This is a genomic window from Pseudoalteromonas sp. GW168-MNA-CIBAN-0100 (assembly GCF_040309225.1).
Classification (GTDB): domain Bacteria; phylum Pseudomonadota; class Gammaproteobacteria; order Enterobacterales; family Alteromonadaceae; genus Pseudoalteromonas; species Pseudoalteromonas arctica.
In genome coordinates this window covers 173015-230685 of record NZ_JBEOOL010000001.1, presented here as the reverse complement: position 1 = coordinate 230685, position 57671 = coordinate 173015, and the positions used below count along the sequence as shown (strand labels likewise).

Genomic DNA, 57671 nt, shown 5'->3' with positions numbered 1-57671 from the left:
GCTCGTTTTGTTTTCAATTTTATTCGCTCTAGTATGAGCCATGGGTGTATTGCCGCTAACTACGTAAGTTCGCAGGGCTCTACTCGCTCTAATGATATTTGGACTACAAATGCAGTAGACGAGATGTCTAAAGAGAAGTTTACTATCCGCTCTAAAGTTATTATTAACGCAGCAGGCCCATTTGTTGATCCTATTAACAATACAAATAGTCAAACCACAGCACATCACCATGTATTTTCAAAAGGTATTCACCTTATTGTTGATAAGGTAACTAACAGTAACAAAGTACTGACGTTTTTTGCAGATGATGGTCGGTTGTTTTTTGTGATCCCCATGGGCCCAAAAACGTGTATTGGTACAACCGATACACAAGTTCATAGTCCGCACTCACAAGTGACTGATGAGGATCGAAACTTTGTGCTTGATAATGCTAACAAATTATTAGAGTTAGAAAAGCCAATTACAAAAAGTGATATTATAGCCGAGCGCTGTGGAGTTAGACCATTAGCAATTAAAAAAGACGGTAATGGTAAGGCTGACTGGGTGCAATTATCGCGCAAGCACGCTATAGATACAAATAGTGATCAAAAATATCTTTCTATCTTTGGCGGAAAACTAACAGATTGTATTAATGTAGGCGATGAAGTGGCTGATTTAGTCACTGGATTAGGTATTAAGTTACCTTATGAAGATTACAAATGGTACGGTGAACCTGACGACACCGTTAAAAATGAGTTCATGCATCGTGCAAAATTAATGAATTTGGATGGTTTAACACCTAAAACATCTACAGAGGTACTTAGTAAGCGGTTTTGGAGACGTTACGGCAGAAATGCGATTAACATGCTAGAAAAAATTCGTGAAGCACCTGAAAAAGGCGAACTCCTTATTAAGAATTCGGAGTACTTACGTGTGGAAATTGAACACGCTGCTGAGCGGGAAATGATAACTAAACTCAGTGATTTTTTACGTCGACGTTCTAAAATTTCACTGGTTGTAAGAAAAGAAGATATTCTTTCAGATCCTGGTTTACATGAAGTCTGCCAAATTCTATTTGGTAAGGATAATGCTGAAAATAAACTTCAGGAGTACATTGAAGAGATATCTAAATAACCATTTACATCTATTCTTACGACTTTAAAAGCTTGGGTTAAATGTTATAGAAGAAGTCTGTTAACACGATTAAAATTAATTATGTTAACTGACTTCTTATAGCAACTAATAAAACTATATTTTATTTTTAAAAATTAATAACATTTTTAACTTTTTATCAAACGCTTCAGCTAGCCTTTCTGTTTCACTAAAAACTATATTCCAATATTTAATACGCGTGTCTGCATCAAGATCGGTAAAATCGTTTCTGTCTGGAATTTTTCCGTACGGCAAGCTTGCTACAAAATTTTTGGATGGGGCTAGCATTACCACGTTGTCGTAATTAAGTGGCGATACTTTACGCTTTAGGTTTTTATCAAACCACCCTGCTTTTGGCTCTGAATTGAAATGCGGATACAAAATGAGTCCTGGATTATTAATTTTTAAATCAAAGTGGTAATCAATAATTCCACCATCGCGATACATGCCAACAGGTGAGCCTGCAATATTTTTTATGCCTTGCATAACAAGTGGTATTGAACCCGATGCAAGTAACGCATCTTTCAAATTATTTTGAGTAAGCGCTATGTTTTGCGTTTTAAAATTGTAGCTGTCGGTAATTGATAAGTCACTTGTTGCTGGGCCAAATATAAAGCGCTCATACTGTGATCCTAATAATTTTCGGTTAACGCGGTTTAACATATAACTTTTTGATAAACCCATTAACTGTATTAATTTATTTTCGCTGGCAATAAAGCCATTCGATTTTGCTACTATAAAGTGCGCTTTAAATGTTGGGTTATTTATAATTTCGGTTACGCCGTTATCGCCAAAAACATCTTCAAGTAATGCGCGCGCTTTTATTGTTATTTCACTAGGTGTTGGTTTATTACTTGAATATCGAGTTTGCGAATACGATTTTGCTAAGCGCTCAATCGCAGCAACAGGATCGTTTTGTGCAAAACACGCAGAGCGAAAAGCGCCAGCAGATGATCCAATTAAATTAAGTGGTTGGGTACGGTTTTTAAAAAATTCACCAAAAATATATTTATCTAAGCCAAATAATGTAAACCATTTAGGACCGCCACTTGCACCTAAAAAAGAGGTGAAAAGTTCAGGTTTAAAGCCCTGTTCGTTAATAATTTTAGCCGCTGTTTTCCCTGCGTGAATCTCGATCATCTAAAAAATTGTGCCTTTTATTTTGGTTGCTTCAGTTATTTTACAACACTGAAAGTGAATATTTATGCAAAATGAAAAGCGGCTTTATGTTGCCATAAAACCGCTTTTTATAGTTAAGTGTGCTTAAAGTACGTGAATTAATCCCAAACGCCGTCTTCGCATTTGCCCTGTACTTTTACATCTTTTACTTTAAATTCGGGCTCTAAACCTTTGTCTCTTTGTGCGTGGTAATCGCTCGTAACAGACAAAATAGTCGGCGTTAACAGTATAATAGCGATAACGTTAACCACTGTCATTAACCCTAAGGCAATATCGGCTAAATCCCAGACTTCTTTTAATGTGGCCGACGCGCCCCACAACATCATTGATAAATAAAGCAAAGTGTAAATGCCGCGCCCTACTTTGTTATCGAGCTTAAATAAGTGCAAGTTACTCTCTGCATAGGCGTAGTTTGCCACCACCGATGTAAAAGCAAATAAGGTAATAGCAGCTGCGACAAAATAAACACCACCTTGTGCTAAATGAGCGGTCATCGCGCTTTGTGTTAAACGAATGCCTTCCATTTCACCGCTTATGTCTATATCGGCTAATAAAATGATCACAGCGGTACAGCTACACAGTACTATTGTATCGAAAAATACGCCTAGCATTTGTATGTAACCTTGCGTTACTGGGTGATTAGGAATTGGGCTGGCACTTGCTGAAGCATGCGGAACACTACCTGCACCGGCTTCATTAGAATATAAACCACGTTGAATACCGTTTTTAATGGCAGCGCCCATTGCACCCGCTCCGGCTTCTTGTAAACCAAACGCCGATAAAAATATATCTTTAAGCATGGCGGGTACTTGCGTGAAATTTATAATCGTAATAATAACGGCGGCAAGTACAAACACAATGCCCATTATTGGCACAACACGCTCTGCAAATCGGGCAATTGCCTTAAAGCCACCGAGTATAATTGAGCCTGCTAGTACGGTAATAACTAGGCCAGAATAAAATGTAGGAACTTCAAACGCGTAGTTAAGCGCGTCGGTAATTGTGTTCGTTTGCATTGCGCTAAACGTAAAGCCGTAACCTAAAAACAAACACGCGGCAAACACAATTGCAAACGCCCGGCTACCCAGACCTTGTTGAATATAATACGCAGGGCCGCCTCTAAATTCGCCGCCACTATCGCGCACTTTATATACTTGCCCAAGTACGCTTTCGGCAAAGCCTGTAGCCATACCCAATATGGCTATTACCCACATCCAAAATATAGCGCCGCTGCCGCCAAGTGAAATTGCCACTGCCACACCGGCTAAATTACCAGTACCTACTCGTGCGCAAAGCCCTGTACACAATGCTTGGAATGATGAAATGTCGTCTTTTTTACATTTGCTGCTGCCTTTTAAAAGGCTAAACATATGTTTAAATTTAAGTATTTGAATTGCTTTTAGTCGTACCGAAAACCATATACCTGTAAACAAAAGTATATAAATAAGTACCTGACCTTCTCCCCATAAAAGGTTGTTTACACTTTTGACGACGGTATCGAACATTACTAATCCCTTTTTATTTTATACTTTTACTTTATGTTAGCACCGACTTTAAACTCTGCATGTGGCGCTACTTAACTTAAAAAATCCGGCAGCTCATTATGCATTAAACATAATAGTGTTTAAGTTTGGCTTTACCCCATAGTGAAGTGTGTATTGATGTTTAATAATTTGTAAGTAAGCACATTTAGTGCTGAATTTTATTTCTATAAATGTGAATAATAAATCACACTTACACTTTATATTGATTAGTTAAAAAATCAATAATATCTTTTTAATATTCAGTGTTTTGTTTTGCGTATGCGTGCAAGATGCAATAGTTTTTATTTTGATGCAGTAAGGTTTATATGAGGCGTAACGAGGATTAAGAATGGCAAAAAAATAGCGCATAAAGTTATGCGCTATTTTTAAATTATTTTTAATTAGTTATAGCTGTATTGTGTAGGTGCACTGTAATAGTTATTACTGTTAACCTGTAAGTTTTGCATTGCTAAGTATGAGCGACCAGCATCTAAGCCTAATTTATGATCAAAACGTAAATCGTTATTTGAACTACCTAATAATTTGCTATGCAGCTTTTCGTCTGCAAAGATTTGTATTATTTCCACATCACTTGGTGGGTTTGCAATAAACTCAAGTTCATCCAAATAGGCCTGCTCGTGCTGTAATAAATAGTCTAAAGTTTTTGGGCAGTAACCTGATACAGTTGCAAGCGATTTTAGCTTTTGAACCCACGCAGATTGCGCTTGAAAATTAGCGTCAACCGTTCTTATTACAACAATTTTACGAGCGCCTCGGTTGTAAGCTTCACGCACTGGTAATGGAGCGGCTAAACCGCCGTCTAGATAAAAATCGCTCTGTACTTGCTCTTCAGCAAGGTGTATTTCGTTAGCTGCTTCTGCGTTTAACCAAGGTGTTAACTTTACACCTTGTTTGTATAAAAACGGGAGTGCGCTAGAAGCCTTTAACAAATCACGCCATTGACCACTCTCACCTGTAGGTGATAGGTAATATGCTTTTCTGTCTCGTGCATTAGTGGCTGTTATAAGTAGCTCACGCGCGCCTAAACTCGTTTTAGCTGTTTTAAAATCTATGGCTCTTTTTACCTCGGTGGTTTTGTCAAAGTACCAATCTAAATCAACTATGTGTTTACCCACTAATCCGCGACCAAGCTGAAAAAAACGTTTGTTACGCGAAAGCCCTCTAATTAGGCGTTTGGCATAGCCTTTTTGACGCGCTAAGTAGCTAGTTAAGTTTTGCGAACCTGCAGAGGTGCCAATGAATAAATCGAATGGGTCATATTCTTGCTCTAACCACGCATCAAGTACGCCAGCTGTGAAGATCCCTCGCTGCCCGCCACCTTCAGCAATCAGTGCAACTTTTGGTTGCGCTGTTTTGTTAACTGAATTAGCTGTTGCGCTATTTAGAGACTTCACGGTGAACCTACCTTTATTTAATGATGTTTGGCTTAATACATACATTATAAAAAATAAAAGTGATATCTTAAAATTGATTATTTAAATCAGTTCGATTGATAAAATAGAACGCTATATAGTTACTAAATCCACTTACTATAAGCTAGTTATTTAAAAAAAGACTGATTTTAAACTTTGCAGACATCACATAAATTAATTCAATGTATAAATGAATGTTCTTTAATTGATGCCTGCAACATTAACAGAGGCAAGGTGTACGCTTGCTTAACTACACTATCTAAATTAATAGTTTTTGAGCTAATGCTTTATTTCCATTAAAATTTCGAGTGCACGGTGGCGTTTTTCACTATCAAACACATCATTGGTAAATATAAACTCATCTACTTCTAGTTGTTTCGCTATCATCTCTAACTTGTGTTTAATACTTACATGTCCGCCTACTACGCTTAGACTTAAAAAGTTCTCTACATGAGCGCGTTCTTGTTCGCTCCACAACCCATCCATGCTTTCAACAGGTGGTTTTAGCCACAGCTCGTTACCACGTATGAGTTCGAGCACACGTTGTTTAGAAGTAGTCGACAAGTATTGCGCTTCATCGTCGGTGTCTGCTGCTACTAAAGGCAGTGCAAGCATGACGTATGGCTTATCAAGTACGCTTGATGCTTTAAATTCACGCTTATACAGCGCTATTGCCTCGTGCACAAAACGCGGTGCAAAATGCCCTGCAAATACATACGGTAACCCTTTTTGCGCCGCTAACTGCGCGCTAAATAAACTCGAGCCTAATAGCCAAATAGGAACGTTTGTGTTCTCGCCCGGTATAGCACGTATAGGATGCGTACCATTGTAAGGACCTAACAATGTTTGCAGCTCAGTTACTTCACCTGGAAAGTTTTCTGCGCGGCTCATATCGTTGTTTAGTGCACGACTTGTTACAGGATCGCTACCTGGTGCACGCCCTAGCCCTAAATCTATTCGCCCTGGATATAAGCTCTCTAACGTACCAAATTGTTCAGCAACAACTAAAGGTGAGTGGTTTGGCAGCATAATACCGCCCGATCCAACCCGTATCTTTTTAGTATTGCCTGCAATGTGACCAACCAAAATTGAAGTGGCCGCACAAATTATACCTGGCATATTATGATGCTCAGCAAGCCAAAAGCGGTTAAAGCCAAGCTCATCTGCGCGTTGTGCGTATTTAGTACTTTTATGAAGAGTGTTAGTAACGCTGTCCCCTTTGATCATGGGGGCAAGTTCTAATAACGAAAAAGGAATGGAATTTAACAAAATAGCAGCTCCTAAAAATGCATGCTAATAATGGATTACATCATTAGCATAAAACACTTAAATGGGTCTGCTATTAGGTCAATTCAAGTTAGGCAGAGGTATTAAAGCAAAATAGGTATATGTTATTTTGCTCTAAGGTATTCAGGCAAGCTGTGCATCACGTTGGCGCTGCTTTTTATAGCCTTCTGAATCCACGCCTTTTTTCCAATATCCTGAGGAAACAATATTACTGCGCGGTATATTAAATTGCTCTGTTAGCAGTGTTTTTGCCCTACGTACAAGCCCAGCCTCCAATGCCATAAATACAATGGGAAGCTCTGCTGTAATGTGCAAATTTTGAAGTGCGCTAAGTAGCGCTTCGTCAGCGTTGTCGGTAACAAGCCAATTAATATCGCGGCTTGTTTCTAAATCAATAATGTCTTGCTCAGTGGGCGCATGTACAAAAGCATCAATTTTTGAAGTTAAAGGTAATTGCTGCGCATACCCTTTTATTGCATTTACCGATGTTAAATCGCCTAGTAATACATAATGCGAATGCTCATAATTATCTAGCTTTTTAGGGCCTGGGCCTGCAATGCCTAGCTCGTCGCCTACTTTTGCAGTTTTAGCCCAGTCAGTTGCCGGACCTTGGTGCATATTTATAACAAAATCAAGCGTTAGCGCGCCTGTTTGTGCATCTACATGCCTTATTGTGTAAGATCGCATACACGCTGTTTTTAAGTTAAAATCTACTTCACCATTTTTTGGAAATAGTACTTTTACATAGTTACCAATGTACTGTGAGGTTAAGTCGTTAAAATCATCAGAGCCTACAACAATACGCTGTAGGTGGGGTGTGATTTGCTGTGTACTTAATACGTTGGCTTTGCGAACTTGTTTACTCATGTATTACCTCGTTTTACAAAACTTAGACTTTAATACCAACCTGCTATAAAAAGCAGGTATTGCACAACGCCCCATTGGTTGATAAAATCAACTACAACAAGTTAATTCACTTTGTCAACTATATTGAGAGTTCTATGAATACACCTTTATCAAATACGCTGTTTGAATTAATGCAAAATTACCGTGTAACAATTCGTGAAGCAATTAACGCAGGCGAACTTGGTATTAATGCTATGCACGTACGCTGCATACATATTATCGCGAACGTAAATAACTGTACGGCTAACGATATTGTTACTAAAACGCAGCGCGACAAAGCGCAAATAGCACGTTTAATTAAAGATCTTATTGGCTTAAATTTAATAAGTAAACAGGCAAGTGAGCACGATAAGCGCTGCTTTATTTTATCGCTCACAGAGCAAGGTAAAGTTCTTTTTGATAAGTTGTTAGCCTCAGAGCAGAAAATAAATAATCAAATGTGTAAAAACTTAAACCCTCAACAAATCAAAGACTTTTTAGATACCGCACAACAAATGATCAAAAACATGGATTGATCAGCCATACATTCTTGGCATAACTTACACAAAACGCATATACTGTACACTTATACAGTGCATGCGTTTTAGGTTGTGTTATGTTTGTCATTCCCATTTATATAGAAGCAGGCGTGTGTGGTTTTGAATCCCCCGCAGCGCAGTACACCGAGCTAGGTGTAACCCTTGATGAGCTTTTAATAAAGCATCCAGATGCTACGTTTATTGGTATTGCATCGGGTAACTCTATGCAAGAAGTCGGAATTTTTGAAGGTGACTTATTAGTTATCGACCGTGCAGAGCCGGTAAAAAATGGTGACGTTATTGTTGCTAACTTAAATGGTCTTTTTGTATGCAAACTGCTTGATAAAACCAATGCGCGGCTGCTTTCAGCTTCTTCTTTACATAAGCCTGTACAACTAACCTCTGCAGACGAGTTTCAGCTCGAAGGCGTAGTAACGCTATCAATAAGAATGCACAGGCAAAGCCCAGAGTTACTAAAATGTATGCCTTAGTTGATGCTGTGTCATTTTATGCCAGTGCCGAAAAAGTATTCGACCCTGCTATTCGATCCAAACCCGTGGTTGTACTTACCAATAACGATGGCTGTGTATGCGCTATTTGTCCTATTGCTCGGCGCTTAAATATTCCTAAATTTGGCCCGTACTTTAAAGTTAAGCATTTGCTTGAGCAAAACAACGTTGTTATTCGTTCTAGCAATTACGAGCTTTATGCTGATTTAAGCGACAAAATGATGAATATTATTGGCCGCTTTTGCGATACACAGCACATATACAGTATTGATGAATCGTTTTTGCACTTTAATGGCTACACATCATTAATTAAAGACTGGCATGAATACGGCCATACAATAAGGCGCACAGTATGGCGCGAAACAAAGCTTCCTGTGGGTGTTGGTTTTGGCCCGACCCCTACTTTAGCAAAAGCCGCTAACCACGCCGCTAAAAAGCTCAGTGGTTTTAATGGTGTAGCAGTAATAAATAACGAGCAAACTCGCCAAGCTATTTTACAAAGAATGAGCTGCGAAGATGTCTGGGGAATAGGCCGGCGACTAGCTAAAAAGCTTAAAATAATGAATATACACACCGCTTGGGATCTTGCTCAGCAAAACCCTAAAGCAATGCGCCGTGCATTTAGTGTGGTTGTTGAACGTACAGTAAGCGAGCTTAACGGGATAACATGTTTAAACTGGGATGATGTACGACAAGACAAGCGGGAGATTTATTCGACCCGTAGTTTTGGAGAGCGCATATGCGAGCCAACAGCCCTTAAAACGGCGCTAATTAACCATGTAACCACAGTGGCTAATAAACTAAGAGTGCAACGTTCGCTCACTCACCAGCTTTATATTTTTGCAGCCAGTGGCGCGCACGAAAATAGATATTATAAAAAGTCGTTTGTGTATAAGTTCCCCTCACCCACTAACGACACCTGCGTGATGGCTAATGCTGTATCTGAGGTATTTGATCAAATATACCAACCTGCAGTTAGGTTTTACAAGTGTGGTGTAGGCGCTTTAGAACTTACGTCACAGCAATTTCAACAAAGTGATTTGTTTAACCAACGTACTGACAACCCACAATTAATGAGTTGCCTAGATGCTATAAATACACGGTATGGGAAAGGAATGCTTAGTTTAGCTAGTAGTAAATTAAATGACCGGTGGCACATGAACCGTGATTTTTTGTCGCCGCAGTACACCACGCGTTGGCGCGATATCCCTAAAATATACTGCGAATGATTTGCTACTTACTAGATGCTTTATTTACTTTCATCTGCTTTTTTAAATGTGCACTCTACACTAGGTTCGCTTAATGTGTATTTTAGTGTGTTATCAGCTAAAAACTTGATACTTTGACTGATTGTTTTTTCGTTTGCAGGGTTTTCACAACGGCTCATTCTTAAACCGTTTTCAAGGCCATCACTTTTATATTTAAGCGTACTGGTTATAAAACAAAAGTTTGGTTTTTTAATAGTGCGAGTACCATTGTGGAGCGATCCAAATACAATTTGTTCTCCAAGTTTAAAACCTGCACTTAAATCACTTTCGTCTGTCAAACTCAAATCGCTATTAACGCATAACCCTGAATTGGTCGACACAACTTCGTATGTCCCCAATTTTGACTTTAAAAACGGTATAAATCGTGTTTTATTACTCGGCTCAGAAAAAGCATTTGCACTTGTAAAAGCGACAGTTAATAAAGCGAGTGTTAAATATTTCATTTCGTGGGTGTATCCTCGTGAGTCAGCGTGTTAAATAATAGCAAAATGCCTAATCACTTAGCTTTTATAACTTTTAACAACTATAACAGAGATTTACTATAAAAGGAGAGAAGTCGTATTACAGGAGCAAGCGCGTGAGTAGGACGCGGAAGCTTTGCTCGGTTTTTATTATTCTTACATGGATGTAAGCCATTAGAATAACGCAGGAGCAGTTGTCGAGCCCACTAGGTTACAAATGTCGCGCCGCGATTAAATCCTTCTTGGATTGAACAAATTCAACCACCAAAGGTAAACATGCCCTAGATACTCATTACAAACCATTTTGTTGTTAAGCACTTTATTTAATACGTACTTAAACAACAAAACGATTTATACCAATGCGCCTAATTGTAAGGGTCAATTGAACTCATTAGATTATTTAACTAGTTATACGAATTGGTATTTATTTTATTGCCAGTACTTTGCAAATAATAAAGGGTAGCTTTGCTTTAAAAACTTAGGTTTGTCTTTAAAACGTTTACCTTTGGGCTCATCACTGCCAGAAGGGATAAACGGCAATTCGTCTTCGTTACGTTCTTCAAATAATAAACCGGCTATTAAGTCATACTCATCAATGTACGGATAAGGCTGCTCGTTTAAGTAATAAACAGGTGTACACTGCGCTATAGAATCAGCATTTTCTAAGGCGTTTTCGAATACTGTTTTACCGCGCGAAATTAACCAACATCTAAATTCGCTAAAGCCGTAATCGTCGTTACATCCAGCCATCACAAAGGCGGCACCAAACAAATCCCAGGTAAAACACTTACGCATATGTATGCCAAAATGCTTATCAAAATCAATAAGGTGTTGATCGCTTAAATCATTAAGTTTAGTTTTTAGGCTATCGCTCACACTTTGCGGATCGAGCCCTAAATCAGGCGTTGTTACTAATTCCCAAAAAGCCTGTTCTGTTAACGCTGCCATTATAAAATCTCTTTTACTCGGCCAACTTGACCATCTTCTAAACGTACTTTAATGCCGTGTGGGTGATTTGGTGATTTTGTTAAAAGGCGCTCAACAACACCCTCAGTTAATGTGCCGCTGCGTTGATCTTCTTTTAATACAATATTTACTGTGGTACCTGGTGAAATTTGCGAACGCGTAGGAACAGCCATAATTTAAACCCTAAAAATAATTTATCTAATTATAACGTCCATGTGCTATCAAACCAACAAAAGCTCTGTTAATTGGCGGAAAATGAAATATGTGCTGGTTTTGCGTTCAACTTAATAACTGCTAACTCGTTAAGTATAATAGCTGTTAATTCGTTAAGTTGCGGTTTTGCACTTTCAAGGGCTATATCATCGTTAAAATAGCACTGTACTTTTAACGTATTGGCCTCGTTATTTAAATCGATGGTATGCGTTAGATAATCAAAACCAATTACGCTTTCTTTTATTGCCTCGCATGCATTAGTAAGTGCTAGTCGAATGTGCTTATCGCGCTGCTTTTGAGTTTTAGTCATAAATATAAAGGTTACTTATTTAGTTTCTGCTTGTTGCTGTTTTTTAAACTCTTCGTAGTTAGAGTCTTGTTTATCTAGGCATTCGTAATATTCTTTGTCGGCTTTATAGTTACACTCATCAAGGCGCGCCGATTGAACTTCATGAAAACGCGCGTCAGAGCTACAACCAGCTAAAACACATAATCCAACAATAAGTAATGCGCTACTTTTTAGTTTATTGATAAACATTAAATTTCCTTACACTTTCTATATCGAAAAAGCGTTAAATTATTACAATATTATTGTATATTAGCGCCATAAAATCTTAATCTCCAAAGGATCTATTTCTATGATGTCGCAGTTACAAAAGTTGTTTCAGCGTATAGACAAAAGCAAGATATTTCAATCATTTGTTATAGCTGTAATTATTGTTTCTGCCCTGACAGTCGGTGCGCACACTTACTCACTACATCCTACCGTAGAGCTTGCTCTAAATTGGATGGACGTTGGCATTACCGCATTCTTTTTAATTGAGCTAGTAATCCGCTTTATTGCAAGTAAAGGCATAAAACACTTTTTTTCTAAAGGATGGAATATATTCGACACCATCATAGTATTGGGCAGTTTATATCCTGCTGCTGGTTCTACTATGTTAATTGCTCGTTTACTGCGCATATTTAGAGTACTGCGATTGGTATCGATGATCCCAGAGCTGCGCTTATTGGTTAACTCATTGCTTAAAGCCATTCCGCAAATGGGTTATATAGCCCTATTAATGTTTGTTATTTTTTATATATACGCTGCAATGGGCAGCATGATGTTTGCTGAAATAAACCCCGTACTTTGGCAAGACGTATCAATCTCAATGCTTACCTTGTTTAGGGTGGCGACGTTTGAAGATTGGACCGACATAATGTACGAAACAATGGCGGTGTACGAACTAAGCTGGATTTATTACCTTACGTTTATATTTTTAACCGCATTTGTATTTTTAAATATGATGGTAGGTGCCATTTTAGAAGTTATGAGTGAGGAGCACCGCAAAGCGCGAGAAGAGCTCGCAGACGACAGCTCATTACCTGCAACGCAAGGGCAAGTAAACGAACTACAATCCCAAATTGCTGAGCTTAAAGAGCTATTGAGTAACCGCAAAAACTAATCTGATAAGAGTACTAAAGCACCCACTTAAAGTTTAAAAAGTGGGTGCAATTTAAAGATCTAATTGAAATAGAATTACCAAAGAGCTTTAATTTTCCTCGTTATCAGGTTTTTCATCCGTATCTTCAAAAGAAATAACGTTATCTACTTTCATTTTAAACGCATCAAAAAATGCGTTTTCTAATACCGAAATCACAGCTTGAAAAGTCGAAACATCCGTATTATCTAGTTGTCCCTCTATAGGAATACGTGCAGCAACAAGTTTTGACTCATCGTTTTCGAGGATAGAGCCCAGTAAATCAACACTGCCTTCAAATATGGCCGTAAATATGCCGTCGTCATCTTTTTCTATATCTTCGCGCCACGAGAACACACTCAAGTTTTGAACGCCCGCTTTTACATAACCATTCAAGTTATTATCTTTGGCCACAAGTTCCATAGCGCCATCAATGCCTCCCGCTTCAATATCAAACGGTGTATACACTTTAAATACAGTGTCTAAATTTTTAACTGAAAAGCGCTGTACCTCTGCGTTAAAATCAAAATTAGCCTGCTTGCTAAAAGGGTCTAATTTGCCATTAAGCTTCAAAGCGGCCTCGCCCATTAATGCTCCCTCTACGTTTAGAGTAGTCACAAGTGTTTTTGATAGGTTTTGCGCGTTGGTTATATTTTCAATTCGAGCGTTGATATTTGATATAAAAGTAGGTTTTTCACCACTATTCGTTGAGTTAACTAAAGTTAATTTGCCTTGCTCAATTGTTAAGGTATCAATAGAGAACAGTACTAAATTATTGGCGAGCCCTACCCAGGTAGTTTCGTCTTTTACTTGTTTATTTTGCTCAGAGGCATTGGGGTCTTTATCATAAATAACTATTTTAGGACGCGTGAATGCCATATTTGTTACTAAATTCCCTTTTAATAGGGCTGACCACGCAAGTGAAAAATCGAGAGTTTGAATACTCAGCAAAGGCTTAGGAGCTGAAGTTGCATCAACAGCGTAAATTTCAACGTCGTCAATTGCGTAGGCACCGCGATATAAAAACAAATCTACATCACCAACATGCCCCGTAACACCTTGCGTATGCTTTAACTGATAATTTACGTAATACTGAACGACATAAGGCGCGGCTATTCGCGTTAGTATAAGCAATACAATCAGCGCTATTACACCTTTAAAATATTTGGCGTGAAATGTTGTAGATGAAAAATGCATTCTAATTTCCTTTGCTAAAAACGAGGGCCTATTGACCTTTAAGGATTAAAATCTGTTCTATGTAGGGCAACGTATGTTTGGCATTTATGCTGCGTTATCGCCTACTTATGAAGAACAACCACACAACATAGACTCAACCTTGCCTAAAAACCAAACGTACGGCTGCACATTTAACCTCGAAAGATAAACAGGCTCTAATTAGTTAAACTTTTTAATTAAGTACATAAATAAACGTGTAAAAATTACTAATATTTGTAACTTAAGTACCTGTTAGGTATAAAATTACAAATAGAGCAAAGCCATATAAGCTTAAAACTCTAAACTACAGTCACTACAGCAAGGGATATACCACTATTCAAATACACCGCTTAATGAAATGATTGCCATGCTTATCTATTTATAGTTTTGCCAACTAATAACCTGCATTGATTCGAATAAACCGCTTTCATCTACTAAAGTAAAATTAACGCAAACAAGAATAAAAATACATGAACCCTGTTTTTTATATATTAGTTACCCTCTTTTTAACCAGTGTTATTTGGTCTGTCATATTTTTAATGTCGTGGTTTACGTTAGGTAAAAAGCAATATGCCATGCTTTGGACAATCGCATTCGCACTCTCTGCATGCCAATGGGCAACAATATTAGCAGAACCATTATTTGACTCTCACACACTATATTGGATGTTAGGAAGCAGCTTCTCAGTAGGCTCTGTGCTACTTGGTACATGGGGGCATTGCATTAGGGTAAATTCGAGTATAAAAATTCGCTATTTAATCATCTCGGCAATAGTAACTCTTGCTGCTGTTTATTATTTTACAGCCATAAATGTGCATGTTGGCTTATTTATGTCGTTGTATGTGTATTACGATGTGATCTTACTGATACTAAGTGCGGTTATTATTTTCAGGCATAAGCAAAAATCACTCCCTGCTGAAATAGGCGCTAGTATTACTTATTCGCTATGTGGATTACTGTTATTTGTTGCAGCAAGCATAGCATTACTGCAAGGCAGCCAAGTGAATGAAGAGTATATAGCGCTATATACATTAATTAACTTTATGACTGTCCCCGCTGCTCATGTCGGCATGGCCGTATTTATGATATTCATAATGGCGTCTGATTTAGCCGAAAAAATGAACCATCTTGCAATGACTGATGTACTTACGGGCTGCTTAAATAGGCGTGGGTTTTATAATAAAAGCCAAGAGCAACTAAAAGATAAACTTAATAATTATAAGTACGTAAGCTTAATTTATTGGGATATAGATAAATTTAAAAAAATAAACGATGAGTTTGGACATGCAGGAGGTGATGTGGTGTTAGTAGAAGCGGCGAAAATAATGCAAGACTGCATAAATCCAGATGATTTGTTTGGCCGAATTGGTGGCGAAGAATTTACCTTATTAATAGCACGTAACGACGAGCCTACAGCTAAAGCATTCCCCGAAAAACTAAGAAACGCACTCGCCAGTAGTCCGATTCATTTTAATGATAAAGTAATTAATGTTACGGCAAGTTTTGGTGTAATAAATATTAAATGCAATAAAACCGCAATTGAAAGCGCAATAAATGAGGCAGATAAAGCACTCTATCATGCTAAAAATGGAGGGCGTAATCAGGTAGTTCATATAAGCGAATTAAGTCAATAAAAGTTCATTATTACTAAGGCCTACCTATCTTTTTAGGTTGAATTTTCGGCAGCATCTTTAGGCAAATAGCATGAAAAAAACGAGGCAAATTGCTCCGTTTTAAGTTATTTTCATATGAATGTAAGCTAATAGAATAACACAAAAGAAGTTACCGCTCGCAGCGAGCCAGAAGCACACGGCACGCTTAAATCGAACCTAGATAAAACAAACTTTGTGCCTGAAAAGTCAGCGCTCTAACTAATAAGTTTAAGCGCATCGGCAAATCTAACTGGTTTACTGAATATAAAACCTTGATACTTATCAATTTGTAAGCTTTGTAATAACGTTAACTGAGCTGGATTTTCTACGCCCTCAGCTATTACTTGGCATCCAATCATATGCGACATGTTAGTTACCGCAGATACAATACTTTTATCTTTTGAGCATTCACAAATGTTATCAATATAAGATTTGTCTATTTTAATGTAATCAACTGATAGCTCTTTTAAAACAGATATAGAAGAAAACCCAGTACCAAAGTCATCAATAGAGATACGCACACCGGTATTTTTTATGGCCGTAATCACTTTTGACAAATACGGTAAATTTTTGATCATGACTGTTTCTGTTATCTCTAAATGCACATTGTATGGTTTGACTGCGTACCTGTTTAGAAGCCCAACCAAAAAATCTAAAAAATTATGGTTTTCTAGTTGCAACACCGACACATTAATCGACAATCCAATCTTACTATTCACAGCGTTTAACTTACTTAAACTCGCGATGGCTTGTTCTAGTACAAATTCACCTAATATATTAATTTTTCCATATCGCTCTGCAATATCTATAAATTCTGAAGGGGGAATAAATTCATCATTAAACTGCCAACGAAGTAGTACTTCAAACGTGGTTATTTCATTTGTACTTATATCAACAATAGGTTGATAACACAGATGAAAGTCACCTTTTTCTACGCACTCTTTAATTGAGCTACGAAGTACTTCTTCTCTTTTAAGCGATTCATGCATTCGCTCGTCAAATACTGATATTTCATTACGGCTTTTCTTACCTTCATACATAGCAACATCAGCGTATTTAATCGCGTCTTCAAGATTAAAGTTTTCACGCGTAAAATACAGCCCAACCTTAAAAGAAGGGTTTACTTGATAGCTATCCATACTCACTGTTTTCGTTAAGGTTTTAACTAATCTAAAAACACAGTCAAAAAGTTCGTCTTCGGTGTTACTACGAGAATAAAAAATAAACTCATCCCCTCCCCAACGACAAGCAATAAAATCGCCTTGAGTTTGCGTTTCAACTAATCGTTTACCTGTTTGGGCCAGCACAAAGTCACCAAAATCGTGGCCGTATTTATCGTTGATGATTTTAAAGTCATCCATATCTAAAAATAAAACGGCTTTAATATCATAATTTTGATTGGCTAAATCAAGTTCGACATTAGAAACAAAGCTCCCTCTATTAAACAATTTAGTTAAATTGTCTTTTTGCTCTAAAAGGATTATTTGTTCGGTACGAAGTTGCACTTCGTTTTCTAAGTTTTCAATAAATTGATCTAACTTAAGTTCATTATTAATTGATGACTTTACATCTTTGGCAGAACGTACAGCAGTAACAAAACACAAAATAAACCATAAAACGAGCCCTAAAATACCTAGTACATTCTCATCTTCAATAGGCTGTAAAAGTAATAAGATACTAAAAGGAACCAGTAAACAGGTTATATACGACAAGGAGGAACGAATATCAGAAGCTAAAACATTTACACCGCCACCAGCAAGGGAGCTAAAAACAACGAGTGATACAAACTTCTCCTGCATTTGCATATTTTCATAAAATAAAATGGGGAAAGCAGCCCATGTTAAAGCCGTTAATAATAAACCTATAAAATACAGATGATATTTAAAAGCATGGGTGTTGTTAACAAATACATGGCTGGCTATTCGAAGTAATGAAATAAATGATAATGTAAAAAGCCAGTAAAGTTTTTCTTGCGAGGCGCTGTGGTTAATACTGCTAAAAATAAGAAAACAAGAAACAACCGTGTTTATAGCAATTGCAGAACTAAAATAGGAGCTAACAAATGCTAATCGCTTATTGGCAAAGTTATTTATGTGAGAGGTCATTAATGTTACTTGAATAGGCTGTTGCACAATGTAAACAGTTTACTTAAGTTCAATAATAAACAACAGTGAACATTCATAAAAAAGTATTGTTTAAGCCTCTTAACCGGTTTTATAAGCCATTAAACTAAAAAGGGCTGGCAAATTGCCAACCCCTTTTGTTAATACTGATTATATATTACTCACCATCAACAATTATGCGTAGCATACGACGAAGTGGCTCTGCCGCTCCCCACAAAAGCTGATCGCCTACTGTAAATGCGCTAATGTATTTTGGTCCCATCGCTAATTTACGAATACGCCCAACAGGAATACTTAAAGTGCCCGTTACTTTAACCGGTGTTAAATCTGTTGCGCTAATTTCGCGCTCATTTGGAATTACTTTAACCCACTCATTATGTGAAGCTAAAATTTCTTCAATTTTTTCTACGCTAATATCTTCACGTAATTTAATGGTCATCGCTTGTGAATGACAACGCATAGCGCCAATACGTACACATAAACCGTCAATAGGTACTGGTTGCTTAGAAGAACCTAAAATTTTGTTCGCTTCAACTTGCGCTTTCCATTCTTCTTTAGACTGACCGCTTGGCATAGGTACGTCAATCCACGGGATTAAACTGCCCGCTAATGGCACACCAAATTGGTCTTGTGGTAAGTCTTTTGACGCCATTGTTTCACTTACTATTTTATCAATTTCTAAAATAGCAGAGCTTGGGTTATCTAGTTTATCTGCAACACTTGCATGAATAGCGCCCATTTGTGCAATAAGCTCTTTCATATTTCGTGCACCAGCGCCCGACGCCGCTTGGTAAGTCATTGGGCTTACCCATTCAATTAGGTCTTGCTCAAATAAACCACCTAATGCAAGTAACATCAGCGATACAGTACAGTTACCGCCCACAAAGGTTTTAACGCCTTGCTCTAAGCCTTGTTCAATAACATCTTTGTTTACGGGATCAAGCACTATAATGCTGTCCTCACTCATACGCAGTGCTGAAGCTGCATCAATCCAGTAACCATCCCAACCCGACTCTCGAAGTTTTGGATATACCGCATTGGTGTAGTCACCGCCTTGGCAAGTAACAATAATATCCATTTTAGCAAGTTCGCTAATGTCACTTGCATCTAGTAATGGTTTTGCGTCGCCCGCTATATCTGGGCCTAGTTGACCCGCTTGTGAGGTGGTGAAAAAGGTGGTGTCGATATGGGCAAAATCACTTTGCTGCTGCATACGTTCTAATAACACAGAGCCAACCATGCCACGCCAACCGACTAATCCTACTTTTTTCATTGTTTGTTCCACTGTTTGATTCATAAAAGATGCCTTAATACATTAAAAATTAAATTCATTGCGTGAGATTTAATTTTCATTAACGCTAAACTAACACTCGTAGACGGCTAAAACTAGCGAATAAAACAGAACTTAAATATTTTTCATACTGAGCATAAACACAAAAAAGCTCTGTATTAAAATACAGAGCTAATAGATAGTGAAGTTTATTATTTCATTCCTTGAGTTTTATTTTAAATAAAGCTTAAAACTCATAGCTATAACTTAAACTAAACTCAGTGCCGGTGTCTTGTCCCCAAAGGGTAAGACCTTCTTGTTCAATTTCTTTTTCTTGGCCAAGCATATTCTTAACCTTAAAATTAACTTTAGAGTTAAAGTTAGGGAAGTAAGAATAAACTAAATCAACTGAGTGAAACGACTTTTCTTCGGCATCTTCATTACCACGTGTACCAGGTACAATTATACGAGGGCCAAACACATTATAAATTAGTGAAGTAGAATGAAATCCATCATCCGAGTCATAGCCCATTTGTAAGTTTGCAACCCACTCAGAATGACCAACTAAACGACGCTCATTGTTAGTTACAATATTCGACACTGTATCGGCCTCAAGGGCTTCTTTAAGCTGTGTTTCAAACAGTGAGTCAACACCATCTGAATCATTAATCCCCAAATTAACACTTGAGTCAGATAGCGTAACGTTGCCTGACAAGAATGCTGAGGACCAATCTTTATTTATAAAGCCAAAGTCAGTTAAAAAATCAACTTCAATACCCGACAATTTACCCGACTGAGCATTAGCTGTTAATAACTGTGGAGATGCTCCCCCTACGCCCGCAAGCTCAACCATTTCAATTGGGTTTTCAATGTCTTTATAAAACAATGCAACAGAAAGGTTATTACCTGATGGCATATACCATTCAAACCTAAAATCAACATTTTTTAAATTAGAACTTTGTAAACTAGGAGATCCTCTCACCAGAAACTCAGTTAACGGGTCAACAAAGAAAGAAGAGCTTACATCACGTAGATCAGGGCGAATGGTTGTTTCACTTAAATTTAAGCGAAATTGCATTTCTTCATCCATGATGTACGTAACAGCTAAAGAAGGAAAAAAGTTATCTTCATTAATAGCTACATCTTGGATTTCTTGTAGTGTATTTTCAAAGAAATTACTATGCGCTTCATAACCGACTGATACTTGAGAAAAATCTTCCCATCGAACGCCACCAGTAAAACGCCAAGTGTTTTGATAGAAGTAATCGGCCATAAAATAATAAGCATCTAATTTATGCGCTGCACTGTACTTATCACCATCAGTGGTGCCGTCATCAAAAATACCTGAGCCAGTTACACTTGCATAAAAAGCGTCATTCGCCGTGTTTTCATCAGCAAAAATATCGCTTACGTTAGAACCGAACGAGTACTCATCGCTTATACCACGGTGCGTAATGCCAAACTTCACATTACTTGCATCACGTTTTTTCTCTGAAAAATCGCCGCCTATTTTTAACTCAAGCTCATAGCCGTCACCATAAAAAGGCATACCCATATTCCAACCAAATGTTTCAACATCGTCGTGTAATACTTGATACTCACGGGTGATATTTGTTGCAGCTACATCTTGTAGTTGTTCAGATTCAAGCACGCCATCAACTAAATTTTGCTGATAAACAACATCTAAACCACCTGGTGCATTACGGTTTGCTCGACTTAAACCGCCATACCAATCAAAAAATAAATTATTTAGCTCTGGAAAGTTGTGCGTCCCCTTAAGCTGAGTCGAAAACATTTCGCGCTCTTCGTACGTAATATCTACTCGGCGTAATTCGGTGACACCTTCTTCGGTTTCATTTGCATCAAAGTAATCGCGGTTACGTACGCGGTCACTCATGTCATGAAGTGCAATATTAGTAAGCTCAAACTTATGGTTTGAGTTTAACTCATATCCTAAATTTAATGTGCCGCTCCAACGTACATTTTGCTCAGTCGATGTACCATCGTAATACTGGGCAAAACATTTGTCTTCACAGCCTAAGCTACCAAGGCTTGAGCCGCTTTGCTCTTGAACTACTTCCCACTCGTTATCGTAAGATACGGCTGCAAGCACACCAAAAGTACCGACCTCACTTTCAAATCTATCACCTAAGGCAATAGAGAAGTTCATAGCAGGGTCAACATCCTTTTCTGAAATACCTACATCCCAATCAAGCGATTGAATCAGGTTTTTACGCTCAGCTAACGTAGTGTTTATATTGCCCTCAAGACCAGCATCACTGGTAAGCGCAGTAGTAAACACATCCGATAATGCTCGCGAACCATCATCTCGACCCATCCAGTCATCATCACCGCCACTGTAAAAGTAACCGGTATCGCTATTAGAAGTATTGTACGATGTACCCACTTGTACTTTTAATAAAAAGTCAGAAGGAATTGATTTAGTGCGAATATTTACATTACCTCCACCAAAATGCGCTGGCATATCCGGTGAAAATGACTTTTGTACACTCAAGCTTTCAATAATTTCAGATGGAAATAAATCCAAAGGAACCACTGAGCGAGTAGGATCAGGACTTGGTACATACATGCTATTTAGCTGAGTACTAGAATAGCGTTCACCTAAACCACGCACATAAATAAATTTGCCATCGACTAACGTTAAACCAGTAACACGACGAAGTGCAGAGGCGGCATCGCCATCACCAGTACGTGATATTTGGTCTGCACCCATAATATCAGCAACAAACGCTTGGTTTTGACGTTCTTGCAGTACAGCACCCGCACTGCCCTTTAATCGTTGCCCTACAGCAACAACTTCTTCTATTTCTTGCTCTTCTACTTGCTGCTCAGCAGCCGTGGCTGTATTTACTGATAAACCAAGTAACGCAGCCATTACAGCGTAGTTTAATTTTGATAAAGCAAGTGTAGAGGGTTTAAAAGATTTCATTTTTATACTCCGAAACAAAACAAGACATTAGCCGAGCTTTCGCTCGGCTATAATGTGGTGTGGGTTAAAGGCCTACTTTTACCCAACCTGCTGTCCAGTCTGTTTGTGCATCCATCGCACCAATGTAATCTACAGAATCAAAGTAACTATCTAAGCTTGATGAATCAAAGCCATTACCAAGTAATAACGACTCAGCAGTTGGCATATAGCCATTATCTGCAAGCCCAAGGTCAGCGGCTACTTGAACTGAATTGCCTGTTTGTCCTAAGAACCAAGATTCAACATTCCCTGTACCAATTGCTTGCGTACCAAAGTTGTTAGCGGTTTCACACGCAACGATTGAGTGAGTAACAGTTAATGTACCGTCCTCTGCTCGCGGCGCTGAATCAGAGCCTACTCGTAAACAATTTGAATAATCTGCCCCGCCTGTAACCACTACATTTTTAAGCATACCCGCAGTACCTGCACGTAGGCGGATACCATTTACACCCACATTACCAATAATTGTTACATTAGAGATAGTTGGCATTGTTAGCGGCGTTGCACTTGAATCAAACTCAGAGTTATCAGCTTCAATTGCATTGTCGCCCTCAGAGTCTGATTGTTTAATCAGTACATATTGCGCTTTACCCGTCCAACCGAATGACCAATCAAGTGAATCATCGCCTATGCTTGTTAAAACAAGGTGACTAATATTTGCAGTACCACCAAAAAATTCAACACCATCGTCTAGATTTTCATGAACGTGAATGTAATCTAGTTCAGTCTGACGACCAACACCCGCAAGTGTAATACCGTTAAGTTCATCGCCATTACCCAGCGTTTTACCCGCTTGCTTAACTGCAACATATTTTAGCGTACCTGAATTATCTTCAGGGTCATTACCACCGAACTGGCCTGCGTCACCTTCAGCAGACACACCGCAACTGGCAAGTTCTTCTGCGGTTGCTTCACCTTGTTGGTCGCCACATGAGTTAGCAGGTGCATTACCCAATAATACTAAACCGCCCCATTGACCAATCGTAGTTTCGCCGCCCGTCATATCCTGGATTGACGTCATAGTAATTGGTTGATTTACACTGCCTACCGCTTCAATTTTAGAACCACGGCGAACAACTAAGAAGTCATCACCCGACTCACCAATTAACGTTGTACCAAACTGAACATAAAGTGTTGTGTTGTCAGCGCGGTCATTACCAACGGCTGTACGTCCTTTTAAAATCCAATGCGCATCGTTAGTCAGTGTTACATCAGATGTAAATACAACATCAGAGGTTAATTGATATACAGGTTTGTCTGTAATTGTAGGGAAGCTAGCAGAAACATCTGTTGCAAGTCCTTGTGCTAATGCATTAGCAATATCGTCAGGAAAGCTTGGTGTAATAGCAACTGTCCAACCATCCATCCAATTATTATCGCCATCGAATGCGCCGATGTAATCTGTTTTGGTAAAGAACGAGTCAAGCTCAGATGAATCCCCACCAGCACCTAATAAAGGTGAACCCGATTTTGGGGTAAAGCCGTCTGTCGCTAAATTAAGTGCTGAAGCCGTAAGCGTTAAGTTACCCGTTTGACCTTCAAACCAAGACTGCACATTGCCACTACCAATTGCTTGTGAACCAAAGTTATTATCTTCACTACATGCAACAGCTGAGTTTTCGATAGACAACTCACCCGATTCTGCATTAGCAGCAGAGTCTGAGCCTACACGTAAACAGTTTGAGTAACCTTCAGGGCCCGTTATAACAACATTTCGTAGAACGCCCGCTGTACCTGCACGTAAACGAACACCGTTAGTACCATCAGCACCAACAATTGTTACGTTAGAAATAAGCGGTTTAGTCAATGGTGTCGCATTTGAATCGAATTCTGAGTTATCAGCTTCTATTGCGTTATCACCCTCAACTGAACTTTGTTGAATATAGATATTTTGTGCACGACCCGACCAACCAAATGACCAATCGAATGCATCGTCGCCAATATCAGTTAGTACAATGTTACGAACATTAACTGTGCCACCAAAAAACTCAACACCATCATCTAGGTTTTGGTGAATTTGAATGTATTCAACTTTCGTTTGTGAGCCAACACCTGCAAATGAGATACCGTTAAGTTCATCGCCATTACCCAGCGTTTTACCTGCATGTTTAACAACAATATAACGAAGAACACCTGAGTTATCATCGCTAATATCACCACCAAACTGACCAGCGTCACCTTCAGCTGATACACCACAGTTAGCTAATTCTTCAGCTGTTGTTTCACCGATTTGATCGCCACACGAGTTAGCGGGTGCATTACCTAATAATACTAAGCCGCCCCATTGACCAATCGTTGTTTCAGCGCCTGTTACATCTTGAATAGATGTCATAGTGATTGGCGCAGTTGCATTACCATTAGCATTAATTTGTGAACCACGACGTACAACTAAAAAGTCATCACCTGTTTCACCAATTAGCGTTGTACCCGCTTGAACATATAATATAGTTGCATCTGCACGGTCATTACCAACTGCAGTACGACCATTTAAAATCCAATGTGCATCGTTAGTAAGCGTTACATCTGCCGTGAACGTTGTATCTTCAGTTAAACGGTATACTGGTTTATCTATAATTGCTGGAAATTCACTAGAAACATCTGATGCTAAGCCTTGTGCAAGCGCGTTATCAATATCAGTAGGGAAGCCGCCATTAATACCGACAGTCCAACCTTCCATCCAGTTAGTTGATCCATCAAAAGCACCAATTTGACCATTTGCGATAAGCGGTGAACCAGCAAGTGGCGTGTAACCGTCATCAGCAAGCATAAGCTCTGCAGGCGTAAGTACTTGGTTACCATCTTGTCCTTCAAACCAAGATTGTACATCGCCACCGTTAATTACTTCACTACCAAAATTATTTGCCGTTGTTTGACACGCCACAATAGAGTTTACAATCGTTAGTGTGCCATCTTCAGCGCGAGGAACTGAATCAGACCCTACACGTAAACAGTTTTCGTAAGTAGCAGGACCTGTTACAAATACATTTTTAAGAGCGCCCGCAGTACCAGCGCGTAGACGAATACCATTATTACCTTCTGCACCGACGATTGTTACGTTAGATATAGTAGGCAGTGTTAATGGCGTGGCGCTTGAATCAAACTCAGAGTTATCAGCTTCAATAGCGTTATCGCCTACGTTAGCGGCTTGTTGAATGTAAACATTAGTAGCCGAACCCGTCCAACCAAAAGACCAATCAAGTGAATCATCACCAATGTTAGTCAGCACTATATTACTTACATTAACCGTACCACCAAAAAACTCGATACCGTCATCAAGGTTTTCATGAACCTGGATATAATCAACCGTAGTTGCAGAGCCAACACCGGCAAATGTAATACCATTTAACTCATCACCATTACCAAGCGTTTTACCTGCTTGCTTAACAAGTACATATTTTAGAGTACCTGAATTATCATCACTGATATTTCCACCGAACTGACCTGCATCACCTTCAGCTGACACACCACAGTTAGCAAGTTCGTCTGCTGTTGCTTCACCTTGTTGGTCTCCACATGAGTTTGCAGGTGCATTACCAAGTAATACCAAACCACCCCATTGGCCAATTGCTGTCTCGCTACCCGTAACATCTTGAATTGATGTCATCGTAATAGGCTGGCTTGCAGTGCCTACTGATTCAATTTGTGAACCTCGACGCACAACTAAAAAGTCATCACCTGACTCACCAATAATCGTTGTACCTTGCTGAATATAAAGCGTTGTACTATCTGCGCGGTCATTACCCACAGCAGTACGACCACTCACAATCCAATGTGCATCATTAGTTAATGAAACATCAGCAATCAATGTTGTATCAGCACTTAAGCGATACACTGGTTTATCTGTTATTGCTGGAAATTCACTTGAGACATCCGTTGCTAAGCCTTGAACAAGTGCATTGTCGATATCAGCAGGGAAACCCGTAGTTCCATTTTGAGAATCATCACGCGATGATGTTTCATCTACTGTATCACTGCCACCTTCAACAACATTAGTAACTGTATCGCCTTCATTTATTGTTGTGTCGCCTTCAGATACAACTAAGTCACCACCACAACCCGCTAATGATATTGCAGTTGCAATCAAACTAACTTTAAATAAGTCAGATAATTTCATTGTTCACTCCGTTAAAGTATTTAATTATTTTGTTAAGTGCTTTAAATAAACTCAAGTCACCTTAAAACATTAAGTAATGCTTTAAGGTCACTTGAGTTATCAGCAGCGCCTACCTTACGGTAGCTATATGACATTACAGTTACACTTTAATAAACATAAGATGACAAAGTTATTTACATAAAATTCAAGTAGTTAATTTATTAAAAACATAAAAAAACCACACTAAAAATAGTGTGGTTTGGATTTGCGATTATGAAATTATATTTAAAAGTTATTACTAAAGCTTAAAGCAGTGCCGTTCTTAATGTTTCTGCATGCACTTTCTCGCGCTTTACATATTTAATCCATTGCTGCGCTAAACGCTGTGATTTTTTATGTTTTTCGGCTTGTTCAAATGCTAAAATTGAGGCATCAAAATTTTGTAAGTTGTACTGAGCCATACCCAAGGCTACAAATGCATTTGATTCAAAATCAAGTGAACCTTTATTAAGTGCTTTACGCGCTGCGTCGGCCGCTTCCTCGTATTGCTCAGTATTAACATACACTTCAGCTAAGCGTTGATCATACTTACCACTGGGTGATAAATCGGCTGCTTTTACAAAGTATTTTATTGATTTTTCGTCTTCTTTTGCTTGGATCATCGCCTCAGCTACAAAGGCATAGTTTTTAGCGTTTTGCTCTGCAATCCCTTTTTCAATCGCATCACTCATAACGTCTGCGGCTTTAAATGCTAAGCCGTTATATAAATACACTTGCGCTAATTGGCGTAGATCAGATTTAGACGTTAAAAAACCTTGCTGGTAAGCTGCTTCAATAATGGCTAGCTGCTTTTTTTCTTGCCCAGTTTCGCCATACATACCCGATAACTGTACCCAGAACTCAGGTTTGTTATAAATCTTTACCATACGCTCAAGTACTTCAACAACTTTGTCAGTTTGATTAAGTGAGTAGTACATGGCACGCTGTAGTACTAACCAATTTTCTTTAGGGGCTTTACCTTCGCTGTCACTTAAAGCAATAACTTGAGATATATACTCAAGCCCTTTTTTATAATCCTTTAACTGATAGTATGTTTGAGCCCTTAACAAGTAATAGCCTTCTGTTTTAGGCTTAGTGTTAATAGTGTCCCAGTCATCTAAAAATGCAATTACCTTTTTGTAATCACTATTAGCCATTGCCAGTTGAGCCAAGCTAAACGTAGTACTTAAACGAAGTGACTCAGGAATGGCTTCCTCTGCTACGACCTTTTCAAACGAAGCTATCGCTTTTGGTAAGTCGTTTTCGTTGTAATAAATAAACCCATAAAAATTATGCATCATCGCAATTTCGTACGAGTTCATGCTTGAAGCTCGCTCTTGAATGCTATCAAGCGCTTCAAGGCCTGCTTTAACATCGCCATCATCAGCGAGTTTTTGTGCACGTGCGAGTTGGCTGTAGACCTTTTCGCGAAGCGCTGGTACACGTTTTGTTTTTTGCTCTTGCTCTGCATATGCCGTAGCTACATTTAGCCCTGGTATCAGGCTTAGAGCACTTGGTGTGACAATACTTGTACTGATCGCAGCAGTACAAAATAGTGTTAATTTTAAAAATTCAGCTGTAGGGCTTAATTTCATAACAGATTTAATAAATAGTTTCATAATCGCCTCGCATTTCTGTCCGTTTACTCGTGGTTAATTACTAAATTAACCGCTAATTTGGAAAGATATTTTGTTCTGAACACCCGCAACTTCAACGGCTTCACCATTTACTACGCGCGGTTTATATTTAAATTTAAGGGCTGCATCCATCGCCGCTCTATCAAAGAGAGACTCAGGCTCTGCTTTAATCACTTGTGGGTCTCGCACCGTACCTTGCTTAGTTACTGTAAATTCAACAATAACGTAGCCTTCAATGCCACGTGATAATGCGCGACGAGGATAAACAGGTGCCACTTTAACAATAGGTAAATACTCACCATCACTTGTTTCAAGCGCTAAACCACCGGCTAAATTTACATCTGCATCCACATTGGCGCCAAAGTCGAAGTTATTAGCGTTCGCAGTCGCGTCGCTATTTTGCATTTGCGGCGATTCCATTGGCGGAGGTGGCTCTTTAGGCGTTGGTGGTTTTTGTGGTTTGCGTTCTTTTTTTTGCACGCTTTCTTCTTTTTTAAGCCTGACAAAATCAAGTACGTTACCCTTGGCGGGTTCACTCATTACACCTTCGCCACCAGTAATAAGTGCCTGCATGCCTAAAAACAACATAAAGGTCACTACACCGGCTATAACTAATGCTACTAAATAACGCATTGCCTGCCCTTATGCTTCTTGAGCCGCAATCGACACATCAAACACACCTGCTGCGCGTGCTGCATCCATTACTTTTATTAAAGTATCGGTTGTTGATTTTTTATCAGCTTGAATAACAACACTACCTTGCGGGTTTTCAGCTTTTAAACGCTCAATATTGGCTTGCACTGCACGTATGTCTATTTGACGTTTATTAATCCAGATTTCACCCGTGTCAGAAATCGCCACTAATATGTTTGCACGTTCTTTTTTAACAGCTGTTGCTGCTTCAGGTCGGTTTACGTCAATACCCGATTCTTTTACAAACGACGCTGTAACAATAAAGAAAATAAGCATGATAAATACAACATCTAACATAGGTGTCATGTTTATTTCTTCAGCTTCGTCTTCTTGCATTAAATTACCTAAAGGGGCTCTCATTTTTTATTCTCCTAGGATGAACGGCTTTAAATGGGCCGCTTATCAAAATTTTGCTTAATGGTCTAAAACCATGCTGTCTTGTAGTAGCTCTACTTCTCGCTTGGCTTTGCGTTGTAAATACGTTGATGCAAATACACCCGATAACGCACCTACCATACCCGCCATTGTTGGAATAGTTGCTTTAGATACACCCGATGCCATTGAGCGCGCACTGCCTGTGCCTGTAATTGCCATCACATCAAATACTTCAATCATTCCTGTTACTGTGCCCAATAAGCCAAGTAACGGGCATAACGCAACCATTACGTTAATAAGCGGTAAATTAGTATTTAGGCGCATACTTGCACGCGAGATCATCGCTTGACGAATTTGCTCTGCATTCCAGCTGTTACGCTCACAGCGAGAACTCCATGTGCTTTTAGCGTCTTTTTTATAACCACGAAAACCATTAAAAAAATAAATAAATCGCTCGAGTATCAATAACCACATCGCGAAGATTAACACCCCAATGACCAAGAGAACTTGGCCACCAGTGTCGAGAAAATCACGGATAGCATTGATTGAGTCAATCAATAGCACCATGGCTTATTCTCCTTTCTCACTTCGCTCTGCAATAATACCGGCGCTTTGCTCTTGTAATATAAGCAGTAAACCTTTTGAGCGAGTATTAAGTAGCGTGTAAATAAATACGGTTGGTATTGCAACAACTAAGCCTAATACGGTTGTTACTAGTGCTTGAGAAATACCACCAGCCATTAGTTTAGGGTCGCCAGTACCAAATAGTGTAATTGCTTGGAAGGTATTGATCATACCGGTTACCGTACCAAGTAAACCTAATAGCGGTGCAACTACCGATATAATTTTGATAAGTGTTAAGTTACGCGTTATTTTTGGCATTTCGCGTAAAATAGCTTCGCTTAATTTAAGCTCTAACGTGTCGTAGGCAACATTTGGGTAGTCATCTTTAACTTTCATAACACGACCTAGTGGATTGTCATCTCTCGCTACGCTGTCTTTTAGCTGGCGGCGAATTTTCCCACCAACAAGTAATAGCGATACAAAACGCTCAATTGCAATTAATAATGCAAGTAAACCTACACCTAAGATTACGTAACCAACAGCGCCACCTTGATGTACTTGCTCTGCAGTATCTGGGGCTTGAACGAGTAAACCTAAAATTGAACCACCCGTTGGGTCAAGTGCAAACTGCACAACACCTGTCTTAGCGTCTTGTAAATCGCCCGCTGTTGATGTGTAGCGCGATACTGGTTGGCGAGTTAGTTCGCTTAGTGTATTCGTACCTGGGTTGTATTCTAAATATTTACCGCCCGATATAAGGTTAAAAGCACCTACGCGAACAACTTCTTGCTGTGCTTTATTACCACCTTCGACTATAACCGTAGTATTAAAGCGACTTACTTTGCCTTGCTCGGTCATTTCGCGTTGCAGCTCGTACCACACTTTTTCAATATCGTCGATTGAAGCAAGCTTTGATGTTGAGCCCATTTTTTGAGCGAGATCGTCCATAAAAGCACTTCGCCTCGGAATTTCTGCCGATACAACCGATGTTGCAAATTTATTGCTTGAATCACCAGCAACTTGCTGAAGAACGCCATATAGTTCTTTAAGTGATCCCATACGCTTTGATAAAGTATCGGTTAAATTAGCAAGCTTAATTTCGTTTTCTTCAAACTGTGTTTCTAATCGCTCTGATTCACCAAGCATTTGACTGCGTTTTGCTTGTGTATCTTTTAGCATTTGCACTTGTTCGTTTTGACGCGAGGTAAATTCTTGCTCTCGTTGCTTGTTTTGTGCGCTTTGAACCGATTTCCCGTCTTCAATTGATTTAAGTAACGAGTCAAGATTCATTGACTCTGCCGCGATACTATTACCTGTAAAACCTAGGCTTAGTGTAAGGCTTGCAGCAAAAAGAGCCTTTTTTGTCATTTGAGTAAACAATTTCATTTTTAACCTCTTATTCTGCTGCGTGTACTGGCAGAGTTAACATATCTGGGGCAAGTTGCTTACGCGCTATGCGAAGACCTTTGTTAATTTGGCTTATAGTAGAGTCAGGAAGCGCTACAAACGTTTTTGTGTTTGTATCCCAACTACCTGCTTGCTTGCCATCGCGCGTTAAATAAATAAGCTCTAAACGACCAATGCGTAAAAAGTCTACTTCTCGCTCTTTACCACTTACTTCTAATAGAGCGGTATATGCTTCAATGGTACGCCCGTAATCAACTTCCACTTGATAAGCTTCCAAAACACGGCGAAATTTCTCGCTTGAGGTGATATCAGCGCGATCCATCATGGTTTTTAATGAGGCTAAACGTTTTGCACGCTCATCTTGTAGAAATGGCACGTCGAGTGATACAAACTGCTCAAGGCCTGTGATCATACGCATCATTAAAGGTGTAATTTGACGTTCAATAATAGAAACCTGATCCATTGACAGGTTTAACGATTCCATCTCTTCTATTTGATTATTTAACTGTTTAGTTAGCTGAGCGTTGTAAACAGCTAAACCGTCAATTTCTTTATTGAGGGTTTTAAACTGCTGTAAACGCCCTTGCATTGAATCTGCAATCTTGTCTATTTTTGTTTGTGATTGCGCAGCTGATTTATTAATTTCACTGCTTTTATCAATAACCTTATCTAAATCGTTTGCGTGTACTGCTGCACTTGCGGCCACAATACCAGCTAAGATTAATGGTTTAACGCCTTTCATCGCATACACCTTTACTCGTTAGTTAGCGGATTTGCTAGTTTGTTTTCTTAGGTCTTAAACTTTGTTATATAAATAATTTATGACTTAATAATTTCAATGAGCAGGAGTTTATAGATGTAACATGACAAGGATGTTGCGCAAAAAAGTCGCTTTTATGACAATGGTAACAATTAAGACTTACAAGGAGATTTTTAAGATGATAAGAGCATTTGTTAACCAAATGCCCTATAAACAAGCTGGGTTATTTTAAAATTGAATTAATTTGATTAAGGGAATAGTGCCAATCGGTATAATTAATTTCTATTGGGTGTGCTTTATTGTCTTTTATAAGCACGAGTGAGGGAAACCCTTGAATAGGTAACGTACGAACGAAAGACAACTCTTCTTTAAGTTCATCATTAAGCTCACTTGATGCTAGCTGCGCAGTAAACTCATTTTTATCTAAGCCAATTTGTTCAGCCAAACTAATTAGCGTACTTTCATCTGACGGGTTTTGCGCATTTAAGTAATAAGCATGTTGAATTGCAGCCACCATTTGAGCTTCTTTATCCGCTTTACGCGCTATAAGTGCAGCTCTGCATGCGGGATACGTTGAACGTCTTGGCTGGCAATCGCGCCAAAAGTTATAATTAAATTGCGTACCTAACTGCGCTGAAATTTTATGCCAAGTACCCTCAAGCATCTCTTTCATATTTTGTGGCATTGGGTCTTGGCTATCAGGTGCTAATCCACCTACTTTATATTCAATTGCTACTTTACCAGCAAGCTCTGATTTTAGCTTAAGCCAGGTTGGTGAGTAACCCCAACACCAACTACACATAGGGTCATGAACATATATTAATTTACTTTGAGACATATTAATCCTTCAATTAGTTCGAGACGACTCTATTACGACCAGCAGCCTTTGCACTATAAAGAGCTTCATCTGCTTGTTTTAATGAATCATCATAATCAGTTACTTTATTTACTTGGGAAATACCAATACTACAGGTGATTGAAATACGCTGCTTGTCATCGGTAAATATAACGTGCCCTGCGACAGCCTCTCGAAATTTGTTTGCAATTACAGTGGCTGTAGGAACAGTAACCTGCGGTAAAATAACAACAAACTCCTCACCGCCATAACGCGCTTTTAACGCAGTTGCCAAAAACTGAGATTCAAGGAGCTTGGTAAATTCAATCAATACCGTATCACCAAAGTCGTGACCATGCGTATCGTTTAAAGACTTGAAGTTATCTAAATCAATTAACAAAATTGAAAAAGGTAAGTACTGCTCTGGGCGTGTTTGGGCAAGCTTTAAAAAATGAGAGGTAATAAAACGTCTGTTTGCTATACCAGTAAGGGGGTCGGTATAAGCATCTTGTTTTTGCTCGAGCGTAATATCGGCAATAGCCATGTGGCTTTTATGCCTAAAATACTCACCAATAAATGAGAATAAAAACACCATAGAAAAGGACGCTATAAATCGTGTTTTTTCTACATTGCCATAGCTAACTTGACCAAAATCAGGGCCGTATAAAATAACAATACAAGAAAACAGTAAAGTAAAACCTAACCAAGCACCTAATCTGACCCCTAAAGATGCAAACGTCACTACAGGATAAAACATTAGCCAATATAGCGCGGTGTTGTCTTTACCACCGGTATAAACAAGTGCAACAAACATCATGCATACAATACTCATACTTATTAATGCCACTACTTGAAGATTACCCGTTTTTATAAAGTAGATAGAACAGCTTATATTTGTAATGTTAACGATAATTAATGAAGCAGTGAGTATCGGTGAGTAAACCTTATAATTCAAAAACACGAGTACAGCAATCACCACAATTGATATCCCAATCATGGTAAATAAAGAAAACGCTTTGCGTTGCATGTCTGAGCTATAAACACTGTCGATATTTATTAGACTGAGCCAATTTGGTTTATTCACATTTTTTTTAGTCATTAATTTTATACTTTAAACTTTTGAACCATATTTTCTAAGGCACTAAACTGCTGTTTTAGTTTGGTACATTCGTTAAGCGTGTCATTTAAGTTAGCCTTGCCTTGTATAGAAAGCGCACTAATTGTTTGAATATCAGTATCTAATAACTTAACAACTTGGTTTTGCTCATCGGTTGCACTGGCTACAGAATGATTTGCATCGTTAATTTGCTTAATAGCTTGTATAACATGGCTCATTAAATTGCCGACGGCATCTGCTTGTTGTACGCTTTTTTCACTGTCTTGAAGGCTTGTTTTCATAAGCTCTACAGCAAGGTTTGAGCCTTTTTGTAACTGGCTCACCGTGTCTTCAATTTCTTGCGTTGATTGTTGAGTGCGGTGTGCTAATTGGCGTACTTCATCTGCTACAACGGCAAAACCGCGTCCTGCCTCTCCTGCTCTAGCGGCTTCTATTGCTGCATTTAGTGCCAATAGATTAGTTTGCTCGCTTACACCTTTAATAACTTCAAGCACTTGCCCAATACTGGCTGTGTGCGTATTTAAACTGTTTATAGTTTGCTGAGCTTTCTCCATATTAGCTGAAAGCTGGTGGATGGTTGTAACACTGTGACTTAACGCTTCTTGGTTTTGTGTTGAGTGCTCATCTGCATTTTTAGCAAGCTGCGATGCACTCTCTGCATTATTTGAAATATCCATTGATGTAGCTGAAAACTGGTTAATAGCCGCTGCAACACTATCGGTTCGTTTACTTTGATCATCATACATAGACAGCGATGAATGTGTTTGTGATACCAAGCTCTCAATAGCTGTATCTAATTGCTCTGTTGACTCTTTTACTTGCTCTATTGAATGCTGAATTTTTTCGATGAAAATATTAAACGAATGGCTTAAGTCGCCAAACTCATCATCATTTTCAACGGTTAAGCGCCTTGTTAAATCCCCTTCGCCTTGTGCTATATCTTTAATGGCATCGTTTAAACGGTTCATAGGCTGCATTAAATAGCGTAATAAAAGCTGCATCATAATAATGATAGTAATGATCCCTATCACCATAAAAACAGCCGCAGTTTGGCCAAAGTTAGAAACGCTGACATACGCTTTATCTTTATCTATGACAACACCTAGGTACCAATCTACGTTTTCAATACCACTGATTTTTGTAAACGAGATAAGCTTAGACTCTCCGTTTATCTCGTATTGGGTAAACTCACTTTGCAAGGGCGTATTAGTACCAAAAATGTCTGATGTATTTTTTAAGTTTAACTTAGCATTAGGATGGCTTAACACTTGACCTTTGTTATCGAGTAAAAAACCATAACCGAGACCTAAAAAATCAATATCGTTAATAATTTTAGTCACGGTTTGCATATCAATATCGGCACCTGCAACGCCGCTAAACTGGCCATTTTGTTGCATGGGTACTACCGCTGAAATTGTAAGCTCGTTAGTTGTTACATCAATATAGGGAGTTGTAAAAGCGGTATTTGATTTGTTTTCGACTAATTTGTACCAAGGGCGAGAGGTCGCATCAAAATCAGCAGGTAAAACGACTGATTGATCGTTTAATATAAACGTGCCGCTGGATTTACCTATATACGTATTTTTAAAGCTTCCGGCAAGCTCTGCAGTATTTAATTGTGAAAGGGTGAGTGCTTTAGAATCATTAGCTTTATGGGTTTTAGCAATTGATATAACAATCGCCAACTTTGCATTTAACCAACTCGCTATATTTTGTGAAACAGATTCGGAATTTTGTTGTAATACTAGGCTTAACTGCTGCTCGGTTTGCTTGCGCATCGCAATGTAGTTATTAAAAGTAAATAACCCTAGCACCAAAACCAAAATTAAAGAGGCTGCAATAGTCACTTTGGAAGTAAATTTCAACGAGTTAAGCATATACATCCTTTTTATTATTTATCTTTATTATCCATACAGTTTTAGCAAAGATTTAGCTAAATGTCCTAATAAATAAGGCTTGTGACTAGGTTATTGTATAAAAATAAGGATAAAGGATTAAAAAACAAAAGGCTGTAGGGGGTAACTGACTAATATTGAAATAAATTGTGACTCGTATTAATTACTTATGGAACGTTCCTATTAAATGTGGCTTTATAAGTGACTGAATACGTATTCAGTCACTCTTGTATAGTCTATTATTTCCACTTATTTGCTAAGCGAACAACATTTAATCCGTACCATGCGATAAATACATAACATAGCATGGGAACAAAAAAGCTTTGCTGTATATTTACTGTGTCAGCTATAAACCCTTGCAGTAATGGTACAAGTGCACCACCTACAATAGCTAAGCACAACCAACCAGAACCCTTACTGGTCAATGATCCTAGTCGCTCGATTGCAACTGAAAATATAGTCGGGAACATAATTGAGTTAAATAAACCAATTGCCAATACTGAATATAAAGCGACGTCACCTTGAGTAAAAATGGTGATCAGCAATAGCGCAATAATACTAAATGCATTAAATGCGATCGCCTTAGAAGGCGCTATTTTTTGTAATAATACAGAGCCAATAAAACGCCCTACCATTGCCCCGCCCCAGTAATAACTAATAAGTGCAGCCGCAGTATGCTCTTCAAGTCCTGCTATGTGCGCCTCACCAAAGTAGTTAACTAAAAAGCTGCCAATGGCAACCTCCCCACCTACATAACAAAATATAGCAAGTACACCCATAGTTAAGTGCGGTGCTTGAGTTAATGAACGAGATTCTACTGCAGCATTATTTTCCTCTTTATGGGCTTCAATTTCTGGAAGCTTTATAAAGGCAAATATAATAGCGATAAGTAATAAGGCACCAGCAAGCATTAAATAAGGCACTTTTACAGACTCAGCAGTTGCTGCAGAAGCAGCTAGACTACCTGCTGTACCAAAAAATAATAAACCACCTACATAAGGCCCAACGGTAGTACCAAGCGCATTAAGTGCTTGTGCCAAATTTAAACGAGAAGAAGCTGTTTTTTCGCTCCCAAGAGCAGCAACATAAGGATTGGCAGAAACCTGAAGCACCGTTACACCAGCGGCAAGTACAAATAAGGCGCTCAAAAATAGCCAATATTCATGTACTACAACAGCAGGATAAAACAACATGCACCCAATTGAAGCCACAATTAAACCAGTTAAAATCCCTTTTTTGTAACCAAACTGCTTAACTAAAATCCCCGCAGGGATAGAAACAATAAAATAAGCACCAAAAAAGCAAAACTGTACTAGCATCGCTTCAAAAAAGCTTAAATCAAATACGCCTTTTAATCGTGGTATTAGTACATCGTTTAAAACAGTAATAAAACCCCATAAAAAAAATAGGGTCGTCATTGCAGTCAGTGGAAACAGATAATTTTTATTTGGCTGTTCGTTGACCGCGAATGATTGATTTGTATTTATTTCACTCACGTCGTTTTCACTCCATTAACAAGTTGAAAACGATTCTACATGTTTATATATAAATTAGTCAGCGCAACAAAGGAACGTTCCAATTTTATGGCTTGCATTGAGTATTTGTCGTATTGATAATACGGTCTATCTCGCCACTATTATGAAACTGATAAAGCCCTTCATTTATGTCCTCTAAGACTAAAAGCCATTTAGGTGTAAGCTTACTAATAGCAAAATATAAAGGGTTGTATTGCAGAGGAATGCTTTCTTGCTCAATAGAAGAAAGCAAAGATTGTTTTTCAGGTTTAGTTAAAGAAGAGTACGTTACAGAGAATTTAAGAACTTGAGGATCGCCTATAATCAAATCAACACGTTTAGTAACCAGAAGTTGAACAAGCTGTAAATCATCAACAGAGGTGATAACTTCAAACTCGCCATTGTCCATCATGGCATCAAACTCAGGCGTATTTTGATACCCACGAACAACGCCAATTTTTTGCCCTTTAAGCGATTTTAAGTTTCCAGTGAAACGGTCTGTATCGCCTTTCCTTTTTAAAAATGCAATTTCTCCACCTTTAAACGAATTAGATAAACCGAGTAATTCTCGACGTGTTTTACCATTAACATAATCGGAGGGGGCTGTATCTTCTATAAAATATTCAGGCATTAATATATCAGCTTTGCCTAGTTCTACATTTCGTACAGCTCTTGCCCAAGGCAAAAATTCAATATATACGCTGTAGCCCTTACTATTTAATAGAGCAATTGAAAATTGATAAACCCAGCCTTTATTACATAAATTATTACCAATATAAGGAGGCCAATCGAGTGTGGCTAAATGGAGTGTTTGTTTGGGGTTTTTCGCTTCATAGAGCACTCCTGATTTGTGGTAATGTCCAGTTAAAACATGTTGAGTACCATTTTGATAATACTCAACTGATGTTTCAGCAAAACAATTACTACTTGTCAGTAATAATATAAAATAAAACCAGCGCATTTTAGTATCTATTTATGATTTATAATGTTTTTAAGTTTAGTCAAAACTAACATTTTTGCACAAATAAACCTTAACTAATCAGCTTTTTTGCCACCTCATTTTATTGTTTGTATCACGAGAGCTAATAATAGTATCGTCACTACTCTCAACGCCGCCTAATTTAGCTAAGCGATCATACAAAACAACATTACAGGTAGCCGCTAAGTTCATGCAGCCAATAGTTGGAATATATACCACTTCATCACACCACTTTAAAACGTCTTTTGGCACAGAGCCATCTTCAGGGCCAAAAACATAGAACGCATTTTCAGGGTGCTTAAACTCAGGTAAAGGTGTTGCACCTTCAATAAGCTCAATAACAACAACGGTTGCGCCCTCTGGTTTTACCGCTTCTAAACTATTGGTTTCAGTTAAAGGGATACGCTCAAGTGCGTTCTTAGTATCGGTATGAAACTTTTTAGCGTTTAAGTAACGATTACCGGTAAAAAACACTTGTTTGGCGTCGTAACAACCTGCTGCACGCAATACACCGCCAACATTAGTCGGGCTTTTAGGATTGATTAAACCAATTACCGCTTGTTGTTTGCTCATTACTCAGCGTCCTTTGTTGGCCACTCTGCAATGTACAAATCAAAGTCGTCTAGCTTTACATCGCAATCTTTTACTGTTTTGTCTTTTACAGAAATACCTAGCTCATGCATCTTTGTTTTATCGCCACTATTTAATAATGGGTGCCAAGAAGCCAAACCCCGGCCTTCATGTAAACGACGGTAACTGCAGCTTTGTGGCATAAAAAAGATGTCTTTAAGGTTTTCTTTTGTGAGTTTTACACAAGAAGGAACAAGCGTTTGGCGGTTTTCGTACTCGCTACAGCCACAGGTGTTGTTATCAAGATACTGACATACAATATTAGTAAATATTAATTGCTCACCTTCGCGTAACTGATCGGTGGCGGTAAATTCGTCTTCATCTTCGCTATCAATAAACGTATTTAAACAACATTTTCCGCATCCATCACAAATGGCTTCCCATTCGTTTTGACTCATGTCGCTTAAGCTTTTTTTAAGCCAAAATTGTGTATTTGCTAATTGTTGATCAAACATAGTTTACTCGTGCCCCCTAAAGAGCGCGCATTCTACCGTATTGCTGTAAATGGCGCAAAGCCAATACCCTTTCAAAGTACAGGCTTTGCGCTACAAATTAGCTTTGAGATTTAACCCAACGCTTAATTTTTTCCTCAAGGATTGGCATTGGCAATGCGCCATCAATTAATATTTGCGTGTGGAACGCTTTAATATCAAATTTATTGCCGAGTTCTTTTTTAGAAAAATCACGTAATTCTTGAATTTTAAATTGCCCTAACTTGTAAGAAAGCGCTTGGCCTGGCCATGCTATATAGCGCTCTACTTCAGCAATTACATCACTTTTAGCCATAGACGAATTTGCAAGCATGTAGTCTATACCTTGTTGACGCGTCCACCCTTTTGCATGAAAACCAGTATCAAGCACTAAACGCATTGCGCGTAATTGCTCGTCTGATAAACGTCCGTACCACATATAAGGGTCGGTAAATAAGCCTAGCTCTTTGCCTAAGCTTTCTGCGTAAAGCGCCCAACCTTCTGCAAACACAGTGTAGCCACCAAATTTACGAAAATCAGGTAAGCCCTCTATTTCTTGCTGAAGTGCTATTTGAAAGTGATGGCCCGGGGCTGCTTCGTGAATTGATAAAGTTTCGAGTAAAAATTTAGGCTGCGCTTTTAAGTTATAAGCATTGATATAAAAAATACCAGGGCGAGAGCCATCAGGCGCCGGAGATGCGTATGATGCACCAGCTGCAGACTGCGCTCTGTATGCTTCAACCGCTTTTACAACGTAAGGTGCTTTGGGTGCGATGTTAAAAAGCAGAGGCAAACGCGCGTCTATTTTTTTCTTAACGTTTTCATATGCCGCAATTAACTCATCAGGCGTGTCGTAGTAAAATTCATCTGAATCGCGTAAATGGTCAAAAAATTCAGATAACTCACCTTTAAAGCCTACGGTTTCTTTTACTTTTTTCATTTCGCTTAAAATACGCGACACTTCACTTAAACCAATGTCATGAATTTCATCTGCAGATAAGCTAAGCGTCGTGTTTTTCTTAATTTGGTATTCGTACCATGCTTTACCGTTTGGTAAGTCACTATAACCAACGCTTTCTCGGCTATTTGCAATATACTGATTAGCTAAAAAGTCACTCATGCTTTTATAAGCCGGAACTAAGTGCTGCATAATCAATTCACGATACTGCGCTGTAATATTTTGCTTTTGCTGTGCGCTAAACGAGTCTGGTAATTTTTTAATTGGTCCCCAAAACAGTGAATCTTCGGCATTTTTAACTACATGAGCTGCAAATTGTGGCTGCAGTTTTTCGGCAAGTGGTTTTGGTAACGTAATACCTAGTTTAATGCCTTGTGCCATTGAGCGCTCTACACTGGCAAGCCACTTTACAAAACCTTCGCTGCGCGACATAAAAGCCGTGTAATCTTCAACGCTATTAAACGGCTGAGCACTTTGACCTGAACCAAAACCTGCAAAGGTGTTATGCGCACCCGCCATTTGGTTAATTGGTAGTAAATAATCAGGAAACTGCATGCCTTCTAATTTAAGTGCAAGGTCGCGCTCTAATATTTCAAAACTTAAAAGCGACTGCCCTGTTAACTGTGCTTTATCTATAAAGTTTAAGCGCTGTTGATATTTTTTATAAAAAGCCGCTTTTTTAGCTCTATTTTCTTTTGAAATCTCAGGCGTGAATTGATCGTTAAACTCGTTACGACCATTATACGTTGCACTGATGGGGCTGTATGTGAGCGATTCATCGTAATACTGCGCAACAAGTACATCGAGCTGTTGCTCTGCCGAAAGCTCTGAAACAATACCTGCCGATGCGTTAACGGTGTTTAACTGCGCACTGGTATTAGTGTGTGTACTAAGCTCAGTATTCATACAGCCACTTAAAGCAAACATAACGCCACTGGCAACTAATGCTAATTTAATTGATTTCATGATAATCCTTTTTAATATCGTTTTTTGATTATGCGCATTAAGCCTTACTTAATAAAGTAATTACGATAGATTGCGTTCATCGTATTAAATTTGCACTTTTATCTGAGCTTGTTACATTTCTATTAATTCAAATATGATTTAAAAGAAAAATAAAATGAAAAAACAACTACTCAGCACCTCTATAGCCTTACTGTGTTTAACTACTTTTAATGCCCATGCCGTTACATACCTATCGGCTAAAGCCATGGTTAATGTTGAAAATGGCACGCTCATTAAATCGCCCTTGATTACTATTGATGATGGCGTAATTACAAACATTGAACAAAATAAAAAACCAACGCTGACTAAAGATGATGAACATATTCAACTACTTGATTTAACCCTTATGCCAGGTTTAATGGATATGCATGTGCATTTAACAAGCGATCCGACCGTTCCACGCAGTGAACGTTTAGGCCAGTCAGTTCCTAGAATGGCAATTAAAGCGGCTCATTTTGCTAAAAAAACCTTAGAAGCCGGATTTACAACAGTTCGTAATGTTGGCGCAGAAGGTTACAGCGTTATAGCGGTGCGTGACGGCATAAATGCGGGTGACATAGTTGGCCCTCGTATTTGGGCTGCGGGGCCATCACTCGGAATTACCGGCGGGCACTGTGATAACAACCGATTACCTCCTGAGCTTAAATATACTTCAAGTGGCGTCGCAGACGGTCCATGGGCTGCGCGTATAAAAGTACGCGAAAACATTAAATACGGGGCAAACGCTATTAAGTTTTGCGCCACAGGTGGAGTATTTTCAAAAGGGACTAAAGTAGGTGCACAGCAGTATTCTTTTGAAGAAATGAAAGCCATCGTTGATGAAGCCCATATGCGAGATTTACCTGTTGCAGCTCATGCACACGGTACAAGCGGGATTAAAACAGCCATTAAAGCAGGTGTTGATAGCGTAGAGCACGCCAGCTTTTTAGATGACGAAGCCATAGCCCTTGCCAAAGAGCATGGAACTTGGCTTTCTATGGATATTTATAACACCGAATACACTTTGACTTATGGCGAGCAAAATGGTGTTGACGAAGAAAATCTAAATAAAGAACGCCAAGTATCAAAAAGGCAACGTGATAGCTTTAGCCGTGCTGTAAAAGCGGGTGTGAAAATGGCCTTTGGAACGGATGCAGCAATTTACCCGCACGGAGATAATGCAAAACAGTTTAGCCGCATGGTTGAATTTGGCATGACAGAACTACAAGCCATTCAAGCATCCACTATTAATACCGCTAAGTTATTAAAAATGGATACTCAGTTAGGACAAATTAAAACCGGATTTGCTGCTGATATAATTGCTGTAAAAGCAAACCCTCTTAAAAACATTAAAACCTTAGAGTCAGTACCCTTCGTAATGAAAGCAGGTGTTGTTTATAAAAACCAATTGTAAATACACGCTATTAAGGCTGAGCTTACTTAGCCTTAATAAACCCCTCCCCCACCTCGAATATCCTAATAAAGGTACACCGTACCTTTATTAGGCTTGGTTTTGTTTGTTAATTATCCGAACAGTTTTATTTAATCAAATAAAATGAACTTTCTATTCACTTTAAAAACAATAACCATTATCATTCGCGCAAATTCAATAACGCGAATAGTTATCACTCTATGAAAACGTTTAAGTACTCTCTTATTACTCTTGCTTGTTTAAATGCAAATATGGCATTTGCCCAAAATACACAAGTTGATGCTGATATTGAACGCATCAGCGTATACGAAAAACAAAACCGCGTGGTGATGAGCTCAGGTCTTGCTACTAAATCAGACATGTCTTTAATGGAAACACCTGCACCGGTTGTGATTATTGACCGTGAACTTATTGAATCTCAAGGTGTAGATAGCCTACAAGATTTAGTTAGAAACGTAAGTGGTTTAACACAAGCAGGTAATAACTACGGTATTGGTGATAACTTAGTAATTCGTGGTTTAGATGCAAACTACACCTACGATGGTATGTATGGTGGTGCAGGCCTGGGTAATACATTTAACCCAACTCGTTCACTTACAAATGTTGAATCTGTTGAGGTTTTAAAAGGCCCAGCAACAGGTTTATATGGCATTGGTAGTGCGGGTGGCGTAATTAACCTAATAGAGAAAAAGCCAGAGTTTGAAGAAAAACACAAAGTATCGGCTGAGCTTGGCCAGTGGGATAGCTATTCATTATCGTTTGATAGCACTAACGCTATAACAGATGACTTGGCCTATCGTGTAATGGCTAAAACAGCGTCAAGTGACGGCTTTCGCGATTTAAAAGAAGATCGCGACGAAATTTATACTTCGCTTAAATACGTGCTAAACGACAGACAAAACATCATGCTTTCTGCAGCATATATAAAAGATGAAATAGCGGTTGATTCTATTGGTCACCCTATTCGTATTTACAATGCAGAAACTGCAAATGGTTTAAGCGCGGGTGAAGTAACCGGTGCCGATTTAGTAAACGATCCGACAGGAAGCGGCGTACAGTTAAGTGATGCACAACGCGACCAACTTGCTAATTCGCTATCTTCATCTGATGGATTAACACCTTATAGCTTTGGCACAAATGGTATTATTTCACCAATGGCTGATGCTAACGAAGGTGAAGAACTGCGTTTTAAATTAACGCATAACTATTACATTACTGACGATTTGTTTTTAAACCAGCAACTACAGTACCGTAACTACACATCAAGTTTTGCGCGCCAAACAGGTGCTTATAACTACGTTTACTCTACTCGTGATGGAATTATAAATAATGACCCACGTGCTCCGTTAGTTGAAGACGGTGTACTTTACCCGTATGCAGCACGCCGCCAAGAATACCGCCAAGTAGAAGCAGATGAAAAATCATGGCAGTACTTTTTAGATTTACGTTATGACTTTATGTTAGGCGACGTAGATAACGAATTACTTGTTAACGCAAACTACGAAGATAGAGATATTCGTTTTAAACAATTCTCAATATGGGATCAAGATTACGTACTCACAAACGATGCTGGTGATGTAACGTACCAAGGTTCATTGCCGTATATTTACGATATAAGAGAACCAAATTGGCCATCTGGCAACTTTGATGACTTCGATCCACTTAAAACCAGCGACTACAATAAAAAAGTACAAGCATGGGGCTTAGGCATTCAACATGTTGGTTATCTTACTGAAGAGCTTACAACGCGTATTGGTGTAGCATATAACCGAATTGAGCAAACTTACGAGCACTTTGGTGTAGATGAGCGCTATAGCTCAAGCCGCGCAGAGCCAACACCTGAAGCGAGTACATCAGATTCTGGCTTAACGTATAACCTGGGTGCAACGTATCAGCCATCTGAAGATTTATCTGTATTTGTAAATCATTCAAAAGGTCGAACGGCGTATAGTGTATTAGGCTCAGTTGCGGGTAATGAAGCAGACAGAGAAGATTCTGAATCAATGAGTAACGATTTAGGTTTTAGATTTAAAACGTTTGATGATCAACTACTAGCTTCTGTTGTTATATTCGAAAGCTCTCGTACTAATTTAGAATACGCAAATCCGCTTTATGACGCTTTAACATCAGGCTCAAATGTACCTGAAAGCTATTATGATGGTAAAGAAGAAACAACAGGTATTGAACTTGATTTAAACGCTTACTTAAATGATAAATGGAAAGTAAACGTAAACGGTATTTATCAAGATGCACGTGACAAAAGCAATCCTAACAGCAGCAGTTATGACACACGCCAAAAAGGTGTGCCTTACGTAACAGCAAGCACGTGGGTAACTTATTACGCAGATATGTTTAACTTACCTGAAGCTGTAAATATAAGTGGTGGTATTACATTTGTAGATAACAGAAGTACTAATTCAAGTTCGTTCTCGATTCCTGATGGTTACGTACCAAGTTACACGATTTACGATACAGCGGTATCGTATACAACTGATAAATGGCATATGCAGTTAAACTTAAATAACTTGTTTAACAAAAAATATTACTCAAAAGCAATGTTTTTAGGTGGCATGCCAGGGGAAGAGCGTAATGCAAAACTAAGTTTTAGTTACACACTTTAATTGGTTTAGAATTTAAAAAGCACGGTTTTCTAATTTAGAAGCCGTGCTTTTTTTGTGTTTTATAAACGCTTAATCTAAATTAAATAGTAACCACTATGCGACCGTTAATTTCACCTTTGAGCATATCATCAAAAATCTCGTTAATGTCCTCTAAGCGTTTTTCTTCAATAATCGCTTTTACTTTACCTTGCGCTGCAAATTCCAAGCATTCCTGCAAATCTTTACGTGTACCAACAATAGAGCCCACTACTGACACGCCATTAAGCACAGTATCAAAAATAGGAAGTGGCATATCCTCTGGAGGTAATCCCACTAATACACATTTACCGCCACGGCGTACACTTTTATAAGCTTGTTCAAACCCAGCTTTAGATACCGCAGTACACACAACGCCATGCGCGCCACCTACTTGTTCAAAAATAGCGTCGCTAGGAACAACTTCTTTAAAGTCGAGTGTTATATCTGCGCCAAGCTCTTTAGCAAGCGCGAGTTTTTCTTTACCTGTATCAACAGCTATTACATTAAAACCCATTGCTTTAGCGTACTGTACTGCTAAATGACCAAGGCCACCTACACCAACAATAGCAACCCACTGCCCAGGTTTAGCACCGGATACTTTTAATGCTTTATAGGTTGTAACACCTGCACAAAATAATGGAGCAGCTTCAGAAAAGCCTAATCCCTCAGGTATTTTTACAACATAATCACCATGCGCTAAACAATATTCAGCATAACTACCATCAATAGAATAACCCGTATTATGCTGCGATAAACACAGTGTTTCTTTGCCATCTAAGCAAAACTCACAGTGCCCACATGCACTATAGAGCCAAGGAATACCCACTCTATCGCCAACTTCTAAGTGCTTAATGTTGCTTCCAACTTTATCAATAACACCAACTCCTTCATGCCCTGGAACTAATGGCATTTTTGGCTTTACCGGCCAATCACCATGACAGGCATGTAAATCGGTGTGGCAAACGCCACAAGCGGCTATTTTTACTAAAACGTCGTTTATTCCAACCTCAGGAATTGGCAGATCTGTTATTTGTAATTTACCTTTGTATTCATTATTAATTGCAGCTTTCATAGTCATTCCATCGTATGTGAAAAAAATTAAAAATAAGGGTTTATTTACGTATTGTTGTGTACAACATATCCCAATATAGATGTATAAATATCAATCTAAATCATACTTTAGTCGTTAAAATCAATTTATAAAATGGCTAAGAACTTGCTATCCAAAATGAGCGTGCTAGCATTTACTTTCTGAAATTACTGAAAGTTACTAAGCTATGAGTTTATCCGAAAAGAATTTTGCCTTTGTAATGCATTGTGGTGAGATGGGCAGCCGCTGGGGATTCAATCGAACGATTGGGCAAATGTGTGGTTTGCTGATTATTACTAAAAATCCAATGACAGCCAATGAGATTGCAGATGCGCTTAGTATTTCTCGCGGTAATGTAAGCATGGGTATTAAAGAGTTGCAATCGTGGCAATTAATTAAAGTGCAGCATATTCCTGGCGATCGAAAAGAGTACTACGCCCCTGCTGGCGATATTTGGGATATGGCAAATCGCGTATTTGAAGAACGTAAAAAGCGCGAAATTGAGCCCACCTTAACATTACTACGCGATAACTTATTAGATGAAGCCAGTAACGACGATGAGCTTTATGCACAAAAACAAATGGGAGAAATTCACAACCTACTTGAAACTGTCACTAAATGGTCATCAGAGCTGCAACGTTTAACGCCAGAGCAACTTAATAAGCTGATGAAGCTAGGTTCTGGAATTGGTAAAGTTATTGACTTAAAAGATAAGATATTCAAAAAAGAATAAAGCCGCAATTGCGGCTTTATTTATATGTATATTTTAATAATTAGATTTTTGGATAACCAATTCTATCCGACAAGTAACCTACGCTAGTAGCAAAGTAATACGAGCGATTCCAATGCATAAATACTTTGTAGTTGTCGTACGCTAAGTACATACGGCCATTTATATCATCAGGCATAACCAGCGCAGCACGCACGTCCACATTAGGTAAATCAGAGCCATCAGCTTTACGAACACCCAGTGCTTGCCAATCAGCTAATGAGCGCTCAGAATCATTCCAGTATTCTAGCCACTGCTTGCGCGTTTTTGTACCACGCACTAAAACGTATTTACTATCAAAGTTTTCAGGTAATTGTACTTGGCGACCCCACGTAAGAGAGTCGTTCCAACCTTCTTGCTTTAAATAGTTAGCAATTGAAGCAAAAGCATCTTCTTTTGTGGTCCAAATATCTTTACGCCCATCGTTATTGTAATCAACCGCGTAAGCATTAAATGAGGTAGGCATAAATTGCGTTTGCCCCATTGCGCCTGCCCATGAGCCTTTAAATTTATCAAGCGTGATATGGCCCGATTTTAAAATGTCGAGTGCAGCCCAAAGTTGACGTTTATAAAGCGCTTCTCGGCGTCCATCAAAAGCAAGTGTAACAAGTGACGAAATAACATTATGGCCACCTTGAATGGCGCCAAAATTACTTTCAAGTCCCCATAGTGCCACTATAAAGCGTGCTTGTACGCCAAACTCTTTCGCTACTTTTTCAAGTACATCTTTGTTTTCTGCATAAAGCTTGCGTGCGCGGTCTATTTTCCACTGTGGTACGCGTTTTGGTAAATACGTTTCAAGGGTTTCTTTTACTTCAGGCTGGTTTTTATCAGCCGAAACCACTTTTTCTTTATATGTTGCTGTTGCAAAAGCATCATCAATAAGTTTTGCTTCATAGCCTTTTGAGATGGCTTCTTGCTTTAAATTTGCTAAATAATCTTGAAATTCGGCCTGTGTTTTTGCCATCACAGATGAGCTTAAACATACACCACATAATATAACGATAAGTTTTTTAATCACTATCAACTCCATTTTCTTTTCGTAACTGACTTAGCAAATTTTGTTCCGGTGGAGGAAGTTGTAAATAATAACCCTGATCACTTAGTGCACCTTTTACAGCTTCTAAATCAGACCCACCTAAATGCTCACGTTTTGCTAAGTTGATGATCATCACATAAAGAGGTTGACCAAACATAGCCATTAAAGGTTCCGGAACTTTGTCAAAATCATCTCTTTTTTCAACAAATAAGAACGTATCCGCTTTTTTCTTACTTTTATATACTGCAGTGAGCATTATGACCCTATAAATTCTTGCTTAACAATGCCGCACACTATAACATGAGAGTAATAATAAGTTAGAAAAATTAGATTAGAAATTTCAATAAAGGCCCTATTCAGCCTACGTTTATCTAAAATTAATTTCTAATCAGACAATTCAATTGAGCGTGTATGTCGGACCAAATTTTTGAGTTAAAAGGGAATCTTTTTACGTTATCAGTTTTGCATCTTTATAGTACTGATATAAACCTTTTAGCAGAACAACTATATATAAAAATAGCCCAGGCCCCTAAGTTTTTTGAGGGTGCTCCTATTGTTGTTAATTTAATTGAAATTAAAAACAGTTCACTTGATTTTGTACACTTAAAGTCATTAATCGAGCGTATGAGCTTTAACGCTGTTGGTGTATGTAATGGCTCAGATGAGCAACATACACAAGCTAAAGCTGCTGGCTTATCTGTTTTGAATTATTCACAAGACGTTAAGAGCGAACCTGTTAAACAAGAGGCTAATACGTCGATTGTAGAAAAAACAGTGCATTTACCAGCGCAAATTATTAGCGGTACAGTTCGTTCTGGACAACAAGTTTACGCAAAAGATAGAGATTTGATAGTACTTGGCGCGGTTAGTCATGGTGCTGAAGTTATTGCCGATGGAAATGTGCATATTTATGGCACGCTACGCGGTCGCGCTATTGCAGGCGCAAAAGGTTTTAAAGAAGCACACATTTTTTGCCAAAAACTTGAGGCCGAGCTGGTTTCAATAGATGGTAACTACTGGATCAGTGATTCACTACAAGGTGAACATTGGGGAAATGCAGTGCAAATACAACAAAAAGACGAATCATTAGAAATTTCAGCTTTGGTTAAAGGATAAATCTCATGGCAAAAGTAATTGTCGTTACCTCAGGTAAAGGCGGTGTTGGTAAAACAACATCAAGTGCTGCAATTGGCACAGGCTTAGCGTTAAAAGGCTATAAAACAGTTATTATCGACTTTGATATTGGTTTACGTAACTTAGATTTAATTATGGGTTGTGAACGCCGTGTTGTTTATGACTTTGTAAACGTAATTAATGGTGAGGCAAACCTTAACCAGGCGCTTATTAAAGATAAACGTGTAGATAAATTATTTTTACTACCCGCTTCACAAACTCGTGATAAAGACGCACTAACTCGTGAAGGTGTTGAACGCGTACTAAACGAATTAAAAGAAGACTTTGATTACATTGTGTGTGATTCACCAGCAGGCATTGAAGCTGGCGCTATGATGGCAATGTACTTTGCTGACGAAGCAATCGTGACAACAAATCCAGAAGTGTCGTCAGTTCGAGATTCAGACCGTATTTTAGGTATTTTACACAGCAAATCAAAACGTGCTGAAGAAGGCCTAGAAAACATTAAAGAACACTTACTATTAACACGCTATAATCCTAGTCGTGTTGAAAAAGGTGAAATGCTATCGGTAGAAGATGTGCAAGATATTCTGTCAATCCCACTATTAGGTGTTATTCCTGAATCGCAAGCGGTATTAAGTGCTTCAAACTCAGGCCAACCTGTTATATTGGATACAGAATCTGATGCAGGCCAAGCTTATTCTGATGCAATTAACCGCTTACTAGGTGAAACCGTCGATTTTCGCTTCTTAGACGTTGAGAAAAAAGGCTTATTTAAACGGATTTTTGGAGGTTAACGTGTCTTTACTTGACTACTTCCGCTCAGAAAAGAAAAACAGTGCGTCACTAGCAAAAGAGCGATTGCAGATCATTGTCGCGCACGAGCGTTCTCAACGAGGAACGCCGGATTACTTACCACAATTAAAACAAGACATTTTAGATGTGATCCGTAAATACGTGAACGTAAGTACCGATGCAGTTCAGGTTCAGTTTGATCAGAACGAAGACGATTTAGCCGTACTTGAGCTAAACGTTACACTACCTGATGAAGAAAAGAAGTAATTGAAGAAAGGGCGCTTTATAAGCGCCCTCTTTATTTTTGCAATAACTTTCTAAATATCTACGTTTCAATCCCCTTCGTGCAACTAAAACTTTTAACTATGTAACACAAAAACTATAGATAAGTATTACACAGTTAAAGAAAATATTTAGTCTTAAGTATCCCATTCTTTTAAAGCGTCTTTAACGTAGGTATATCGCCAAGAGCTAAGTAAATCAGGCTTTATATGACTCTGTTTTTGCTCATTAGTTAGCTTCCAATTCCAACTAATCAGTTGATTGACTTGCTTTTTAGAGGCCATAACGTCTTCTGGTATATTGTGCTCTTTAGCTACTTTAGTGATTTTTTGTTTTATATCTTTTGCTACTTTTTTATAAGTAGGAAAATCAATTAAGCGCTTAAGTACAGCAGGGTGTTGAGCATCTGGAACTTCTTTAGCAACTTCAATACACTTTATTATATCGACACCAGAGCGATTAACTTCAATAGCTTCAACCCCTGGAATTTGACGTAGAGCATTTAAACTTGAAGGACCACGTTTGGCAATTTCAGTCATGTTATGTTCTTTTAACACAAAATTAAGCGCCAAATTTTTCTTGATAGCTTTATTTCTTCGCCATACAGCAAGCTCTTTTAACACCGCTAGTTCGTGCGGTTTAAGTTGCCATGCATTTTTAATATCTTTATATAAAAGCTCGTCGGGTGTTTGAAATGCACGTTTTTTGGCAATCAATTCACTTTCGTTTATTACAATGTCAAAGAAGCCAGCGGCATTAATGCGATCGATAATCAGCTCAAAACACGGTAATAAGTAAAAAGTATCAGCAGCCGCGTAGTCTAATTGTTTTTTAGTTAACGGGCGTTGCAGCCAGTTAGTGCGTGACTCGCTTTTATCTATTTCAATACCTTGCAGCTCTTTTACCATAAGAGCAAAACCCATACAGTTACCTTCACCGAGTAGCTGCAACGCAAATTGTGTATCAAATAATGGGGCTGGGACAAAGCCTGCGTACTTTTGAAAAACTTCAATATCTTCTGAAGGAGAATGCAGTACTTTTAAAACTGCAGGATCTTTAAGTATTTCCCAAAAATCAAATAGTGAAAGTTCCGCTAATGGGTCAATAAGCGCTAAATGCTCACCATCAAAAACTTGGATAAGTGCAACTTCTGGATACAAAGTACGACGACGCATAAACTCAGTATCAATAGCTAAAATAGGTTTATTTTTTATTTGTTCAACAAAAGTGTTCAGTTGATTTTGGGTTTCGATCAATTGGTATTGCACTTAATCTCCTACAATAAAAAAGCCGACATATGTCGGCTTTTTTATAGGTTGCTAATCTTTCAAGGCTCTTCGGAGTATCTTACCTACGTTAGTTTTAGGTAACTCATCCCTAAACTCTACCAGCTTGGGGACCTTGTAATTAGTTAAATTATCACGACAGTGACTTATTATATCTTTTTCAGTTAAAGAAGGGTCTTTTTTCACAACAAAAACTTTAACTTGTTCACCACTTACATCGTGAGGAATACCGATAGCAGCTACTTCAAGCACACCTTCGTGCATAGCCACTACTTCTTCAATCTCATTAGGGAAAACATTAAAGCCAGATACGATGATCATGTCTTTTTTACGATCTACAATAAAGAAGAAACCTTCGTCATCATAAGTCGCAATATCACCTGTAGCAAACCAGCCGTTTTTTAAACATTCAGCGGTTGCATCTGGTCGTTTGTAATAGCCAACCATTACTTGCGGGCCTTTAACACAAAGCTCGCCAGGTTCACCTTTAGCGGCTTCTTCGCCGTTATCTAAAACCAATTTAATATCAGTGTTAGGCGCAGGTAAACCAATAGAGCCATTATATGCTTTCAAATCAAAAGGACTAATAGTAACTAAAGGAGAACATTCTGTAAGGCCATAACCTTCCATTAATTTTGAGCCAGTCACTTTTTGCCATTTTTCAGCAACAGGACGTTGAACGGCCATACCGCCGCCTAAAGACATTTTTAAATGACTAAAATCAAGTTCAGCAAAACCTGGTGTGTTTAATAAACCATTAAATAATGTATTAACACCGGTAATAGCTGTGAAATTGTGTTGACCCAACTCTTTAACAAACCCAGGCATATCTCGTGGGTTTGTAATTAATATATTTAAACCACCGTACTTCATAAATGTTAGGCAGTTAGCTGTTAAGGCAAATATATGATAAAGCGGTAAAGCAGTCACAACCACTTCTTCACCACGGTTTAACACCTTGTCTAAACAACCTGAAACTTGTTCAAGGTTACCAACCATGTTGCCATGGCTCAGCATTGCCCCTTTAGATACACCTGTTGTGCCACCGGTGTACTGTAAAAATGCAAGATCAGACAAGCTCATTTCAGGGCGCGTGTATTTAGCTTCATCTGCAGCTAAAACGTCTGAAAATTTAATTGTGTTAGGCAAGTTGAACTTTGGCACCATTTTTTTAATGTGCTTCACAACAAAGTTAACTACATGCTTTTTAAGCCCGCCAACCATATCGCCTACTTGCGTGACCACAATATGCTTAACATCAGTATGAGCAAGTGACTTTTCAAGTGTGTCAGCAAAGTTTGCTAGGATGAAAATAGCCGTAGTGTCGGAGTCTTTTAGCTGATGCTCTAATTCACGTACCGTGTAAAGTGGGTTAACATTTACAACCACACAACCTGCACGCAAAACACCTAAAATTGTGACTGGTGTTTGTAGTAAGTTAGGCATCATTACGGCAACTTTGTCGCCTTTTTTAAGACCCAAATCATTTTGAATATAGGAAGCAACTTTTTTTGTTGCTGTGTCTATTTCATCGTAAGACATCGTTTTACCCATATTCGTAAATGCAGGTAAATCGGTGTAGTCACTAAAACTTTTTTCGAACACTTCGAGTAACGAGTTGTAATGCTCAGGATCGATTGTTTCAGGCATACCCTCTGGGTAGCGCTTAAGCCAGATTTTTTCCACTCTTAGCCCCTGTTTATAATTATATTTTTATTAACCTTAATCTAAGTAAGGCGCTTTAACAATTGAGCAAATACTCTAATGCAGGAATAATCCCACATTTAACACAAACTTACAATTAACATGCACCATTTTGCAGCATAAAGTCTTGAATATGCTCAAAACAGTGTTCACTGCTTTGCATGTGGCAATGATGCCCACCATCTACATTAATGACCTTCAAGCTATTGTAATAACTAATATACTTTGCCAAATTTTGTTTTACAAACGAATAACCTTCGTTACCTAAAATTAATTGACATGGTGCAATTAAATCTTTTATTGCACCAATACATTGCGCCTCATCAAACCTAAAACCTGAGTGATTTTTGAGCTTTGGATCTGTTGTTAGCGCAAAACCATCTCGAACCTGTTTTATATTTCGCTGCATTAATAGCGCAATAAGCTCGCTATTTAAATCGGTTGTTTGAGCGCGTGCTTCATAAATAAGTTCTTTCGATTTATAAATTCTCGACTTTTTATTTTTTAAACGCGCTCTATTTAGTACTGCACTTTTTAACTGTTCACACACACCTTCACTCGGGGTTGTAACACAACCAATTCCCTCAATAAAGGTAACAGACTTTACATAATCACTAAAGCAGCTAGCAAAAAGACCTGCAACCATAGCCCCCATTGAATGACCTACTAAATGTACTTTTTTAACACCAAGCGCACTTATAAGTTGGTACACATCATCAATATAATCAATAAAATAATAGTGTGCATCATCACTTCGCCAAGACGATAAACCGTGCCCAACAAAGTCAATGCAGTACCAAGTGTGCTCTGGGTTAACGTTGTTTAACATTGGCATAAAGCTATGACAGTTGTCTAACCACCCATGCAACGCTATTACTATTTCGTTCCCTGAACCTACTTTTAAGCCATGAATATTTAAATTATTGATTTCAATATTAAATGGCTGCACGGTAAGTCCTTTATTAATTTAGAGCATCATTATTTATAGCATACAAGTTGTCAGACCACTAACTTAGAAAATGGTGCCAAATTCACGATTTAATTATCTTTATGATGTCAAAAAAAGAAAAGAATGGAAATAAAACTCTACATTATCAACCACTTAAATTAAAAGCAACAAACCAACTATTTTCAACAAGTTTGTTTTGTATACTTTTCAAACAATCAAAAGGTAGTGGTATTATATGTACTTAGGCTATAACCAGTATAATTTAAATAAATAGAACTAACAGCGTTAACTACAATTCTATGTATATAAAATCAAAGTATAAATTATAAATATCTCAGATATTCATTTATTTATCATCCTATCTGTATACAATATCAGCGGCTATTAAATAAGGTACACTCATAAGGTACAACCATGAAAAAACAGATCAGCTTATTGGCACTTTTATGCACCGCTTCTGGTGCTTACGCAGAATCAGCACCTAAAAATGTAATTTATATGATTGGTGACGGCATGGGTCCGGCTTACACGACGGCTTATCGCTATTTTAAAGATGACCCTGCAACAAAAGAAGTAGAAGGCACGGTTTTTGACACTATTTTAAAAGGCATGGCTCATACCTACCCTGACGACCATACTTATGTAACAGACAGTGCTGCGGGTGCTACAGCGCTTAGTAGCGGTCATAAAAGTTATAATGGCGCAGTTGCTGTAGATACAGACAAAAAACCAGTTAAAACTATGCTTGAAATAGCAAAAGAGCGTGGTATGACAACAGCGCTTGTTGTAACGTCACAAATAAACCATGCAACACCTGCTAGCTTTACAGCTCACAATGAATCTCGTTACAACTACGATGATATTGCCAACGATTATATTGATAATAAGATTGCTGGTAAATTACCCGTTGATTTAATGCTAGGTGGCGGTGCTAAATATTTTATTCGTGATGACCGGAATTTAGTTGAAGAATTTAAAGCGGCAGGTTACCAATACGGTGACGATATTAATAATCTGGGCCAAATTACACAAATACCTGCCATTGGTTTGTATGCAAGCAAAGGCCTGCCATTTGCACTTGATATGAACCCAACTCGCCTTACTCAGTTAACATCTAAAGCGCTTGGTTTACTAGATAACCAGAACGAAGAAGGCTTTTTTGTGATGATTGAGGGCAGCCAAATTGATTGGTGTGGTCACTCTAACGATATAGCCTGTGCGATGGCTGAAATGGACGACTTTGCTAAATCAATCGAAAAAGCAAAAGCGTACGTTGATAAAAATAAAGACACTATACTTGTAGTTACAGCCGATCACTCAACGGGCGGCTTAACTATTGGTTCGCACGGCCAATTTAAATGGGAAACAGACGTAATTAAGGGTGTTAAGGCAACTGCTAGTAAGTTAACTGACAAACTTATGGAGTCTAAAGACTTAAAACCAGTATGGACTGCTAACACCAATATTGAATTTACAACCGAAAACCAAATCAAACTTGAGCAAGCTAAAAAAATGGGCGAAAAAGCGCTTAATTTAGCTGTTAAAAGTATTATTAGTGATGCGAGCTTTACTGGCTGGACAACCGGCGGACACACCGCTGTAGACGTTCAAGTATTTGCCTATGGCAAAGGCAGTGAGCAATTTATTGGCTCACAAAATAATACTGATATTGCCGATAAGCTAATTGGCTTTATTAAGCAGTAATACCAATCCGCAATAATACTTAATCAATTTGAGGGGTTAAATCTGACGTTAACTACGTTAAAAATTTCTGATATAGAACAACTAAATAACGAAATTTTTGCCTTGTTATCGACACGATTTTCTTCCCTCAAAATAGATCACTTAATTAAGCGAATTGGTATAATTTCACCTCGTTTTGAACACAAAAAGCCCGAACACATGTTCGGGCTTTTTATTGAATTTTATCGCTGTATTTATCTAAGACGTTTGAATGAGCTTTAAGCGTATATATCAACGCCTATTAAATTTTGTACTTCGGCTCTGCGTTCTAAATTGGCAAATTCAGTATAAGTAGAAATCGCTTTACTTACTTGAGCTGTCGGTTGGTCGTAAATTGTTTGGCTGTATTCATTGCTTTTAGCACTGCTTTTAAACAGTTGATTAGCCAGTTCGACACCCTCGACACTGCTTTTTACATAATCGGTATTCGTTTTTTGAGCAGCCGGCTGGTCTAATAAACTCTGTGGTTTATTAGTAACAACTTTAGTAGGGCTAACCCTACCCGGAATATCTCCGGTAAAAAAACCTGAACCAATAGGCAGCGTCATTACGCGTCTCCAACCTTAATATTGCATAAAATTATGATTTAAAAACAACCAATTTGCAAATAATATGATTACTCACGTCCTGGTAGCTTTTTCCACGTTACCGTATCGCGCACATATTTAGGTTGAGCGTCACTCGCTTTTACAACGTCACCCGCTAAAAACGCGGCTTCAACATGCGCTAACATATAACGCGCATCAGGCAATGTAATATCAGTATTAATTGTCACGTTTTCAAAGTCATTAAGCGCATCAGGATAGGTTTTAAAGCCTGTGCCCACGGCTATAGATGGCTCAGTAGTCGCTATATAGTCATTGTTTAGTAAATCAGGTTTTATGACGCACTCTTGGTTAACTAAAAGCATTAGATTATTTTGCGCTTGGTAATGTGCAAAGTATATCTCCCCCATACGCGCATCTATGCTTGGATAAACACTAAGGCTACCGTTTTGTTCAAACGCTTGCTGCGCCATAATAGCCAAAGTAGACACACCTACAAGCGGCAAATTAGTTGAATACGCTAAACCTTGTGCTATTGCTACACTAATACGCACACCAGTAAAACTACCCGGGCCTTGCCCAAAACCAATGACATCTAAGTCTTTTAATTTACAGTTTGCTTTAGTTAATAGCTCATCCACAAGTGGAAGTATTTTTTGGCTATGTTGCTGCGGACATTCTTCAAAATGATGAAATGTTTGGCCCTGAAAATGTAAAACAATTGAAAGTGCTTCAGTTGAAGCATCAAGGGCAAGAATATTACTTTTGATCATTTTATTACTCTAATTAATTTGTTTTAAAAATGTATTGGCATCTTCTAAGCTTCGCGTGCGGCGCATCGGCGGTAAGCTTTTTAAAAATACTTGGCCATATTGGCGTGTAACTAAGCGATTATCGCATATTACAAGTACGCCTTTGTCTTTACTATCTCGAATTAAACGCCCTACACCTTGTTTTAGCGCAATAACAGCCTGCGGTAATTGTATGTGTGAAAATGGGTCTTTTCCCTGCATTTGGCAATCTTGCATTTTAGCTTGAAGCAATGGATCGTCAGGGGCTGCAAATGGCAATTTGTCTATAATAACACAGCTTAATGTGCTGCCGCGTACATCAACGCCTTCCCAAAAAGAAGCCGTGCCCAGTAATACAGCATTACCATGGCGGGTAAATTTCTCTAAAATAATACGCTTAGACATTTGCCCCTGCAT

The 57671-nt window shown here is 38.5% G+C and carries 51 protein-coding genes (2 of these 51 running past the window's edge); 13 read left to right on the top strand and 38 right to left on the bottom strand.

The genetic code is table 11. From position 1 onward, the window contains the following. Nucleotides 1-1113, top strand: the 3' portion of a protein-coding gene (locus AAEY62_RS01030; protein WP_024605636.1) for a glycerol-3-phosphate dehydrogenase/oxidase. 504 nt of this gene lie to the left of the window's left edge; 1113 of the gene's 1617 nt are visible here — the last part of the coding sequence; the start codon falls outside the window, past its left edge; it ends in the stop codon at nucleotides 1111-1113. 114 nt (nucleotides 1114-1227) lie between these two features. Here AAEY62_RS01030 and AAEY62_RS01025 read toward each other — a convergent pair whose 3' ends face one another. The 5 genes from AAEY62_RS01025 to AAEY62_RS01005 form a co-directional block, all read right to left on the bottom strand. Continuing rightward, nucleotides 1228-2271: a patatin-like phospholipase family protein gene (locus tag AAEY62_RS01025; protein WP_024591026.1), complete on the bottom strand. Its 1044-nt coding sequence runs from the start codon at nucleotides 2269-2271 to the stop codon at nucleotides 1228-1230. Between the two features lie 137 nt (nucleotides 2272-2408). After that, nucleotides 2409-3815: an alanine/glycine:cation symporter family protein gene (locus AAEY62_RS01020; RefSeq protein ID WP_101162776.1), complete on the bottom strand. Its 1407-nt coding sequence runs from the start codon at nucleotides 3813-3815 to the stop codon at nucleotides 2409-2411. A 419-nt stretch (nucleotides 3816-4234) separates the two neighbouring features. Then, complete coding sequence (locus AAEY62_RS01015; protein ID WP_024591028.1) at nucleotides 4235-5248, bottom strand: patatin-like phospholipase family protein; 1014 nt, start codon at nucleotides 5246-5248, stop codon at nucleotides 4235-4237. 297 nt (nucleotides 5249-5545) lie between these two features. Beyond that, nucleotides 5546-6535, bottom strand: coding sequence for an LLM class flavin-dependent oxidoreductase (locus AAEY62_RS01010; RefSeq protein ID WP_024591029.1), 990 nt, complete (start codon nucleotides 6533-6535; stop codon nucleotides 5546-5548). Between the two features lie 141 nt (nucleotides 6536-6676). Beyond that, nucleotides 6677-7420 carry a siderophore-interacting protein gene (locus tag AAEY62_RS01005; protein WP_024591030.1) on the bottom strand — a complete coding sequence of 248 codons (744 nt, stop codon included), beginning with the start codon at nucleotides 7418-7420 and terminating at the stop codon, nucleotides 6677-6679. A 134-nt stretch (nucleotides 7421-7554) separates the two neighbouring features. On the opposite strand from AAEY62_RS01005, the gene AAEY62_RS01000 reads away from it, so the two are divergent. The 3 genes from AAEY62_RS01000 to AAEY62_RS00990 all read left to right on the top strand — a co-directional run bounded on the left by AAEY62_RS01000 (nucleotide 7555) and on the right by AAEY62_RS00990 (nucleotide 9715). Next, nucleotides 7555-7974 (top strand): MarR family winged helix-turn-helix transcriptional regulator, encoded by a 420-nt coding sequence (locus AAEY62_RS01000; protein ID WP_024591031.1) that lies wholly within the window; start codon nucleotides 7555-7557, stop codon nucleotides 7972-7974. Between the two features lie 80 nt (nucleotides 7975-8054). Continuing rightward, nucleotides 8055-8468, top strand: coding sequence for a S24 family peptidase (locus AAEY62_RS00995; protein ID WP_007377584.1), 414 nt, complete (start codon nucleotides 8055-8057; stop codon nucleotides 8466-8468). Beyond that, nucleotides 8456-9715, top strand: a complete 1260-nt coding sequence (locus AAEY62_RS00990) for a Y-family DNA polymerase (RefSeq protein ID WP_101163508.1) — start codon at nucleotides 8456-8458, stop codon at nucleotides 9713-9715. The genes AAEY62_RS00995 and AAEY62_RS00990 overlap by 13 nt, the downstream gene beginning before the upstream one ends. A gap of 20 nt (nucleotides 9716-9735) precedes the next feature. On the opposite strand, the gene AAEY62_RS00985 is transcribed toward AAEY62_RS00990, so the two are convergent. The 5 genes from AAEY62_RS00985 to AAEY62_RS00965 form a co-directional block, all read right to left on the bottom strand. Further along, the gene (locus AAEY62_RS00985; protein WP_101163507.1) at nucleotides 9736-10197 is read right to left on the bottom strand and encodes a hypothetical protein; all 462 of its coding nucleotides are present in this window, start codon (nucleotides 10195-10197) and stop codon (nucleotides 9736-9738) included. A 447-nt stretch (nucleotides 10198-10644) separates the two neighbouring features. Then, nucleotides 10645-11163: a DUF4240 domain-containing protein gene (locus tag AAEY62_RS00980; protein ID WP_024591033.1), complete on the bottom strand. Its 519-nt coding sequence runs from the start codon at nucleotides 11161-11163 to the stop codon at nucleotides 10645-10647. Then, the gene (locus tag AAEY62_RS00975; protein ID WP_007583223.1) at nucleotides 11163-11354 is read right to left on the bottom strand and encodes a YwbE family protein; all 192 of its coding nucleotides are present in this window, start codon (nucleotides 11352-11354) and stop codon (nucleotides 11163-11165) included. The genes AAEY62_RS00980 and AAEY62_RS00975 overlap by 1 nt, the downstream gene beginning before the upstream one ends. A gap of 68 nt (nucleotides 11355-11422) precedes the next feature. Then, nucleotides 11423-11704, bottom strand: coding sequence for a hypothetical protein (locus AAEY62_RS00970; RefSeq protein WP_024591034.1), 282 nt, complete (start codon nucleotides 11702-11704; stop codon nucleotides 11423-11425). 15 nt (nucleotides 11705-11719) lie between these two features. Further along, a complete protein-coding gene (locus tag AAEY62_RS00965; RefSeq protein WP_007583226.1) occupies nucleotides 11720-11932 on the bottom strand; it encodes a hypothetical protein in 213 nt (70 codons plus the stop codon). Between the two features lie 100 nt (nucleotides 11933-12032). Between AAEY62_RS00965 and AAEY62_RS00960 the strand changes: the two genes are divergently transcribed. Continuing rightward, nucleotides 12033-12842: an ion transporter gene (locus AAEY62_RS00960; protein WP_007583228.1), complete on the top strand. Its 810-nt coding sequence runs from the start codon at nucleotides 12033-12035 to the stop codon at nucleotides 12840-12842. 87 nt (nucleotides 12843-12929) lie between these two features. On the opposite strand, the gene AAEY62_RS00955 is transcribed toward AAEY62_RS00960, so the two are convergent. Continuing rightward, the gene (locus tag AAEY62_RS00955) at nucleotides 12930-14054 is read right to left on the bottom strand and encodes a DUF748 domain-containing protein (RefSeq protein ID WP_350634440.1); all 1125 of its coding nucleotides are present in this window, start codon (nucleotides 14052-14054) and stop codon (nucleotides 12930-12932) included. A gap of 488 nt (nucleotides 14055-14542) precedes the next feature. Here AAEY62_RS00955 and AAEY62_RS00950 point away from each other — a divergent pair, with 488 nt between their 5' ends. After that, on the top strand, nucleotides 14543-15706 hold the full coding sequence (locus AAEY62_RS00950; protein ID WP_010552923.1) for a GGDEF domain-containing protein: 1164 nt from the start codon (nucleotides 14543-14545) through the stop codon (nucleotides 15704-15706). 233 nt (nucleotides 15707-15939) lie between these two features. On the opposite strand, the gene AAEY62_RS00945 is transcribed toward AAEY62_RS00950, so the two are convergent. The 18 genes from AAEY62_RS00945 to AAEY62_RS00860 all read right to left on the bottom strand — a co-directional run bounded on the left by AAEY62_RS00945 (nucleotide 15940) and on the right by AAEY62_RS00860 (nucleotide 41038). Next, nucleotides 15940-17829: a putative bifunctional diguanylate cyclase/phosphodiesterase gene (locus tag AAEY62_RS00945; RefSeq protein ID WP_350634439.1), complete on the bottom strand. Its 1890-nt coding sequence runs from the start codon at nucleotides 17827-17829 to the stop codon at nucleotides 15940-15942. Between the two features lie 175 nt (nucleotides 17830-18004). Beyond that, nucleotides 18005-19144, bottom strand: coding sequence for an aspartate-semialdehyde dehydrogenase (asd, locus tag AAEY62_RS00940; RefSeq protein ID WP_282114099.1), 1140 nt, complete (start codon nucleotides 19142-19144; stop codon nucleotides 18005-18007). A 220-nt stretch (nucleotides 19145-19364) separates the two neighbouring features. After that, nucleotides 19365-22067, bottom strand: coding sequence for a TonB-dependent receptor domain-containing protein (locus AAEY62_RS00935; protein WP_350634438.1), 2703 nt, complete (start codon nucleotides 22065-22067; stop codon nucleotides 19365-19367). 64 nt (nucleotides 22068-22131) lie between these two features. After that, nucleotides 22132-26220, bottom strand: coding sequence for a beta-helix domain-containing protein (locus AAEY62_RS00930; RefSeq protein WP_350634437.1), 4089 nt, complete (start codon nucleotides 26218-26220; stop codon nucleotides 22132-22134). A 284-nt stretch (nucleotides 26221-26504) separates the two neighbouring features. Next, nucleotides 26505-27833 carry a tetratricopeptide repeat protein gene (locus tag AAEY62_RS00925; RefSeq protein ID WP_350634447.1) on the bottom strand — a complete coding sequence of 443 codons (1329 nt, stop codon included), beginning with the start codon at nucleotides 27831-27833 and terminating at the stop codon, nucleotides 26505-26507. A 69-nt stretch (nucleotides 27834-27902) separates the two neighbouring features. Further along, complete coding sequence (locus tag AAEY62_RS00920) at nucleotides 27903-28508, bottom strand: energy transducer TonB (protein ID WP_024591041.1); 606 nt, start codon at nucleotides 28506-28508, stop codon at nucleotides 27903-27905. A 9-nt stretch (nucleotides 28509-28517) separates the two neighbouring features. Continuing rightward, complete coding sequence (locus tag AAEY62_RS00915) at nucleotides 28518-28928, bottom strand: ExbD/TolR family protein (RefSeq protein WP_024591042.1); 411 nt, start codon at nucleotides 28926-28928, stop codon at nucleotides 28518-28520. Between the two features lie 54 nt (nucleotides 28929-28982). Then, nucleotides 28983-29510 (bottom strand): MotA/TolQ/ExbB proton channel family protein, encoded by a 528-nt coding sequence (locus tag AAEY62_RS00910; protein WP_024591043.1) that lies wholly within the window; start codon nucleotides 29508-29510, stop codon nucleotides 28983-28985. Nucleotides 29511-29513: 3 nt separating this feature from the next. Next, nucleotides 29514-30893, bottom strand: a complete 1380-nt coding sequence (locus tag AAEY62_RS00905) for a MotA/TolQ/ExbB proton channel family protein (RefSeq protein WP_350634435.1) — start codon at nucleotides 30891-30893, stop codon at nucleotides 29514-29516. A gap of 10 nt (nucleotides 30894-30903) precedes the next feature. Then, a complete protein-coding gene (locus AAEY62_RS00900) occupies nucleotides 30904-31656 on the bottom strand; it encodes a DUF3450 domain-containing protein (protein ID WP_197100448.1) in 753 nt (250 codons plus the stop codon). A gap of 241 nt (nucleotides 31657-31897) precedes the next feature. Then, nucleotides 31898-32512, bottom strand: coding sequence for a DsbA family protein (locus tag AAEY62_RS00895; RefSeq protein ID WP_076924683.1), 615 nt, complete (start codon nucleotides 32510-32512; stop codon nucleotides 31898-31900). A gap of 13 nt (nucleotides 32513-32525) precedes the next feature. Continuing rightward, entirely contained in the window at nucleotides 32526-33608 is a 1083-nt protein-coding gene (locus AAEY62_RS00890) for a GGDEF domain-containing protein (protein ID WP_350634434.1), read from the bottom strand. A 5-nt stretch (nucleotides 33609-33613) separates the two neighbouring features. Further along, the gene (locus AAEY62_RS00885; protein WP_350634433.1) at nucleotides 33614-35503 is read right to left on the bottom strand and encodes a methyl-accepting chemotaxis protein; all 1890 of its coding nucleotides are present in this window, start codon (nucleotides 35501-35503) and stop codon (nucleotides 33614-33616) included. A gap of 257 nt (nucleotides 35504-35760) precedes the next feature. Further along, the gene (locus tag AAEY62_RS00880) at nucleotides 35761-37017 is read right to left on the bottom strand and encodes a sugar MFS transporter (RefSeq protein WP_007583255.1); all 1257 of its coding nucleotides are present in this window, start codon (nucleotides 37015-37017) and stop codon (nucleotides 35761-35763) included. 85 nt (nucleotides 37018-37102) lie between these two features. Then, entirely contained in the window at nucleotides 37103-37996 is an 894-nt protein-coding gene (locus AAEY62_RS00875) for a substrate-binding periplasmic protein (protein ID WP_101216936.1), read from the bottom strand. Nucleotides 37997-38074: 78 nt separating this feature from the next. Beyond that, entirely contained in the window at nucleotides 38075-38587 is a 513-nt protein-coding gene (locus AAEY62_RS00870; RefSeq protein WP_007583259.1) for an RNA methyltransferase, read from the bottom strand. Continuing rightward, nucleotides 38587-39099: a YcgN family cysteine cluster protein gene (locus AAEY62_RS00865; protein WP_024591051.1), complete on the bottom strand. Its 513-nt coding sequence runs from the start codon at nucleotides 39097-39099 to the stop codon at nucleotides 38587-38589. Before AAEY62_RS00865 ends, AAEY62_RS00870 begins: the two co-directional genes overlap by 1 nt. 97 nt (nucleotides 39100-39196) lie before the next feature. Further along, nucleotides 39197-41038 (bottom strand): DUF885 domain-containing protein, encoded by a 1842-nt coding sequence (locus AAEY62_RS00860; protein WP_350634432.1) that lies wholly within the window; start codon nucleotides 41036-41038, stop codon nucleotides 39197-39199. 154 nt (nucleotides 41039-41192) lie between these two features. Here AAEY62_RS00860 and AAEY62_RS00855 point away from each other — a divergent pair, with 154 nt between their 5' ends. Continuing rightward, entirely contained in the window at nucleotides 41193-42470 is a 1278-nt protein-coding gene (locus AAEY62_RS00855; RefSeq protein WP_350634431.1) for a Xaa-Pro dipeptidase, read from the top strand. Nucleotides 42471-42688: 218 nt separating this feature from the next. Then, nucleotides 42689-45109, top strand: a complete 2421-nt coding sequence (locus tag AAEY62_RS00850) for a TonB-dependent receptor (RefSeq protein ID WP_350634430.1) — start codon at nucleotides 42689-42691, stop codon at nucleotides 45107-45109. Nucleotides 45110-45188: 79 nt separating this feature from the next. Here the strand turns inward: AAEY62_RS00850 and adhP are convergent, their stop codons facing one another. Further along, nucleotides 45189-46199: an alcohol dehydrogenase AdhP gene (gene adhP, locus AAEY62_RS00845; protein ID WP_197188195.1), complete on the bottom strand. Its 1011-nt coding sequence runs from the start codon at nucleotides 46197-46199 to the stop codon at nucleotides 45189-45191. Nucleotides 46200-46404: 205 nt separating this feature from the next. Here adhP and AAEY62_RS00840 point away from each other — a divergent pair, with 205 nt between their 5' ends. After that, nucleotides 46405-46950, top strand: a complete 546-nt coding sequence (locus tag AAEY62_RS00840; protein ID WP_010552940.1) for a GbsR/MarR family transcriptional regulator — start codon at nucleotides 46405-46407, stop codon at nucleotides 46948-46950. Between the two features lie 40 nt (nucleotides 46951-46990). On the opposite strand, the gene AAEY62_RS00835 is transcribed toward AAEY62_RS00840, so the two are convergent. Next, nucleotides 46991-48007 (bottom strand): lytic murein transglycosylase, encoded by a 1017-nt coding sequence (locus AAEY62_RS00835; RefSeq protein ID WP_007583269.1) that lies wholly within the window; start codon nucleotides 48005-48007, stop codon nucleotides 46991-46993. Beyond that, the gene (locus AAEY62_RS00830) at nucleotides 48000-48281 is read right to left on the bottom strand and encodes a YcgL domain-containing protein (RefSeq protein ID WP_007583270.1); all 282 of its coding nucleotides are present in this window, start codon (nucleotides 48279-48281) and stop codon (nucleotides 48000-48002) included. Before AAEY62_RS00830 ends, AAEY62_RS00835 begins: the two co-directional genes overlap by 8 nt. A 155-nt stretch (nucleotides 48282-48436) precedes the next feature. On the opposite strand from AAEY62_RS00830, the gene minC reads away from it, so the two are divergent. From minC to minE, 3 genes are read left to right on the top strand one after another with little or no spacing between them, the layout of a single operon-like run. After that, a complete protein-coding gene (minC, locus tag AAEY62_RS00825) occupies nucleotides 48437-49141 on the top strand; it encodes a septum site-determining protein MinC (RefSeq protein WP_007583271.1) in 705 nt (234 codons plus the stop codon). A gap of 5 nt (nucleotides 49142-49146) precedes the next feature. Beyond that, nucleotides 49147-49956, top strand: a complete 810-nt coding sequence (minD, locus tag AAEY62_RS00820; protein WP_007583272.1) for a septum site-determining protein MinD — start codon at nucleotides 49147-49149, stop codon at nucleotides 49954-49956. A gap of 1 nt (nucleotide 49957) precedes the next feature. Further along, nucleotides 49958-50221, top strand: coding sequence for a cell division topological specificity factor MinE (gene minE / locus AAEY62_RS00815; RefSeq protein WP_004334706.1), 264 nt, complete (start codon nucleotides 49958-49960; stop codon nucleotides 50219-50221). Nucleotides 50222-50373: 152 nt separating this feature from the next. Here the strand turns inward: minE and rnd are convergent, their stop codons facing one another. The 3 genes from rnd to AAEY62_RS00800 all read right to left on the bottom strand — a co-directional run bounded on the left by rnd (nucleotide 50374) and on the right by AAEY62_RS00800 (nucleotide 54175). Continuing rightward, entirely contained in the window at nucleotides 50374-51504 is a 1131-nt protein-coding gene (rnd, locus tag AAEY62_RS00810) for a ribonuclease D (RefSeq protein WP_350634429.1), read from the bottom strand. Nucleotides 51505-51555: 51 nt separating this feature from the next. Continuing rightward, complete coding sequence (fadD, locus tag AAEY62_RS00805) at nucleotides 51556-53208, bottom strand: long-chain-fatty-acid--CoA ligase FadD (RefSeq protein WP_350634428.1); 1653 nt, start codon at nucleotides 53206-53208, stop codon at nucleotides 51556-51558. 115 nt (nucleotides 53209-53323) lie between these two features. Further along, nucleotides 53324-54175, bottom strand: coding sequence for an alpha/beta hydrolase (locus AAEY62_RS00800; RefSeq protein ID WP_350634427.1), 852 nt, complete (start codon nucleotides 54173-54175; stop codon nucleotides 53324-53326). Nucleotides 54176-54589: 414 nt separating this feature from the next. On the opposite strand from AAEY62_RS00800, the gene AAEY62_RS00795 reads away from it, so the two are divergent. Beyond that, complete coding sequence (locus tag AAEY62_RS00795; protein WP_350634426.1) at nucleotides 54590-55879, top strand: alkaline phosphatase; 1290 nt, start codon at nucleotides 54590-54592, stop codon at nucleotides 55877-55879. 257 nt (nucleotides 55880-56136) lie between these two features. Here AAEY62_RS00795 and AAEY62_RS00790 read toward each other — a convergent pair whose 3' ends face one another. The 3 genes from AAEY62_RS00790 to yoaA all read right to left on the bottom strand — a co-directional run. Continuing rightward, on the bottom strand, nucleotides 56137-56466 hold the full coding sequence (locus AAEY62_RS00790) for a hypothetical protein (protein WP_007580633.1): 330 nt from the start codon (nucleotides 56464-56466) through the stop codon (nucleotides 56137-56139). A gap of 68 nt (nucleotides 56467-56534) precedes the next feature. After that, nucleotides 56535-57236, bottom strand: coding sequence for a tRNA (adenosine(37)-N6)-threonylcarbamoyltransferase complex dimerization subunit type 1 TsaB (gene tsaB / locus AAEY62_RS00785; RefSeq protein WP_197116964.1), 702 nt, complete (start codon nucleotides 57234-57236; stop codon nucleotides 56535-56537). 9 nt (nucleotides 57237-57245) lie between these two features. Further along, nucleotides 57246-57671: the 3' portion of a DNA repair helicase YoaA gene (gene yoaA, locus AAEY62_RS00780; protein WP_101163490.1), read on the bottom strand. The gene runs 1491 nt beyond the window's last position; 426 of the gene's 1917 nt are visible here — the last part of the coding sequence; its start codon lies beyond the right edge, outside the window; the stop codon is at nucleotides 57246-57248.

Excerpts from the sequence above, each read along its gene's own strand:
- AAEY62_RS01025 (WP_024591026.1), bottom strand. The coding sequence starts at position 2,271 with ATGATCGAGATTCACGCAGGGAAAACAGCGGCTAAAATTATTAACGAA.
- AAEY62_RS01020 (WP_101162776.1), bottom strand. The coding sequence starts at position 3,815 with ATGTTCGATACCGTCGTCAAAAGTGTAAACAACCTTTTATGGGGAGAA.
- AAEY62_RS01005 (WP_024591030.1), bottom strand. The coding sequence starts at position 7,420 with ATGAGTAAACAAGTTCGCAAAGCCAACGTATTAAGTACACAGCAAATC.
- AAEY62_RS01000 (WP_024591031.1), top strand. The coding sequence starts at position 7,555 with ATGAATACACCTTTATCAAATACGCTGTTTGAATTAATGCAAAATTAC.
- AAEY62_RS00995 (WP_007377584.1), top strand. The coding sequence starts at position 8,055 with ATGTTTGTCATTCCCATTTATATAGAAGCAGGCGTGTGTGGTTTTGAA.
- AAEY62_RS00990 (WP_101163508.1), top strand. The coding sequence starts at position 8,456 with ATGTATGCCTTAGTTGATGCTGTGTCATTTTATGCCAGTGCCGAAAAA.
- AAEY62_RS00985 (WP_101163507.1), bottom strand. The coding sequence starts at position 10,197 with ATGAAATATTTAACACTCGCTTTATTAACTGTCGCTTTTACAAGTGCA.
- AAEY62_RS00980 (WP_024591033.1), bottom strand. The coding sequence starts at position 11,163 with ATGGCAGCGTTAACAGAACAGGCTTTTTGGGAATTAGTAACAACGCCT.
- AAEY62_RS00975 (WP_007583223.1), bottom strand. The coding sequence starts at position 11,354 with ATGGCTGTTCCTACGCGTTCGCAAATTTCACCAGGTACCACAGTAAAT.
- AAEY62_RS00970 (WP_024591034.1), bottom strand. The coding sequence starts at position 11,704 with ATGACTAAAACTCAAAAGCAGCGCGATAAGCACATTCGACTAGCACTT.
- AAEY62_RS00965 (WP_007583226.1), bottom strand. The coding sequence starts at position 11,932 with ATGTTTATCAATAAACTAAAAAGTAGCGCATTACTTATTGTTGGATTA.
- AAEY62_RS00960 (WP_007583228.1), top strand. The coding sequence starts at position 12,033 with ATGATGTCGCAGTTACAAAAGTTGTTTCAGCGTATAGACAAAAGCAAG.
- AAEY62_RS00955 (WP_350634440.1), bottom strand. The coding sequence starts at position 14,054 with ATGCATTTTTCATCTACAACATTTCACGCCAAATATTTTAAAGGTGTA.
- AAEY62_RS00950 (WP_010552923.1), top strand. The coding sequence starts at position 14,543 with ATGAACCCTGTTTTTTATATATTAGTTACCCTCTTTTTAACCAGTGTT.
- AAEY62_RS00945 (WP_350634439.1), bottom strand. The coding sequence starts at position 17,829 with ATGACCTCTCACATAAATAACTTTGCCAATAAGCGATTAGCATTTGTT.
- asd (WP_282114099.1), bottom strand. The coding sequence starts at position 19,144 with ATGAATCAAACAGTGGAACAAACAATGAAAAAAGTAGGATTAGTCGGT.
- AAEY62_RS00935 (WP_350634438.1), bottom strand. The coding sequence starts at position 22,067 with ATGAAATCTTTTAAACCCTCTACACTTGCTTTATCAAAATTAAACTAC.
- AAEY62_RS00930 (WP_350634437.1), bottom strand. The coding sequence starts at position 26,220 with ATGAAATTATCTGACTTATTTAAAGTTAGTTTGATTGCAACTGCAATA.
- AAEY62_RS00925 (WP_350634447.1), bottom strand. The coding sequence starts at position 27,833 with ATGAAATTAAGCCCTACAGCTGAATTTTTAAAATTAACACTATTTTGT.
- AAEY62_RS00920 (WP_024591041.1), bottom strand. The coding sequence starts at position 28,508 with ATGCGTTATTTAGTAGCATTAGTTATAGCCGGTGTAGTGACCTTTATG.
- AAEY62_RS00915 (WP_024591042.1), bottom strand. The coding sequence starts at position 28,928 with ATGAGAGCCCCTTTAGGTAATTTAATGCAAGAAGACGAAGCTGAAGAA.
- AAEY62_RS00910 (WP_024591043.1), bottom strand. The coding sequence starts at position 29,510 with ATGGTGCTATTGATTGACTCAATCAATGCTATCCGTGATTTTCTCGAC.
- AAEY62_RS00905 (WP_350634435.1), bottom strand. The coding sequence starts at position 30,893 with ATGAAATTGTTTACTCAAATGACAAAAAAGGCTCTTTTTGCTGCAAGC.
- AAEY62_RS00900 (WP_197100448.1), bottom strand. The coding sequence starts at position 31,656 with ATGAAAGGCGTTAAACCATTAATCTTAGCTGGTATTGTGGCCGCAAGT.
- AAEY62_RS00895 (WP_076924683.1), bottom strand. The coding sequence starts at position 32,512 with ATGTCTCAAAGTAAATTAATATATGTTCATGACCCTATGTGTAGTTGG.
- AAEY62_RS00890 (WP_350634434.1), bottom strand. The coding sequence starts at position 33,608 with ATGACTAAAAAAAATGTGAATAAACCAAATTGGCTCAGTCTAATAAAT.
- AAEY62_RS00885 (WP_350634433.1), bottom strand. The coding sequence starts at position 35,503 with ATGCTTAACTCGTTGAAATTTACTTCCAAAGTGACTATTGCAGCCTCT.
- AAEY62_RS00875 (WP_101216936.1), bottom strand. The coding sequence starts at position 37,996 with ATGCGCTGGTTTTATTTTATATTATTACTGACAAGTAGTAATTGTTTT.
- AAEY62_RS00870 (WP_007583259.1), bottom strand. The coding sequence starts at position 38,587 with ATGAGCAAACAACAAGCGGTAATTGGTTTAATCAATCCTAAAAGCCCG.
- AAEY62_RS00865 (WP_024591051.1), bottom strand. The coding sequence starts at position 39,099 with ATGTTTGATCAACAATTAGCAAATACACAATTTTGGCTTAAAAAAAGC.
- AAEY62_RS00860 (WP_350634432.1), bottom strand. The coding sequence starts at position 41,038 with ATGAAATCAATTAAATTAGCATTAGTTGCCAGTGGCGTTATGTTTGCT.
- AAEY62_RS00855 (WP_350634431.1), top strand. The coding sequence starts at position 41,193 with ATGAAAAAACAACTACTCAGCACCTCTATAGCCTTACTGTGTTTAACT.
- AAEY62_RS00850 (WP_350634430.1), top strand. The coding sequence starts at position 42,689 with ATGAAAACGTTTAAGTACTCTCTTATTACTCTTGCTTGTTTAAATGCA.
- adhP (WP_197188195.1), bottom strand. The coding sequence starts at position 46,199 with ATGAAAGCTGCAATTAATAATGAATACAAAGGTAAATTACAAATAACA.
- AAEY62_RS00840 (WP_010552940.1), top strand. The coding sequence starts at position 46,405 with ATGAGTTTATCCGAAAAGAATTTTGCCTTTGTAATGCATTGTGGTGAG.
- AAEY62_RS00830 (WP_007583270.1), bottom strand. The coding sequence starts at position 48,281 with ATGCTCACTGCAGTATATAAAAGTAAGAAAAAAGCGGATACGTTCTTA.
- minC (WP_007583271.1), top strand. The coding sequence starts at position 48,437 with ATGTCGGACCAAATTTTTGAGTTAAAAGGGAATCTTTTTACGTTATCA.
- minD (WP_007583272.1), top strand. The coding sequence starts at position 49,147 with ATGGCAAAAGTAATTGTCGTTACCTCAGGTAAAGGCGGTGTTGGTAAA.
- AAEY62_RS00795 (WP_350634426.1), top strand. The coding sequence starts at position 54,590 with ATGAAAAAACAGATCAGCTTATTGGCACTTTTATGCACCGCTTCTGGT.
- AAEY62_RS00790 (WP_007580633.1), bottom strand. The coding sequence starts at position 56,466 with ATGACGCTGCCTATTGGTTCAGGTTTTTTTACCGGAGATATTCCGGGT.
- tsaB (WP_197116964.1), bottom strand. The coding sequence starts at position 57,236 with ATGATCAAAAGTAATATTCTTGCCCTTGATGCTTCAACTGAAGCACTT.